This window comes from uncultured Lactobacillus sp. (genome assembly GCF_944327175.1).
Classification (GTDB): domain Bacteria; phylum Bacillota; class Bacilli; order Lactobacillales; family Lactobacillaceae; genus Lactobacillus.
In genome coordinates, this window is sequence record NZ_CALVGT010000004.1 from 1 (window position 1) to 46233 (window position 46233).

Consider the following 46233-nt stretch of genomic DNA (forward strand, 5'->3'; position numbering starts at 1 on the left):
TATTAGGCACGCCGCCAGCGTTCGTCCTGAGCCAGGATCAAACTCTCAATTTGAAAATTGAGCTTTTTTAATCTGCTCCAGATTATTTGCTTGCGAATTGACTTCGCTTATTTGTTTGGATCAAACATTGTTTGACCCGCACACTGCGAAACTTTGTTCAGTTTTCAAAGTACCAACTTGCGTCTTAGTGACGCAATGTTTTATATCTTACTCGCTTGTTGACTTCTTGTCAACAAGTTTTTGATATTTTCTTTTTGCCTCCGCGAGACTTGCTTGTCTCACGCGGCAACAAACATTAGTATACTAGCTTTTTCCGATTCGTCAAATTTGCTTTTTCATTCGTTTTATGATTGGCGCACCCGGTAGAGTTGTTGTTGCTTAGCTTTCTACTTCAACGGAAATAAATCGGATTAACAACATTTTTCCTTCTCTTAACAAAGGATTGTTCTTAATTTGCTTGCTTTTCCCGAAAAAATCAGAGAAAATTTCTGCGATTTTTTCTAAAAATCGGCAAATGAAGCTGGGCAAAAGAAAAATGGCGACCTAAGTCACCATTTTCGTCACTCCATTATTCTCTTTTTCCTAGCTTTTTCTTTTCTCTCTACACTGTACATTCTTCTAATCTTTTTTATCTCTGCAGTTTGGCAACCAGCTGGTTTGGCAAAACGAAGCTCCGGCTACCCATGGACATTGGCCCCACTTCGCCCTGGTTAAAGACGATCACCACCTGGTTCTTCTTGCTGATGTAGAACTGCTGGTTCTTCTTGATTTGGCTGAAGCCGTACGTATCGCCATTTTCCTTGAGGAAGTAGCTCTTGTTCTTGTCAGCCTTCATTTCCTGCTTCATCTGCTTAATGATGTTCTGGCTGATGGCCTTTTGGTAGTTGCTGCCGCTCTTAAACAAGTCTCCCAGCTTAACCCGCTTGCCGCTGGCCTTGCTGAAGACGTAGTAGCGGCTGCTTTCGCCGCTGTCCGCTTGGGTTTGCACGGCTGTCAGCTTGACCACGTACCAGTAGCGGTTGTTAGTCACTTGCTTGGTCTTGACCGTCAAAGAACCATAGCCGCCCTTCTTCAGAGATGCCTTGAATTCCTTGGTCAAACGGTCAGTTTCCTGGGCAATCTCCCGGTTGACTGCCTGGCTGCTCTTCTTGGCCTCCTTGGCTGCCGGCCCGGTTACCCCGCTGACGGCAACTTTATCAACAGAAATATCGGCTGAATGCTTGCGGCTTTCGTAGTGGTAATCACGGAAGGTCACCAGCTTGAAGTAGTTACCCACAACTGGCAAATTCTGCATGGCATTAGCCACCTGCGGACTCGTGTTTGGTAAAGCCACGCTGAAAGCTGCCGCTGCCGCGATCCCTGCCACCAAGCGGACCCATGGCTTGCGCTTAGCGGACAAAGGAACAATCTTCCTTTGTCCCCGGCTGGCTGCCGCCTCCACGATGTACTCAGTCTTGATTCCGCCCATTGCATCCATTAAGTCAGTGTTTTTCATAATAAATCCCCTTTAAATAAACTTTTCTTCCTGCAGCTTTTTGCCCAGCTTGCGGCGCATCCGCAATAATGATACCTTGACAGCCGATACGGTCATCCCGTTAGCTGCCGCAATATCGCTGACAGCGTCCATATAAAAATACCGCTGAACAAAAATAATTCTTTTTTCTTTTGGCAGGCCTGCCAGAAAATCATTGATGATCTCCGTCAAAGCGCTGCTCTCAATCCCTTCCAGCTCTGCCTGCCCCTGGACCTCACCAGATAACTCTCCAATTTCATCCAGCGAGGCGGTATATTGATCCCCAGCCCGTTTCTGCCGGTTTTGGTCGCGGACCATGTTCAAGGCTCCGTTGCGCGTGACGCGCCCCAGGTAGGCCAAGAGGCTCTGCGGCCGCTTCGGCGGAATCGTGTTCCAGGCTTTCAGCCAAGTATCGTTTAGGCACTCCTCAACGTCCTCCTTATCCCGCAAGATGTTGCGGGCAATCGTTGAGCAGTATGCCCCATATTCACTCTGGACTGAAGTGAGCGCAGCTTCGTCTCTGGCGAAGAACTGCCCGATGATTTCAGTTTCTCTCACTGTCTTTTTCCGTCCTTTTACTTTTTGTTTTTCGGGGCCCCTCATCTCCTCTACCCTAATAGACACCTAAGGGAGCTGAAAGGTTACACTTTTGCAAAAAGTTTTTTAGAAAAATTTTCCACGCAAAAAGGAACTCCTCCGCGGAGTTCCTTTTAACACTAGTGCCACTTAACTTCTGGCGTGATCTTGGTCATGCCGTGCATGTATGGGCGTAAAGCTTCTGGTACGGTAACCGTGCCGTCTTCGTTTTGGTAGTTTTCCAAAATAGCGGCAACCGTCCGGCCGACAGCCAGGCCTGACCCGTTCAAAGTGTGGGTCAGCTTAACCTTGCCGTCTTCGTCGCGGTAACGGATTTGTGCCCGGCGGGCCTGGAAGTCAGTACAGTTGGAGCAGGATGAGATTTCCCGGTAAGTGTTTTGGGCTGGCATCCAGACTTCCAAGTCGTAAGTCTTAGCACTGGTGAAGGATGCATCCCCGGTTGACAAGGCTACGACCCGGTATGGCAGACCCAGCTTTTGCAGCAGGTGTTCAGCGTTGTGGGTCAGGTTTTCCAGTTCCTTCCAGGAGTCTTCCGGCTTAACAACCTTGACCATTTCCACCTTGCGGAATTCGTGCATCCGGATCAAGCCCCGGGTGTCGCGGCCAGCTGAACCAGCTTCACTTCTGAAGGCTGGTGACAAAGCAGTCACGTTGATCGGCAGTTTCTTGCCGTCGATGATGTCGCCTCTGAAGTAGTTGACCAAAGGAACTTCGGCAGTTGGGATCAAAGTCAGGTTCCGCGGTACTTCTGGGTCGTCGTTTTCAACGATGGTGTAGACGTCTTCAGTAAACTTCGGGAATTGGCCAGTCCCTTGCATTGAGTCATTGTTGACCAAGGATGGGGTGATGATTTCAGTGTAGCCTTCCTTAGTGTTTTCATCCAGGAAGAAGTTGTAAACGGCCCGTTCCAAGAGAGCGCCGGCACCCTTGTAGTAAACGAAGCGGGCTGCGGAAACCTTGCTTGCCGCATCCCAATCCAGGATGTTTAAGTCAGTGCCCAGGTCCCAGTGAGCCTTCGGTTCATAGTCAAACTTGGTTGGTTCGCTCCAGCGGCGGACTTCTTCGTTGTAGCTTTCATCAGGGCCGATTGGGTCTGAGTCAGCTGGGAAATTTGGCAAACGGAGCAAGATGTATTCTTGCTTTTCCTGCAGTTCGTCAACTTCCTGGTCCAATTTCTTGATCTTGGCGCCGACTTCACGCATGTTGGCGATGGCTTCGCTGGCGTCTGCCTTTTCCCGCTTGGCGGCAGCAATCTTCTTTGAAACTTCGTTTCTTTCTGCCTTCAAGTTTTCAGCTTCGGCCATAGCTTCCCGGCGCTTGGCGTCAATAGCTACCAGTTCATCCAATTGCTCAGGCTTGATGCCCCGAGTTGCCAACTTTTCCTTGGCCCAGTCAAGATTCTCGCGAATGACCTTAATATCCAGCATATATAACCTCCGAAAAAATAAAAAAGCCGGTCCGTCCCAGTCTTGGGACGAATCGGCGCACGGTTCGCGGTACCACCCAGTTTCGGCTCAAAGAGCCGCACTCAGTTGGGCGTTAACGGTGCCCGGCCGTGCAATGATTAATTGCCCACACTAATGAAATCTGGAAGCGACCGCCGTCCGCTCTCAGCATACGCGGACTCTCTGTCGGCAGTCTAGGGATTTCGTGTTTGTCTCTATTCTATGCTATTCGCTCCGTTTTAGCAAATAATACTTAGCGAAAAAATCCAAAAAAGGCGGGATTTGCCGGTAATCGACTTCATACATCTGCCTAAAGCCCAGTTTTTGCAATAAATACTGGGGCCGCAAATTGTCCGACCGGCAGCCTGCCCAGATTTCCTTAATTTCCGGATCCTTAAAAGCCTCCGCCAAAAGGCAGTTGATGCTTTCAGTCATGTAGCCCTGCCCCTGGAACTTTTTATCTAGTAAAAAGCCCAGCTCCCGGGACTGGCCATCCCGGGGATATAGTTCCAGCAGGCCGATCGCCTGGCCCTTTTTCAAGCAAATCATGTAGCTGGCCGGCCGTCTTTGGTAGGCCAAGGCCCCTTCTTTAGCTTCTGCCAGATTCCGGTAATGGGCAAAGCCCGCCGTTTCCTGGTAGTAGGGATCCTGCCCCCAAGACAAAAGCAGGTCAGCATCTTCCGGCTCGACCGGCCGCAAATATATCCGCTCGCTCTCCATCACATCAGCCTCATGATCCAGCGGGCACCGTAGACCAGGCCCAGGCTGTAGGCCGCGATGGTCCAGGGCTTGCAGAGGACGATGATCCAGAAGTAGGTCCAAGGCTTCATTTCCGTTAGACCTGCCAAAAGGCAGAGGAGGTCATCCGGGGCCACCGGGGCCAGGATGCAGATGGCGAAGAAGTAGTTGAACTTCTTTTGGTTTTTGGTCCACTTGGTATACTTCTCCAGGCTCTCTTCCGACACGATGTGCAAGATGAAGGACTTGCCGTAGTAGCGGGCCAGGAAGAAGTTGATCAAGGAGCCAATGACGATCCCAATATAGTTGTAGATAAAACCGGGCCCGGCACCGAAGAAGACGACCCCGGCCAAAAGGGAAACCCCGCCGGGGATAATCGGGATCACGACCTGGATAATCTGAATTAAGACAAAGATAAAGGGGCCGAGGATTTTTTTGTCTGATAAATAGGCACTCATCTTGGCCTGGCTGGTAAAAATCCCCAGCTGGTACCAGTAGATGCAGAGGCCAATGATCACGATGGTTGAAATAATGGTCAGCCGGTTGATCAGCTTGCGGCTTTGTTCGTAACTCATGGTCTTTTCCCCCTAAAAACAATTCTAGGATAATTTTAGCAAAAAGCCCCCGGCCGCCCCACCAGTTTGCTTCAAGCTTTACCCAAACTTATCCAAGTTCCTTGCAAAAAAAGCTAAAAGGCAAGCAGAAATTATTGCTTTGAGTATATAATTAAGTTAGAAGCAAAGATCAGAAAGGAAAATGAGATTATGGTTATGACAGTTAACAATATCGCTTATGACCTCAAGCACGGACTTAAGACCGACATCTATTATCCAAATGATACCGACTCACAGACAAAAATCCTCATCCTCTGGCACGGCGGCGGCTGGTTCCGGGGAAGCAAGGACAGCGTTAGGGACGTGGCCATCGACCTAGCCAACGCCGGCTTCATGACCTTCGTGCCCGACTACCGGCTGGCTCCGGCTGACCATTTCCCAGCTGCCCACGAGGATGCCCTTAACTTCGCGGCCTGGCTTTTAGCTTCCAACTACACCGACGAAGGCGATGAAAACAATATCGTCCAGATCGGGGCCAGCAGCGGCGGCAACCTGGCCTTGAAGGTGGCCGGCATGTACGGCTTTCCAACCGTCACCTGGTCAGCCCCGGTCGACTTCAGCAGCTGGCTGGCCGACCACCAAGAGGTCAAGCCCTCAGTCAATGCTAAAGAAGAACTGGGCTTAACCAAGCAGCAGGCGATCAATGAAGCCTTTTACAAGTACTTTGTCTTGACCTATGCCGGTAGTGAAGACTCCGGCCTTTTGGCCGACCTGGACGCTCAAAGCTACGACTACACCAAGTTGGGCCGCCTGCTCATGATCAACTCTGCGGCAGAATTAACCGACTTGGCCGGCGTTACTGACTTTGCCGGCCGTCTGGCCGGCTGCGGCCACCAAGTTGACCTGGAAATCATCCCCGGCCACGGCCACGCCATGGACTACGGCCGGGACTATCTCCGGGAAAGCATAACCTATCTCAACTATGCCCTCAGTCTGAAAACAGGAAGCGAATAACCATGATAAACATTGAAAAATTCATCAAAATCCGCAAGTCACTCAAACTCTCCCAAAATGAGCTTTGCAATGGGATCTGCACCCAGTCAACCCTGAGCAAGTTCGAAAATAACGGGCAGATTCCTTCATTCAAGATCCTCAAGCAGCTCTGCGAGCGGATGAATATCTCTTTATCCGACATCATGCTGACCAGCACGGAAAGCGAAATTGCCCAGAAGCTTTTTTCCGCGGACTTCTGCTTTATCACCTACGACTATGACCAGGTCCGCAAGATCCTCAAGCAGATCAATGAGAAAAATATCCGCGACAAGCAGGACCTCCTGCACTACAACTACCTGTGCGGGCAGCTGGCCCTGGACGGAGACCACAACGAAGTCTCGGCCCTCTTCTACTTCAACAATATCTTGACGACGGACAACCTCAAGGCCGACAACATCTACCGCCTCTTAGCCCTTAAGGGCTGCAGCCAGGTTTACGCCAGCCAGGACATGGACAAGGCCTCCCATTACTTTGACCAGATCCTGGGCCAGATCAAGAAAGTCGAAATCAAGGACAGCCTAAGAGAAATCCAGGTAATGTCGATTTTGACGGCCGCCGGCGAATTCTATGGGCAAAACGGCCAGTACAAGCACGCTGACAACCTGCTCAACTACGCCTACGAGCTGGCTTCAAGCCACCACGTGGTCTACTTCTTGGCCCGGGTCCTTTACCAACTGGCCTTGGACGACCTGGCCCAAAAGCGGTCCATGAATACCACCCTGGAGCACCTGCATGACTCCCTGGCCTTCGCCCGCTTGAACAAAAACGAGGTCATCCTCAAAGAAGGAGGCAAGCTCCTTATAGAACTTGAAGAGAAAGCATAAGAAAACGGTCAATCGCGAGATTGACCGTTTATTTTTTGCCTTAAATAGTGCCGTAGCCAGCCAGCGGCCGGCATGGGCAGTTGTTAAAGTCGTAAGTCTTTAAGAGTTCCAGTTCCTGGTCACCCTTGATAAAAGCAGTTGCCCCTTCAGACAGCATCAAGTTCATGATTGGCTTCTTTTCCGGGTGGTTAGTAAAAGGCACGATGATGACCGGCTTGTTCTGTGCCCGCAAAAAGCCGATTTCAAAGGCACAGCCGTCATCCAGTTCATCCATGTCGTAAAGAAAGACCCCACAGTTGGCCATGGACAGGCCGTTGATGTCATTTTGGTAGGTCTGCTGCTTCCAAAGCAGGCTGCGTTCGTCGCCAAAGCCGACATTCGGGTCTTCAGCCGGGTCGGTTACCTGCTGGTCAAAGGGAAAGTGGACATGTTCAACCGTCGGGTTGGCCGCCAGGTATTCGCGGACCTGCTTGGCCCGGGCTTGATGGTGGTCACGGTGAAAAGATGAACCTAAATAAATACGTGCTGTTGCCGTCATGAATCCTCCTAGTGGACGCTTAAATAATCTAACATGGTGTAAATGGCGCGCTTGTTGGCGCTTGGCAAAGGCTGGGCCAGAATCTCAGCCGGAGTCTGGTGTAAGTCATTGCCGCTTTCAGCGTAGGCGCCGTCATTGATGACGATTTCGCGGACATTGTCAGCCAAAGGCTCTAAGTGAAACTGCAGGCCGATCACGTTGCCATTGACCAAAAAGCCCTGGTTGGCCAAGAGGTCGCTGGAATAAAGCAGCTGGCTTTCAGCCGGCATTTCAAACATGTCCTGGTGCCAGTGCAGGGCCAGGAGCTTGTCTGGCAAACCGGCAATAGCGTCATTTTGCTTGTAGACCGGAGCCCAGCCGACTTCCTTGTGGGCCGCCGGGTGCACACTGCTGCCTAAGCAGATGGCGATTTGCTGGGCGCCCAGGCAGATGCCCAGAATTGGCAGGTGCTGCTTGAGGCAGTCCTTGATCAGTTGCCGCTCTTCTTCCAGCCAGGGCAGGTCATCGCCCGGGCTCATCGGCCCGCCCAAAACGACCAGCATGTCAGTTTCATCAGCTTTCGGGAAGATGCCGAAAGTTTCCGGATGGTATACATAGACTTTATTGCCCCGGTCTTCGGCCCAGGCCTTGATAGCCCCTGGCCCCTCATTCGGGGTGTGCTGCAAAACGTTGATCCGCATAATCTCGTCCTTTCAATATTTTAAATATTTTACCATGCTCGTCGGATTTTTTCATTAAACAGGAGATTTTTACCAAAAGCTTTGAAAAAATTGCCGTTAAAATATTCCTTCAAATAATAAAATTATTTCGCCCTTTAGCTATACCAAAAATCAGAAAGCGGTTTATACTAGAGAAAGGGATATTTGTGAATCTTACACTAGATTAGTGAGAAAAGCCGGTCTGATCAACTTTTAATTCGAAAGGATGAAGAAAACAGCTATGGCAAAATACGAATCAGTGAACCCATATACCAATGAGGTCTTCGCCAGCTACGAAAACCCGACTGACCAGCAGATTGAAGAATCTCTGGCCTTAGCCCACGCCCTCTACAAGAAGTGGCGGCATGAAGAACCGAGTAGCCGGGCAGCCATTTTGAAGGACATCGCGGCCAAGTTCCAGGAAAAGGAAGAAGAAATGGCCAAGACCATGACCCTGGAAATGGGCAAGAAGCTCAGCGAAGCCAAGGAAGAAGTTGAAATCTGCATTGGCATCCTCAACTACTACGCCGACCATGGCCCGGAGCTTTTAAAGCCGGTCGACCTGCCTAACCCATACGGGCGCGCCTACTACTTAAAGCAGGCCACCGGGGTAATCATGGCCTGCGAACCATGGAACTTCCCTCTTTACCAGATCATTCGGGTCTTTGCCCCGAACTTTGTCGTCGGCAACCCGATGCTGCTCAAGCACGCCCACAATGTACCAAGCTCTGCTGCCCTGGCGGCCAAGATCGTCAAAAGCGGCGGGGCACCGGAAGGCAGCTTGCTCAACCTCTACCTCAGCTACAGCCAGCTGGACCAGGTTATCGCTGATCCGCGGGTACAAGGGGTCGCCCTAACCGGGTCTGAAAGAGGCGGGGTTTCCGTAGCGGAAAACGCCGGCAAGAACTTGAAGAAGTCCACCATGGAATTAGGCGGCAACGACGCCTTCATCGTCTTGAGCGACGCTGACCCGGCAGTTTTAAAGGCAGCCTTGAGCGATGCCCGCAGCTACAACAATGGCCAGGTCTGCACTTCATCCAAGCGGATGATCGTTTTGGCTGACCGCTATGAAGAAGTCCTGGCAGACATGAAGGATATTTACTCCAGCCTTAAGTGGGGTGACCCGCTGGAAGACTCCACTACCCTGCCGCCGATGAACTCCCAAGCCGCCAAGGAAAAGCTGGCCAAGCAGGTGGAAGCGGCAATTGCCGGCGGAGCCAAGGTCTACTACGAGTATCCGGAAATTGACGCCCCAGGTGCCTTCAGCCGGCCAATTATTCTGACAGACATGACTAAGGACAACCCAATGTTTGACCAGGAAATGTTCGGGCCAGTCTGCGTGGTCTACAAGGTTAAAGACGAAGACGAAGCCATCGCCTTAGCCAACGATTCCAGCTACGGGCTGGGCTCTTCCGTCATCTCCAGTGACATCAAGCACGCTGAAGAAGTCGCCAGCCAGATTGAAACCGGGATGACGGTTATCAACGGCCGCTGGATCACTGACGGCAGCCTGCCATTTGGCGGGGTCAAGAAGTCCGGCTATGGCCGCGAACTCAGTCCTTTAGGCTTGGACGCCTTCGTCAATGAACACCTGGTGATCGACTTTACTGACCAAAACCAGCAATAAGCAGATCTACCTCAATCTCTTTCAACTACACTTACCTTTAGTTTTTTCTTTAATCTTTATTACATTACATACTTTTTAGTGTTTCTTTTATACTAGTTTCTGCACCATAATTATCAACTTTTAAGTTTTTATTTTTAACGAATCTCCAAGTAGAAAATACCAAGAAAAGGCCGCTGGTCACTCAGACCAGCAGCCTTTTTATCTGCCAAAAAACTATTCTTCACTATTTTGCTCGGGCTTGACCATTGGCTGGAACATGTTGATGCCGGCTAAAACCGTGGTTAAGCAGCTGACCAGGATCAAGAGGTAGCCGGAAATGCCGATAGCCACGGCATAGCTCTTCAAGCTGGAAAGCACCTGGCTTAAGTAGCTGGTCGCGCTAGTCGTCTGGGCCAATTGGTAAAAGAGGTAGATCAAGACCAGGCTTTCGACCAGGGACAAGGCAAAGGCCCGGACTCGGGAGGCCCCGGTATTCTGGCTGACGGCCAGCATGATGAAGACTGGCAAGAGCAGGAAGATGGCCAGGAAGAGGTAGAGAATCAAGGCGGGAACGATTTTGCCCGCTGCGATCTGCCGGTTGGCGACTTCAAAGAAGACGCTGGCCACGGTCAGCTTGCTGCTGGAGGCCACGAAGCCGGTCCCCAGGAAAAGCAGGGCCAAGGTGATTAAGCTGGTCAAGAGGATGGAGAGCTGGATGATGCCGAAGTTCCGGGGCTTCTTGGTCTTTTTTTTCACCTTTTCCAGCTTGGCTTCAAATTTCGGGTGAGCCTGGGTGAAGTCTTCATTCTTTTCCTCGATTTCGCTTTCCTTGTCGTCAAAGGCATTGAAGACTTTAGAAGCAGACTGCCGGATGTATTCAGTCAAGTTCCGGTCAGCAGTATATTCGCCATGGGGGTCCCGGTGGCCGGTCCAGATAAGGAGAGCCATAGAGATAGCAAAAGCCGTCCAGCCCAGGGGCCGGGAGAAGCTCATGATGATCAAAAGGCCCACGCCGACTAAGAAGGCGATCGTAGTGTTGTCTCTCATCCACTGGATCATTTTCTCCACGGTTGAGTTGCCGGTGAAGGCATTCTGTTCCTGCCTTTGCCGGTAGGCGGACCGGCTGAGCTTGTCAGCTGGTTCTTTTTCTAAAGACCGGTCGGCTTCTTCCCGCTTAGCTTCTCTTCTTTCCACATTTTCTTCCACTGCTTCTTCAGTAAAGTAGTCGCGGCGGTATTTTTCCACATTGAATCCACAGTTGGGACAGGTCTTTTCCTGGCCAGTCAGGGCCTGTCCACAGTTGGGACACTTTTTCATAGTAATCGTCCTTTGCTAGTGTTTCTTTTTCCACATTATAGCATTTTCCCTCCGGAGGCAAAAAAGAACCCGCCAAAGATGACGGGTTCTTAATGCATTATTTAGCTTTCATTTAAGACTTCTTGCGGCCTGCCCACTTAGGCCATGGGAAGCCTTCGTAGGTCAGCTTAGTTGAAGCAGACAGGTTGATCGGCATCAAGAAGACCAGGATGGCCAGACCGATGATGACCCCGATGGCCACTTCGATCAAGGTTGGCACGCCTGATGGGATCAAGGCCGCGAAAGTACCACCCAGGATGACGGCAGCTGAGATGACAACCGTACCGATAACCGTACATGCCTCCAGGATTCTTGCGCTAGGCAATTCGTGCGGATCGCTGTCGCGGTAGCGCATCATGACGAAGATGCTGTAGTCTACCCCGAGGGCGATCAACATGATGAAGGTGAAGAACGGCACGTTCCAAGCCAGGGTGCTCCGGCCCATCATGCCGCTGACAACCCAGCGGGTGATTGACAGAGAACTGATGTAGGCCAAGAGCAGAGTCCCCAGAATGTAGATCGGCTGAAGCAGACTCCGGGTGACGAAGATCAAGGCAATGCCGATACCAATCAGCATGATTGCCATAGTTCTGGTAAAGTCACCACTGGCCGTGTTCTTGGTGTCTTCGATGGTTGAGCTTTGCCCGCCCATTTCGACTTCAGCCTTGCCCAGGTCGGTCCCCTTCAGGGACTTGCGGGCCATAGCGCTCAGGGCCTGTGAGTGCTCTGCGGCACTTTCAGAACTTGGGTTGCTGTCCAGGATGATGATGATCATAGCACTCTTCTTGTCCGGGCTGAGGAAGACCTTGAGGGACTTCTGCAGGTCGGCGTTGTGCTTCAAGACGTAGCTTGGCACGTAGAAGGTGTCAGAAGCCTTGGACTTGCGCAGACCGTTCAAGTATGAGCCGGCAGAAACCAAACCGTTGTTGACGGCAGTCAAGCCGCTGGTGATGGCTGGCGTCTTTTCAGCGAGCTTGCTTGCGCCGCTGGAAAGCTGGCTGCTGCCGGACTGCAGCTTGTCAGCCCCTTCAGCCAGTTGGCTTGAACCGTTGACGCCTTGCGCCAGGCCGTTTTGCAGTTGGCCAGCACCAGATTGGAGTTGCCCGGCACCGCTGGTCAAGCGGCTTGCGCCGTTAGCCAATTGAGCCGCGCCGCTGAGGCCGCTGGCCAAACCGTTAGCCAGTTGGCCGGCACCAGAGTTAACCTGGCCAGCACCAGTGTTGACTTGGCTAGCGCCGCTGGCTACAGCAGAAGCACCAGAGTTGACCTTGTTCGCCCCACTGACCAAGCTGCCAGTACCGGAGTACAGACTTGCGGCACCAGCATTCAGTTTGCCGGCACCAGTGTAAAGGCTGGCCGCGCCGGAGTTGACTTGACCGGCACCAGTGTAAAGGCTTGAAGCACCAGTATTGACCTGGCTAATCCCGTTGTAAAGGGAAACCGCCCCACTGTTCAGCTTGTTAGCACCTTGTGACAGGGCCAAAGCGCCTGCCATCCCCTTGCTCAAACCACTGTAAATTGAGTTTGAACCGGTGTAGAGCTTGTGGGCGCCGGTTGCGAGGGCATCAACTGCTGACTGCATCTGGCTGATCTTGCCCAAGCCGGACTTCAAGTCGATAATCCCGCTGGCTGCCTGGGTGCTCAAAGTATTTGAGCCATTCGCCAGCTGGGCAACAGCTGCCTGGAGTTGCTCAACTTGCGTGCTCAAGTCGGCTGTGGAAGACACATTACCAAAGCTACCGGCTGCACTTTGAATGCCGGAAGCGGCACTCTTCATGTTAGTTGCGGCAGTACCGGCAGTAGTCAAGCCGCTGCTAGCGGAACCTAAACCGCTCTTGGTAGAAGACAAGCCACCGTTAAGTGAGTTAAGTTCATTTAGCAGTTCTTTTTGCAAAGTTGGGTCTGAAACCTTTTTAATTGATGCCGCTAAACTGCCAGCTGCATTATTTGCAGCACCTAAGCCGATGCCTACACTCTTCAAGCCAGTCCCAACATCAGTCAAGCCCTTTTGCAGAGAGCCAACTTGCCCTTGCAGGCTTTGCAGGCCACTGACCAGGCTGGAGATCTTTGAAGTATCGATGTTTGGCACTTGAATTTGGCTGACCTTGCTGTTCAAGCTTTGCAAGCCGTTGTTCAAGTCAGTCAAGCCCTGGGACAGTTGGTCAAGCTGGTCAGCGTTCAAGGAACTGGCGTTTTCTGACAGCTGACTCTTCAGCTGGTCAAGGCCGGCAACCAAAGTGTTCATGTTGGCCGTCAGATCCTTAGCGCCATTGGTCAAAGTCTGAGTGCCAGTGTAAAGGCTGCTTGCACCGGTTGCCAGATCACTGGTCCCGTCCTTCAAACTAGTACTGCCAGTCAAGAGCTGGGAAGTACCATTCTTCAAAGAACCCGCGCCAGTGTAAAGGCTGGCAGTACCGTTCTTCAAAGTGCCGGCACCAGTGTAAAGGCTGGCGGTACCATTCTTCAAAGTGCCAGCACCATTTCGCAAGGTCTGGGCACCAGTTGCCAGAGACCCAGTCCCGTTAGCCAGAGTCTTAGAACCACTGGCTAGAGAGCTGGTCCCACTCTTCAGCTTCTGGGTACCAGCAGACAGGGTGTTGGCTCCGCTAGATAATTTTCTGGTGCCGGAGTAAAGGGCATCTGCCCCAACTGACAGGGTCTTGGTCCCGTTAAAGAGGGTGCCTGCCCCGTCGTAGAGGGCGATTGAACCGTTGTAAAGCTTAACCGTCCCCGTGTACAGGTCCTTGGCCCCATCACTCAAAGTGCCAGTGCCTTCGTCGAGCTGGTCAGCCCCGTTAGCCAGTTTCTTGGCCCCACTGGTTACCTGCTCACTGCCCTTAGTCAATTTGCCGACACCCTTTTCCAATTTGGCGGTCCCGTCGGTAACTGACTTCAGCTGCTTCTTAACGTATAGCAGCTTAATCTTTTCATTGTATGGCTCAGTCGCGGACATAACCTTGTCCACGCCTTCAGAATTGCGCAACTTCCGCGTCAATTCGTCGATCAGCTTCAAGTCCTTCTCATTATCGAGCTTGTGGTCACTCTTAATGTAAAGGTATGACGGCATAGCCATCCCTTCAGAGAAGTGCTTTTGGACCAGGTTCAGCCCTTGCTTGGAAGGAACTGAATCTGAAATTTCCGCCGTGTCGTCGTAGTTCAAAACGTTAGAGTAAGTAACGAAGAACGGAGCAATGACAACTGCTACTGCTGCCAAGGAGACAACTGGCCGCTTCAAAGTAGCGCTGGAAATCCCGTGCCACATCTTGCTTGGGTTTTCCCCGGCAAATTCCTTGCTTGGCCAGAACATCTTCTTGCCCAAAGTGGCCATGAAGAAGGGATTCAAAGTCAAGAGGACAACCAGCAGGACCAGAACGCCGACGGCAACGCCAGAAGCGGACCGGTAAACGGAGAAGTTGGCCAGGCCCAAAGCGGAGAAACCGATCAGGATTGAGGAGCCGGAGTAAAGAATAGTCCGGCCGGCCTTCTTGATCGAGTCCTTCGTGGCCTCAGCCACCCCCAGGCCATTGCCCAGGTACTCCTTAAAGTGGTTATATAGCAGAATGTTGTAGTCGGTCCCGATCCCGAACAAAACAATCACCATGAAGACCTGGGTGAAGTTGGAGAACGGGAAGTTCACCTGGTTGACCAGGTTGGTCACGATTGAGAAGGAAACCAGGAAGGAAACCCCAACCGTCAAAAGTGACACAAGCGGGACAACCGGTGACCGGAAGACGATGATCAACACGATGAAGATGAAGACCACCGTGATCAGTTCCGTCTTCTTGATCCCCTCTTGGATCGAGCTGGTAAAGTCATTGTTGAGGACGTCTGCCCCAGTGACGTAGGTTCTTACCCCACTGGTCTTGACGGCCTTGTTGATCTCGTCATAAATCTGGGAGATAGTCCCATGGTTCTTGGAGATGTTCATCTGCATGACCCAAGTCGTTCCGTCTTTAGACTTGAGTAGCTTCTTGGTAGCGATGTTGTCTTGTGGCGCCAGGTAGTCCTTGATGCCGTATTTCTTCTGGTTGTTGGTCAAGCGGTCGATCGAGGCTTCGATATTGCCTTGGTCGGTCTCGGTCAGCTTACCGGATTTCTTGTTGAAAACAACCGCGACTTCGTAAGTATTCTTTTTCTTACTGCCCCATTCGTTCTTGATTAGTTTGGCTGCTTCGCTTTCCACGTTGCTTGGCAGGGAGATTTCGCTGTGCGCTCTCGTCAGTGAGTCAACGTTTGGCAAGGCAACCAAAGAAATCACAAGAATGAGCACCCAGGCGATCAAAGCGCCGAGGTGGTTCTTCAGTAACTTCTTCAACGTCCTTTTTCCTTTCTTTATCTTTTACAATCTGTCTACTAAGCTAGGCATTTGACTGCTGGACGCTGGGCGAAACCAGCCGCCAGACCATTTCGTGATAGTTCTCCTCTGCTTCTTGCGGGCTTTCCGAGTATTCCTGGCCTTCCTGGTCCTTAGTGAATCTGTCTAGAAAGACATAGCCCAGGACCGCGCCAACCAAGGCGTGCTGGGAAACCACGTGCTCAGTGTCCACTTGCAGCTGGTCCCCCAAGTCCAGGATCTTGACCACCTCTTTAACCACTTCTGAATCATCAGAAAATTCATCCATGTGGTAAAGGAGGGTCGCCAGGGCCTGGTCTTCCAGAAGCCGGTCGCGGACCACGTCAGCAAACTTAAACAATGCTTCGTGACCTGACAAACCGACCAGCTGCTTGAGCAGGTCCTGGTAGAGCAGGCGGATCCGGCTGGCCGCGACCAGCGACAGAAGTTGCGAGCGGTTCTTCACGTAATGATAGAGTGACTGGCTGCGAACGCCCAGAGCCTTGGCAAGATTTGGCATGGTCGTCTCGCTTAAGCCCCGGCTTTCAATCATTTCCGTGGCTTTGGCGATGACCTTGCCTAAGTCCAAAGTTCTTTTTTGAGTCATAATTACTACCATTTTCCTTTCAACTCTAGCAATTATATAACTACTAACTGAAGATTTCAATCTACACTCTGTAAATTAATTTCATTTTTCTGTTGAAAGCGATTCCTAAAAGCGCTATCATATATTGAGATAGGAGATGAAAACTAAAAATGAAAATCTGGTGGTTCGCAAACTTTTACTGGTTCAGTTTACTGATTTATCTAAATGTTTTCATGTTCAATTTTCATTACCCTGACGGCAACAGCATCAATCCTTTCGTAGTAACCTTCCTGTTGCTGGCTATCTGCATTATGATCGGGGAATTCCAATTCGCCTGGTATATGTGGCTGGTTAAGAAAACTTATAAACCACGTAAACGCAAGAAAACACAAAACGACTCTACTGTCTGGCTGTAGAGTCGTTTTTCATTTCTTCTATTCAGTTTATTCCGTCTTTACTTTTCCATGACTTTCTTGACGGCTTGTCCCAAGGAAGCAAAGTCGTCAGTCTTGCTGGACCAAGCGCTGACTACGTAATTGTGGCCGTTATTGCTGATCAAGGCGACCTCTAAATTGCTATCAGCATATTGGTAGATGGTCCCCTTAGCCTTGCTGGCCAGCTTGGTCTTCCCTGTCATAGCAGTCAGAACCTGCTGGTTGTAGCTGCCGACCTGCTTGCCTTGATAGATGGAAACCATGATCTTGGCCAGGTCACTGGCTGTCGTCTTGCCGACCACGGATTTAGAGAAGGTCCCCGTTACTTTAGTCTGGCTGGCCCCCAGCTGCTTAAGGATCTTGTTGACCTGCTTAGTCCCGATCGTCCGCAAAAGCGCGTTAGCCGCGGTCTTGTTGCCCTTCAGCATCTGCTTGCGCAAGTAGCTTGGCCCATAGCTGATCCCGACCGCGATCGCCTGGCTCGTCCCGGCCTTGTCAGCCTTAGTAACCTTGATGGTCGTGCTGGCCCCGATCTTGCCAGACTTTTCCTGGGCGTAAAGGGCGATCAAAAGATAGAGGTAAAAAATCTTCTGGGAATTCTGGCCGCTCTTGGTGTTGGCGACTTCCGCGAAATGGCTGCTCTTATTCAAGTCATAAGCTGCCACCTGGTAGCTGACGTCCTGGCCCATAGCCTTCTTAATTGCCTTGACCAGTTGCTTGTCACTGCCCTTGCTGCTCTTGACCTGATTGTCATATTCAATAGAATTGACATTCGGTTCCTTGTCAGTAGAAGTGATCTTCTTTTTGACTTTACCGGACTTCTTTACCTGCACCACCGTGACTTCCCGCGTTTCAGCATCCTTGTTGGTGCTGGTGTACACGACAAAAGCCAGCAGGGAGGCGATCAAAGCCCCGACTACAATATTGTTCTTCATTAAAGCTCCTTGTTTCTAACTATTAATCCCTTTAGAAAAGATGGTGCTTGCGCATGAGGAAGATCAGCCAGACCATCAAAAGAGCGGTGATCAAAATAATGACTATCCAGTCATAGCTGGCCCCGAAAACCGGCAGTTTCACGTTCATCCCGTAAAAACCAGTCAAAATAGTCGGGATAGTCAAAACAATGGACCAGACCGTCAGGAACTGCATGGTGTCATTTAGGTTGTTGTTCATCATGTTGTTAGAAGTCGATGACAAAGTCTTGGTAACCTGCCGGGAAATCTGCACCATTTCTGAAGACTGGCTGGATTCAATCAAAACGTCGTCCAGCCTTTCCTTGGCCGCTTTGGAAAAAGTCAGCCGGGAATGCTGCAGGCTGTGCAGCATCATCTGGTCAGTCTGAATTGAACTGGACAGATAGACCAGACTCTTTTCAATATTGGACAACTCAACCAGGTCCTTATTGTCGATGTCATCGCTCAGCTTGACGTCCAGATCGTTGCGCTCAGCATCCAGCTGGGTGATGGCCCGCTGGAAGTACTGGGAAGCATACATCAAAAAAGTCACCAGCAGTTCCGTCACGTCCTGGGCGTGGGAGAGCCGGCGCAAAACCCGGGGATCGTTGAACTCGTCAAAGACATAGCTGGTTTCAATCGTATGGAAAGAAAAGAGGTTCTTGTCCTGCAGCAAAAAAGTGATTGGCCGGGAAGTGAAGTGCTTGCTGGTCGTCGTTGGCCAGACTGGCACGTCATAGACCAGCAGGTGGGTGTCGGTATATTGGTCGTAGTCGTAGTGGGGCCGTTCATGCCGGTCGGAAACGTAGGAAATAATTTCCGGGGTAAAGTAAAACTCCGTCTGCAGTCGCCGGCTGTCAGCTTCGTTCAAGCCATTGACGTCGTACCAGTTAAAGTCAGTTTCAATTGGAAAAATTTGTTGCTTAATCATGGCTGTCCCACCTTCATTTTACTCATTATTCATGTTACCATTTTTTTAAAACGAAATTGTTTAAAGTAGGTAAAATAATGGTGCAAATCACAGAAAAATATCTTCCGTTCGGAAATTGGCAAACCTACTGCCGGATCGTGGGCGAGGCTACTGACCGCGCCCCGCTCCTGCTTCTGCACGGTGGACCCGGCAGCAGTCACAACTATTTTGAAGTCCTTGACCAAGTCGCTGAAAAAAGCGGCCGGCAGGTTATCATGTATGACCAATTGGGCTGCGGCAACTCCAGCATCCCCGACGACCAGGCAGAGACGGCCTACACGGCCCGGACCTGGGTCAAGGAGCTGGAAAATGTCAGAGAGCAGCTGGGCCTGGACCAGATCCACCTCCTGGGGCAAAGCTGGGGCGGGATGCTGGCTTTGATCTACCTATGCGACTACCAGCCAAAAGGAGTCAAGAGCCTGATCCTCTCCTCCACTTTAGCTTCCGCCAAACTCTGGAGCCAGGAATTGCACCGCTTGATCAAGTACCTGCCAGAAGATGAGCAGGCCGCTATCAAGGAAGCTGAAACAACTGGCAACTACGACTCCCCGGCCTACCAGGCGGCCAATGCCCACTTCATGGACCAGCACGCCATCAAGCTTACGCCGGACCTGCCGGAGCCAGTTTTGCGCAAAAAAAAGGGCGGTAGCCTGGCCTACTTGACCGGCTGGGGCCCTAATGAATATACGCCGATTGGCAACCTGCACGGCTATGAGTACACTGACCGCTTAAAGGATCTGCACTTGCCGGCCTTGATTACCAGCGGCACTGACGACTTGTGCACTCCCCTAGTAGCTAAAAGCATGTACGACCACTTGCCAAACGCCCGCTGGGAGCTCTTTGCCGGCTGCGGCCACATGCCTTTTGTCCAGGAAAATGCCAAGTACCAAAAGCTCTTGTCCGACTGGTTAATCAGCCAGGACTAAACCAGAGCCTTCTTTAACAAAAAATCAGTCTGACGGTCATCGCCAAGAACGAAGACATGCTCGCTGAACCGGGTCAAACCACGGCTGGCATAGAAGTTCTTGGCGTTTTCGTTGTGCTCCCAAACACCCAGCCAGAGAACAGACTTGCCCCATTCCCGGCCCTTTTCTTCCGCGAACTCAAAGAGCTGCTTGCCCAGGCCTCGGTGCTGGAAACTTTTCCGCAGGTAGATCCGCTCGACTTCCAGACCGTTCGGGTCGACTTCTTCATTTTGGGCGTCGTCAACATTCAGCTTCAAGTAGCCGGCAACTTCCCCGTCCACTTTCAAGAAATAAAAAGAGCTGCCCGGAGTTGCTATTTCTCCCCCAAGCTTGTCTTCATTGTAGTTTTCGTCCAAAAACTTGGCCATGTCTTCCGGACTGTTGTCTTTGCCAAAAGTGTCCGCGAAAGTTTCCCGGCTGATAGCAATCAAATCTGGCAAATCTTTCTCACTAACTTGCACAATTTTTACTTCTGTCATGCTTTGTCTTCTTCTCTTTTTCTGCTTTACAGTTTCTTAGTTAAGGCCAGTCAAGACCCAGGTTCTGAGCAGCATCCCTGCTCTTTCCCAGTCTTCTTCCCGGTAGTCGTGGCCAGCGCCCCGCATTTGCAAAAGTTCGCCTTGCTTCAGCTGCTTGGCCATCATTTCCAGGCTGGCCAAAGGCGCCTGGTCGTCATCGCTGCCGACAACAATGTAGCTGCGGCCCTGGTAACCCTTAATCTTGTCCCAGTTCTTGATAACTGGTGACATTAAAAAGATCCCCCGGACTGACCGGCCGATTTCACTAGCCGCAACAGCTGCAGCATTCCCAGCTTCTCCGTAACCGGCGAAGACGATGTATTCGCTGGCTACCCGGTCGTCGTTTCTAAGTTCATCAAAGGCCAGGTGGTAGCCGCTAATGGCGCTGGCTGCATCTTCTGCTTCAAAGGTGAAGGTCAGGATGCCGGCGTCGTTTAAGTAGCGGCTCAGCCAATAGGCCTGGTCCTTGTCACCGGTCTTAGCCAAAATTACTAAGGGGGTCATCCCTTCGATCGGGTTGACGGCTTCACCCCAAATTCCTTTTAACTTACCCTTGGCGCTGATTAAGGTCATCTCTTTTTCCATAAAAAACTCCTTACGATTTCTTACTTTACATTAAAAACTTACAACATTTCTATTGTACTATTTTTTGCCAGAAATTATGGCCGGTACTTGTAAATCGAGTTGTTGAGATTGTCCTTGACCAGCTGGTCGAAAAGGTCTTTACCCTTGGCCGTAATCTCCGCGGCAATTTGATCATTAGCTTCTGTCAAAAAGCCGGCTAATTCTGTTTGGCTTAACTTTTCAGCTGCCCGGTCAGTTTCGTCGACATGCTGGATCGCCAGACTCTGGCAGTCAGCCTGGAAGTCCCGGAGCTTTCTCTGCCAGTCCTGCTGCTTACCTTCCAGCAAGGCCTGGATGCACTTGTAGAGCCAGTAGGCGCTATTAGTTGGGTCAGCCTGGCCGGTCTTGATCTGGTAATTGGCTGGGGTGTCCTTGATATTGGTGTAGAAAGGCACCCAAGGCGCGGCCGCGTAAAGGCCGAAGCAGAGCCACTGGATGGCCTTGTAGCCTTCTGGCCGGTCGCTTCTGATCTGCATGATGGAGCATTCCTGCGACACCGTGACAGAAATTGGCCGGTAGGCATTCTTAACCGGGCTTTCTTCCTTGGTCAAGTAATCGTATTCCGTGTTTTCGTAGTGGCTGCTCAAGTAAAATTGCACGTCTTCGATGGCAATCTTCTTGGCCGGCACCCGGCAAAACGGCATGTCCAAGTCATCGATAGATTGACCCACTTCCGGGTTAAAGAGCTTTTGCCCATACCACATCCGGGGAGTGTTATAGCGGAGGTCGTCCTGGTCTCTTGGGGCAAAAATCTCCCGGAAATTAAAGCTGCCAGTCTTAGAAGGATTCAAGTGGTGGTCATTGACAAACTGGCGGAGGTTAGTGGAATACATGCAGTTGGCCGGGTCATCAAAGTCGATTTCCCCGATGATCATCATGTTTGGTGCCACGACATAGCTGTCATCTGGCACCCGGCGGGCAACCCACTGATGACCGGCCCCAGTTTCCATGTACCAGATCTCATTTTCATCGCCAAAAGCAATCCCGTTGCTTTCGCTTGAACCATATTGTTCCACCAGGCGGCCCAGGCGCTCAACCCCTTCTCTGGCCGTCTTGATGAAAGGCAGGACCAAATAAAGCATGGAGTCTTCCCCGATTCCATTTTTAACAAAAGGATCATGGCCTAAGACCCGGCGGTTGCTGGCCTCGCTTTCCGTTGCGCTCATGGCCACGTTGTAGCTGTTGATCCCCTGCTCGTCAAAGCGGCCGTAGTCTTCTACGGCGTCGCGGACGGCGGTAAAGCCGCAGCCTTCTCCCTTTAAGGGAATTTCAACGCCGGTTCCTTTGGAGACAAAGAGCTCGTCATAATTTTTAGCTGGATAGTAGACAAAGCGCTTTTCGTTAAAGCCCTGGTCGTAGTCTTCGTCTCTGGCCACGATCGTGGATCCGTCAAGGCTGGCCTTCTTACCTACCAGCATGGTTGTACAGTTGTCGCGCATTTTTCTTCCTTCTTTTTATTCGCTGACCTGCATGCCGCGGTCGATCTTTGCCCGGCCGGTTTCGTAGTCAAACTGGTAGCCCGGCTGCACATTGTAGATGTAAACGTTGAAATCCAGGCTGCCGTCGGTGGAAACTGCCTGGAGGTTGATCCCCCGGGCCATGAGTTCCCGGCCTTTAAAAATTGGCGTTGCTTGGTAGATGACCTTTTTCCCGCTTCTTAAAGCTGACCGGACCTTGCTTTCAAAAATCGTCTGGATCTTCTGGTTGGAGAAGGCTGACTGGGTAAAAAGGTTCTTAGGGTTGTTCTGGTCACCGGACTGGTTCTTGGGGTTATAGTTGCCGTCCTGGTCGATACCGGCGGAAACTGAATAGGCAATCAGGTGGCCCCGGTTGTAGATCTGGGTCCCGTTTTGCCGGTTGGAATGCCAGCCGGTTGGCTGAACGTACTGCCTTACTCTTAAGGAGTCGTTAGCCACGTTCCGCTTCTCCAAAAAAGCGGTGTTGGAGCTGGAAGTCCGGTTCTGGCTGTCCAGGTTGGAGTAGATAACCCGGTTGACCTTCCAGGCGCTTTTCACCAGGGTGGAGTGGTTGTTGTTAACATAGCGCCAGCCCTTGCCTCCGGATTTAAAAGTCTCCTGGGCTAATTTCTGGTAGTCGCTCTTGGCTAAGCCCCCGTAGACGGTTTTAGCCGTTTGGGCCGAGCTGACCGCGCTTGATGAAGTGCTGCTGGAACTGGAGCTAGTTAAATTTTCCTGGCCGCCCTTGGTGTAGACGCCCCAAATGATTGCCGCCGCGGCGACTAAAACCGACAGCAGGCTGGTATTTTGGCGCTTCTTGCGCCTGCGTTTTTTTGCCATTTCTTTTCCTCGCTTTTTAAACTAAAACTATTTTAGAGGATTTTTCCCGGAAACCAAAAGATTTGACCTATAATTGAGAGAAAAAGCAAGCAATACTTATCTAATAGAAAGGCAAAGAAAAAATTATGGAAGAATTCAAGCTAAATGACGGAAGCCAGATTCCAAAGATCGGCTTTGGGACTTACAAGATCAAGGGCTACCAAGGAGTCCAAGCGATCAGCCAGGCAATTGAAAACGGCTACCGGCTCCTGGACTCAGCCGCCCGCTATGAAAACGAAGGGGCCCTGGGCAAGGCAATCAGAAGCAGCTCTGTTAAAAGAAGTCAGCTCTTCGTGACCTCAAAGTTGCCGGGAGCCCACCACGAATACAAGGCCGCGATCAACGAACTGGAAGAAGGCCTTTTAAGAAGCGGCTTGGACTACTTTGACCTCTACCTGATCCACTGGCCAAATCCTTTGGAAGACCATTATGTAGAAGCCTGGCAGGCCTTGATCGACGCGCAAAGATTTGGCTTGGTCCGGTCGATTGGGGTGTCGAATTTTGAACCAGGGCATATCGACCGTTTGATTGAGGAAACCGGGGTTACGCCAGCTGTCAACCAGGTAGAGCTGCATCCCTACTGGTCCAGCCGCGCCGTCCGGGCTTATGACGATGAGCATGGGATCGTTACGGAAGCCTGGAGTCCGCTCATGCGGGCCGGGGAAGTTTTCCAGGAAGACTTGATTCAAAAGCTGGCTGCCAAGTACGGCAAGAGCCCGGCTCAAGTAATCTTGCGCTGGGAAGTCCAACTGGGGGTAGTGCCGATTCCAAAGGCTTCCTCCAGCCAGCACCAGTTGAGCAACCTGGACATTTTTGACTTCACTTTAACTGAAGAGGAAGTGACCGCCTTGACGGACTTGGACAAGGCAGATGGCCGCCGGCCCGACCGCGACCCTAACCAGCACCAGGAATTTTAAGAAGTAGAAAAAAGGCCAGCCTTAGGCTGGTCTTTAATAGTAGTATGATCGCAAAAAATGCTTTGATTAGTGGTGTGAAGCACCGCTAGTTGCTTCTGGTTCAGCTGGCTTTTCTTCTTCCTCGGCAGCTGCTGCCTTGGTTGAAGGACCGGTCTTAGCGTCTGGGTCAGAGTTGCGGCGGTAAGTTGCACCAGTTGAAGCGTCTGGGTCAACAACCAGCTTTTGGCCAGTTGATTCGCAGAAGTACTTCACAAATGGGTAGATGTCTTGAGCCCATTCGTAGATACCCATGTAGTTGCCTTCTTCGTCTTCCACTCTCTTGTAGTAGTGCAAAACGAGTTCAGTCAAGTTACCAGTTGGTACTGGCATCCAAACTGCATCATGGCCGCCTTCCTTGGTCCGCAGGGCGTGAACAACCTTCTTGGCATTAGGGATAACGTCGCGGATGTCTGGGTGAATAGTCCCCATGGTGTCACCAACTTGCGCTGGTACCCGGCCGGCCTTCATCTTGTAGTTAGGGTCTTGCGGACGGTTATACCACAGGAATTGGTTGTTGTCGTCCACGAAAGTCAGTTCACCGAAAGTATTGCGGAGCATCCAGTTGATTTGGTTAACCGTCAGCAAACCTGAGTCCAGCTTAACGTAGTCGTCGCCTTCAGCAGCGTTAACCTTGGCAGCTGCCTTGTCTAGCCATTCTGGGTCATTCTTGTCCAAGCCATCAACAGTGTAACTGCTATGGCCAGTTGATTCAAAATCTTCCTTCAAGTATTCTTCAGGGTTCATGTTCTGCAGCCATTTTGGTTCTGCCATAATTTAATCTCCTTAAGTTATTGCAACAAACTATTTTCTTGTTTTCTTACTTACACTCTCTATTGTATCTTGTAAGCACTTACTTATCAAGAGCAATATATCATATTTTTTATATGTACAAAAATAGATATTTATCTTTTACTAAATCAAAATCTTTCAATATATATATTTTACTGTATAAAAGTAACAAAAAGCCAGCTTAGGCTGGCTTAACTTTGTCTAAAACAATAATCTGGTCGAACATGGCTTTTTCCACGTCCGAAATCTTGTGGGCGACTTCGATCACCGCTACCTTCGGGCTGCCCAATAAGGTCTCATGGATCTCCAAAGACAGGCGGGGATCCAGGGCACTGGTGGCTTCGTCAGCCAGCAGGATTGGCCGGCCGGACAAGAGGGCCCGGGCAATTTCCACCCGCTGGATCTGCCCGCCGGAGAGGTTGTTGCCGTTCTCCCCAACCGGGTAATCCAAGCCGTTTTCCTGGATCAAGTCATCCAGGCCCGCTTCATGGCAGGCCATGAGCAACTGTTCTTCATCCACCTGCCGGCCCATAGTCACGTTAAAGCGGAGGGTATCGTCAAACATGAAAGGCTTCTGGTTGACGTAGGAGTAGAAGTTGTGGGCCTTATACCAGTCCCCTGTCACTTCTTCACCGTTGATCAAGATTTCACCATGGCTTGGCGTGTAGATACCCAGCATGAGGCGCAAGAGGGTGGTCTTCCCCCAGCCGGACGGGGCCATCAAGAGGATCTTTTCCCCCGGCTTGACCTTGATGTTCACGTGTTCAAAAATCTGCCGCTTGCTGTGCTTGGTCACGTAGGCCACGTCCTGGATTTCCATGCCGTCAAAGTGGTCGACCGGGTAATTGTCGTCTTTTTGCACGTAGTTGAGGGCCCGCTGGGTTCTCTGCCACATCGGCACGGTTGACTTGACCTGGTTGAATTCGTTAAACAGGGTGACCACCGGGCTGATGAAGTTGATGGCCAAGTCGACCATCATGACCAGGGTCCCAACCGCCAGCCGCCCCTGCATCATCATGATCCCACCGATCGTACAGGGAATGATGAAGCAGAAAAGCTCAGCAGCTGAGTAGATCAATTCCAGGGCCCAGGCCTGAGTCAAGCTCATGTTCCGAAGGGCGGTTTCCATATTCCCGGCAGCCCCCACCGCCCGTTTGACAATATTGGTGCGGACGTTGTAGAGCCGGGCTGACTGGGCCCCGCTTAAGCTGTCTGACACGTATTGGGTGTAGACGGCGTTCTTCTGGGCCCAGATCCGGGACTTCTTGGTGATGATCTTGCTGGTAATCATCTGCACGCCGGCCGGGGCCAGAGTCGCCACGATAAAAACCAGGGTCATTTCCCAGGAGTTATAAAAGGCAAAGGCCAAAGAGCCCGCAAAGGTCAAACTTTGGTAGATGATATCCAGCTGGGCCGTAACCCGGTTGGTTTCGATCTGCTTTAAGTCGTTGGTCATGAAACTCAGCCCGTCCTTAGTGTCCAGGCTGTTTTGGTCGATCAGGTAGCGGAGGTTGGCCTCTTTCAAGGTCATGTTCACGCTTCTGATGATGTTCATTTTGGTCGTTTCATAGAAGAAATTGCTGGCCATGAACAAAAGCTGGCCCCCGGCCGTCAAGGCCGCGAAGCCGACCAGGCGGCCGTAATCAGCCTTGCCAGAAGAGGCAATGTTCAGCATGACCTTGAGCATGTAGGCCACGAACAAAACATTGCAGGCCTTGATGGCGGCCAGGAAGCTGAACAGGGCTACCTGGCTTTTCCGTGCGTATTTGAGACTCATCGGATAATCCCTCTCTTTCATAAACATTATAGCAATCTTTCCTATTTTTGCCGCCAGCATTGATATAATTAAGATAATCCTAAGAAAGTAAAATCTTGCTAAAGTCTGATTCTTGGCAAAGCGTGACAATTTTTTAAAAAAGAGAAAAAGGACGAAAAAATAGCGGGAAAAACAAAGAATAAAAACTAGAAAGAAACGAGAAGACAAAATAAATGAAATTAGTTGAACTGCATACCAAAGCCGACCAATTATCCGGCAACTACTATCTGGGCTACCTGGTCTACCAAAGCGCGGACGCGACCACCCTCATCAGCCTGGACGACGACGCCAATGCCGGCGGGGTCTTGGTCATCAATAACCAGGACATCCTGGCCAGCGTCGACGAATCCCCCAGCCTGGCCTACTGCCAGCGCCTGATCGATGAAGGCAAGTCAACCGACCCCTTCTCCCTCATGCCCCTCAACCAGGAGCTCCTGAGGGCGCCTTTGACCAGCCTTAGCGCGGCCAGCCAAGCCGCACTGGAGAAGGACCTGGTCGTCAATATCACCTTAACCAGCGGGATCGTCTACACCGGCATCATCGCTTTAGCCGGTCCAACCGAAATCCAGCTGAAGCAGATCGGGGATGACTACGAGCTGAACCCTCTCTGCCTGGTCATTCCCCTGTCTGCCATCTCCAGCCTGGAATTAAACGCTCCTTTAAACAAGCTCTGGAAAAAGTACCAGGCAGTTAAAGAGCAGTTTGCCGGTCAGAATCCCTACGGCTTAGTTGAACTTTACCTGGACTGGCTGGATGACGACCGCTTTGGCAGCTGCCTTTTGGGCCGGGTCCTGGACCAAAGTGACCACTTCCTGCTTTTTGAAAGCTTGAATGACTATGGGCAATTAGAATCCATCTGCCTGGTCAACCAAGAAGACGTGATCCACGAAACAGTAAATTCAGCAGCCATCGACTTCTCCAGCTTCCTGGTGGCTTACAACCAGAAAAATGAAATTTTTGATCCGGGCCACTTGGGCAAATTAGCCCAGTCCTTAGACCATGTCCCGACTGCCCGGGAAGTGATTGAAAAAGCCGGCAAGCAATTGGTCAGCGTGGACGACTACGAATTAGCCGGGGAAAACCTGGGCTACGTGACGGCGGTGAATGAAGAAGCCTTCACCATTGAGGACCCGGAAAGCGGGCAGGAAGTCAGCCACCTTTTTGAAAACGTCTGCGCCTTGGACTTAGCCAGCACCGAGCTGGAAAAAATGCGGGAATTCCTGGCAGCCCAAAACCAGTAGGCAAATAAGGCATATAATAGATAAAGGCATATAATGAACTAGATAGTTATAGTTAGGAGATTTTCCAATGAAACAAGGAACGACGATTTTGACTTTGGACAATGGCTATCACCTCTGGACCAACACCCAAGGGACGGGTGACATCCACCTGCTCTGCCTGCACGGGGGCCCGGGCGGCAACCACGAATACTGGGAAGACACGGCTGAACAATTAAAGAAGCAGGGCTTGAATGTCCAGGTCCACATGTACGACCAGCTGGGCTCCCTTTACTCTGACCAGCCGGACTACAGCGACCCAAAGATCGCGGACAAGTACCTAACTTACGAATACTTCCTGGATGAAGTTGAAGAAGTCCGGCAGAAGCTGGGCATCGATAACTTCTACTTGATCGGGCAAAGCTGGGGCGGCCTTTTGGTCCAGGAATACGCGGTTAAGTACGGTGACCACTTGAAGGGGGCCATCATCTCCTCCATGGTTGACGACATTGACGAATACGTGGCCGCGGTCAACCGCCGCCGGCAAGAAGTCCTGCCGCAGACCGAAATCGACTTCATGCACGAATGCGAAGCAAAGAACGATTACGCCAACCAGCGCTACCAAGATGACGTACAGATTTTGAACATCAACTTCGTTGACCGCAAGCAACCTTCCAAGCTCTACCACCTAGGCAACCTGGGTGGCACGGCTGTTTACAACGCCTTCCAGGGCGACAACGAATTCGTCATCACGGGCAAATTGAAGGACTGGCACTTCAGAAGCGAACTGCCAAAGATCAAGGTGCCAACCCTGCTGACTTTTGGTGAAGTGGAAACCATGCCCCTGGAAACGGCCAGAACCATGCAGAAGCTGATTCCTAACTCCCGCCTGGTGACTACTCCTAATGGCGGTCACCACCACATGGTTGACAACCCGGATGTCTACTACAAGCACCTGGCTGACTTCATTAAGGAAGTCGAAGCTGGCACTTTCCAAGGCAAATAAGCAGCGATTTGTAAAGTCCCCTGAGGGGGCTTTTTTTATAAAAGAAATCTTAACCTTTGGTAAAAGACTTCTGCCTTTAGCTTTTGCCCTTTTTCAAGTAAAATAGGCTAAAACTAATCCAAAGCATTTAGGAGGCAAAAATTTGACAATCGGTAAAGAACTACAGAAACAGCGCCGCGCCAAGCAGCTCAGCCTGGAAGCCGTTAGTCAAACCCTGCAGGTCGACCAGGCGACTCTGCAAAAGATTGAAGCCGATGATTTTCAAGGCTTAAACCCAGTCCTGGTCAGAAGCTGCATCCGGCAATACGCCAGCCTGCTGGGCCTGGACGGGGCAAAGCTCTTAGACCAGTTTACTGAGCCAGCTGACGCCGGCAAGGACATTCCTGCGGCCAGCGCCCAAGCCGCTAAGCCAGCCATTCCAGTTAAAGGGAAGGTAACTGAAGTCCGGGCCGCTAACCCGGCGCCAGTTAAGGAGGCCGGCCCGGCCGGCAAGGCCAAGGAAATTTTGAACAAGAGCAAGGTGCCGCATGGCTTCAAGGCAATTTTTAAATTCTTTGACGCCATCAATTTGGACAAGCTCTTGAAGATCGGGATCTGGGTTATCTTGGGCCTGGCCGTGGTCGGGTCCGTAGCCGGCGGCTTCGGTGCCCTAGCTTCTAAGGCCACCAGCATTTCCCGCTCATCCAGCTCCTCGTCATCATCATCTTCTTCATCTAAGCCGAAGCAAGATGATTCCGCTAAGCCTGATGAAAACAAGCCAAGCCATGATGACCAGCAGAGCCAAAGCCAAAGTGAAGAGCAGCGGGCAAGTTCTTCCAGCCAAGAGCAGAGCCAGGCAAGCTCTGCAAGTTCTGCCAGTTCTTCTAGTTCTGCGGCCAGCTCATCTAGTCAGGAACAAAGCAGCCAGGAAGCTTCCTCTAGCAGCCAGTCAAGCACTGACACGACGACTGATACAAACGAATAAAGTGCATGCAAAAAGCGCCCGAGCAATCGAGCGCTTTTCCTATGCCATCTTATTAATTTGGTCAGCTAGAACATCAGCCAACCAGGAAATCCCTTTTTCGCTGTAGTGGAGGCCGTCTGCAATCATGAAGGAAGGCAGGTCCTTCAGCTTTTCCATCTTGTGGGTCAGGTCGAAGAAGAAGGAATTGGTCTTGCCGGCGTCTCTTTGCGCGATGTCGACGTACTTGTCCAGCTTCTCCAAGTCGTAGGCCGCGGCCATTTCCGGGTTTGTCAAATCCGGCATGGACGGAGCCAGAACCAGAGTGTCGCTGGCCCCGGTTACCTTCTGGGCCTGCTTGATCAAGCTCTCCAGCCCTTCCTGGTAGTCATAGGCACTGCAGCCCCAGCTGGCGGCGTCGTTGGTCCCGTACTCTACGACCAAAATGTCGCAGGCAGGCAGACTGCCGACTCTGGGCAGGACGTCCTGGGCGCAGGCACCGCTGACCGAGATGTTCACAAGCTCGTAAGCGTCTCCCAGCCGCTTGGCCAAGGCCTTGGACAAACGGTCGGTATCCTTTTGCCCGTCATACGCGTTAAAAATTGAATCGCCAAAAAGCACGACTTTCTTCATCTGTTTCACCCATTTCTTTGAAAAATGAAGCTGGCATTTGCCAGTTTCTCCTGCTTTTTTCTACTATAATAGATAAAGAATGAGAAAAGGACAAGTAAAAAGAATGCGAAACTATACTGAATTCAGCCGGCAAGCCTGGGCGGCTTTAACCCCCAAGACTGAGCTGGCGGTGACCAGTGAAGAGCTGGCCAAGGTCAAGTCTTTGGGCGACCAGCTGGACGTCAAGGACGTCGATGAAATCTACCAAACCCTGCTGAACTACATCCACCTGGCCTACCAGGCCAAGCAGGCGGCAGCCGCTAAGAAGGCCGAATTTTTGCAGCTGCCAGAAAGCAAGGTGCCTTATATTATCGGTATTTCCGGCTCAGTTGCCGTGGGCAAGTCCACGACTGCCCGCCTTTTGCAGCTGCTCTTGACCCGGTATTACCCGGACTTAAAGACCCAGATGATGACTACTGATGGTTTTATCTACCCCAACCAGGAGCTGGAGAAGCGGAAGCTGATGCCCAGGAAGGGTTTCCCGGAAAGCTACAACATGCAGATGCTCAGAGACTTCCTCCAGGACGTGGTTAGCGGGAAAAATGACGTCGTTTATCCCCTGTATTCCCAGGAATTAAGCGACATCGTCCCAGGCCGCTATGGCCATGTGGAAAAGCCCGATATTTTGATCATTGAAGGGATCAACACCCTGCAGCTGCCGGAAAGCGGCCAGCTGGTGACCAGCGACTTTTTTGACTTTTCAATTTATATCGATGCGGAAGAAGACTTGATTGAAAAGTGGTATATGCAACGCTTCAAGAAGATCATGAAAATGAAGAAGAATGACCCAAGCAACTTCTACTACAAGCTGGCTAACGGGCCAGAAGCCGAGGCTCTGCGCTTAGCGGAAGAAACCTGGCAGATGGTCAACTTAGTCAACCTCCGTCAGTACATCGCTCCGACCAAGGAGCGGGCTAACTTGATCCTGCATAAGGTTGAGGGGCACTTGATTGACAAAATTTACCTTCGCGGCTTTTAAGTCAATGGTATAATGAAGAACAGTGATAAAAATTTATTAGGGAGATTTTTTTATGCAAGCAATTGAATTGAAAAAAGGCATGATTTTTGACGATGGCGGCAAGCTGATGCTGGTTATGGCAGCTAACCACCACAAACCAGGCAAGGGCAACACCGTTATGCAAATGGACCTGCGTGACGTCCGGGCCGGCAGCGTAATCCACAAGACCATGCGGCCAAGTGAAAAGATCGAGCTGGTCGAAGTCGTCAAGAAGAACGCTCAATACCTGTACGCCGAAGGCGACAGCTACAACTTCATGGACACGGAAACCTACGAACAATACGCGATTTCCGGCGACCAACTGGGTGACGACGTCAAGTACCTGATGCCAAACATTGAAGTTATCCTAGAATTCACTGAAGACGGGGAACTTTTGGCCGTGCAATTGCCATCAACTGTCAACATGAAGGTTGTAGAAACCCAGCCTGGCATCAAGGGGGCAACCGCTGCTTCCGGCGGCAAGCCAGCCACCATGGAAACTGGCCTAGTGGTCACTGTACCAGACTTCATCAACGAAGGCGACGAACTGGTCATCAACACCCTGGAAGGGACTTACAAGGGCCGGGCTTAAGGCCAAAAAAGTAAATGAAAAGCGCTCGATTGCTCGGGCGCTTTTTGCGTGCCACTTAAACCGGAAAAATGACCGCTTGCGCATCTGATCTTTCATTTTTGCTTCATCTTCTTCATAATAATATCTGAAAAAGGGGGGAGGAAATTGCAGGTAGAGTTTAAACAAGATGACCAGCTAAAGGAAGACCAGATCATCGTCAAGGCCAAGGAGCTGACGCCAGAAATTGCGGCGGCCCTGGCTCTTTTAGAAGAGCAATTAACGAGGAAAATCACCGGCTACAAGGACAATTCAGAAATCATCCTGCCCCTGGCTGACATCCTCTTCTTTGAAACCAGCGACCGCCATGTCTGGGCCCATGACAGAGACAGCAGTTACCTGGTCAAGCAGACCCTGAAGCAGCTGGAAGCCAGCCTGCCCAGCGACTTTGACCGGGCCTCCAAGAGCGCCCTGGTCAACTGCCGGCAGGTCAATGCCGTCAAGCGGTCAATTACCGGCTGTGAACTCGGCTTTACCGCCTCTTACAAGAAGATTTTCGTCTCCCGTCGCTACTATCAAACATTAATCAGCCATTTACACGAAATGAGGTAAGCACAATGAGCAAGAATAAAAAGTCCACGGTCAGATGGGGCTTGATCTTAATCGCCCTGGCCCTCCTATTGATGCTGAGCCAGATTTTTCCCCAGGCCTTTGCTGTTTTTAACATCTTCAATCTCAGCTGGGGGCAGGTCTTCTGGATCTTGCTTTTAGCCTGGACCGCCTGGAGCAGCTTCAAGCACCGGAACATATTCATCGGGATTTTTGCCAGCGGCTTGATCGTCAAAACCATCAGCCAGGCCTACCAGCACTTTAACTGGACCGGCTACATGTACCTGGCCCTCTTCCTGATTGCTCTGGGCGGCCAGCTCTTAGCCGGTGAAAAAATGCAGGTCAATGTGAAAGTTGGCAAGTGGGACGACGATGACGATGACAGCAATTTCAGCTACAGTGAATCTGCCGGCAAAAATGGGGAAAAAGTCGCGATTGACTCAGTCTTCTCCAAATCCGTCCGCTACATCCACAGCCAGGAGCTGCACAAGCTGAACGTCTCCACCGTCATGGGGACGACCAGACTTTACTTGGACCAGGCCAAGCTCAAAGACGGCCAAGCCAAGCTGGATTTGGATGCGGCTTTCTCCAAGGTCGACATCTACATTCCAAGCGACTGGCGGGTCCAAGCCGACGCCAGTCCAGTCTTCTCCCACTTTTCCGCCCTCAACTCCAGTGACCTGGCTCTTGATGCCCCACTTTTAAAGATCGACGCTGACCTGGTCTTCAGCCAGGTTAACATCCACCGGATCTAAAAAACTGTTCAGTTCCTTATTCAATAAGGCTGAACAGTTTTTTCGTTTATTCTCTATATTTGCTGCTAATCAACTTTACCCAAGTAATTTGACTTTTGCCCGAACCACTTCTGGTTGATCTTGGTCAAGGTCCCGTCGGCCTGCAGCTCCGCCAGGGCCTGGTCGATCTTCTTCTTCAAGGTCCGGTCGCCCTTCCGAATCCCTACGGCGAACAAGTCCTCTGGCACTTCCTTGTTCAAGATGACCTGGTAAGACTTCGAGTCTGCCTCATGCTGAATATAGTATTCCGCATAAGTTTCATCCAGGAGGATCCCCTTGATTCTGCCGGCATTAAGGTCCAGGAAGGCTGCTGGAATCGTATCGTAAAGGACCTTGCTCTTAGCTTTAATCACCTTTTGGCTGCCGTCCAGCCAGATCTGGGCGGTTGACCCGCTCTGGGCACCGATTGCCTGCCCCTTCATCTGGGCAAAAGACTTGATCCCGCTGGACTTCTTCACGACCAAAACCTGCCGGTTTCGCAAGTAGCTGCTGCTAAAGGCGACTTTTTTCTTCCGCTGGCTGGTCACGCTGTAGCCATTCCAGAGGACATCGATCGTCCCGTTTCGCAGCTCCGTTTCCTTCATGGACCAGTCAATAGTCTGAAAGTCTGCCTTAAGGCCCAGCTTCTTGCACACGGCCTTGGCTAAGTCGACGTCATAGCCGACCAGCTGGCCGTCTTTTTGCCGGAAGTCCATGGGCACGAAAGTGTCGTCTAAACCGATCACCAGGCTGCCCCGCTTTTTAAGCTTGGCCCAGGTATCTTTTTGGTTGGCTTCTTTAGCTAAATTGCTGCAGGCTGTTGTCAAAAAGCAGGACAAGACCAGCCCCAGCAAGATGATTTTCTTAAACCATTTCATCTGCCCGTCACTACCCTTCCAGCGGCTTAACTTCCAAGACCTGGTCAGCCACCTTTTTAGCGAAGTCCATGTCGTGGGTGATGATTAATTGAGTGAGGCCCGATTCCTTCAAGCTCAAGATGAGGTCGGCCACCTGGTCGCGCAAGGCCGGGTCCAGGGCACTGGTCGGTTCATCGTAGCAGAGCATCTTAGGCTGCATGGCCAAAGCCCGGGCAATCGCCACCCGCTGCTTTTGCCCGCCGGAGAGCTGGTAGGGGTAAAGACCGCCCTTGTCCGCCATCTGCAGCTTGGCCAAAAGCTCCTTGGCCTTGGCTTCTGCTGCTTCCTTGTCTTCTTTTAGCGCCAGCTGGGGAGCCAGGGTGATGTTTTCCAAAACTGACATGTTAGGAAAAAGGTTAAAGTCCTGGAAGACCACGCCCACGGCACCCCGCTCTTCCTGGCTAAGGTCGTATTCTTCCCCGTCCAGGTTCATGCTGCCCGCGTCAGCTCTTTCAAGACCAGCCACGATTCTGAGAAGGGTCGTCTTCCCGGCCCCGGAAGGACCAACCACCGTGAGGATTTCCCCGTCCTTTAAGCTGAAGTTCATATTTTGCAAAATCTGCCGGTTGCCAAAAGACTTGGCTAATTTTTTTACTTCAAGCATGTTTAGTCCTCCTATCTGTAGTATGAGTAGTGCTTTTCCAGCTGCCGCAAAAGCAAAGTGCACAGGCCGATCAAAAGCAGGTAGATCAAGGCTACCAAAACCAGCGGCACTAAAGTCACGTCCCGGGCCGTAGCCAGGTTGCCGGCTCTGAGCAAGTCGCCCAGACCGATCACGTAGACCAGGGAGGAGTCCTTGACCAGGTTGATCACTTCATTGCCGATTGAGGGCAGGACGATTTTTATTACCTGGGGAATAACGATCTTTCTAAGGGTCTGCCCGTAGGTCAATTGCAAGACCTTGGCTGCTTCAAACTGCCCCCGGTCGATGGCCTGGTTGCCGCCCCGGAAGATTTCAGCGAAGTAGGCCGTGTAGTTTAAGACAAAGGCCGCCAAAGCCGCCATATAGCGGGGGAAGGTCAAGCCGACAATTGGCAGGCCATAGAAAACAAAGATCAGCTGTAGCAAAAGCGGGGTCCCCCGCATCAGCCAAACGTAGAAATTGAGCAGCCACTTCAATGGGGCAAAGCGACTGCTTAAGCCGAAGGAGACCAGGATCCCCAAAGGTAGGGAGAAGATCAATGTTTCAAAAAAGATTTGCAAGGTCATCCCCGCCCCACTGAAAAGGGAGGGAAGTATTTCCATAACGTATTTCATTCGTTTTACCCGCTTCCTAGAAAAAAGAAAATAAAAAAGTCCTCCCGGCCCCATAGGGCCAAGAGGACGCGTCAGCGTGATTCCACCTCGTGTTCACCAGTCCCTTACGGCAACCGGCCTCACCAGCTTGAAAAAGCCTTCAAGCTGCAGCGGTAACGGGCTGACCCGGAAGGAGCTACTAAGCCTTCACCCCTCCTGCTCACAGACGTGTGTTCAGCCAGCCCTCGCTCCCCTTTCCACCGGCGGGAAGTCTCTATCTGTCCAGGCAGGCTTACTTCTTCTGTTCATCGCGTGAAATATAACCGACTCTAAGTCTGTTTTTAGTAATATTAAACTAATATTAAAAAGCCGTCAAGCTTTTCTTTTACTTTTTTACAAAAGTTGCTGCGTTAGTTGGCAAAAGCGGACTCTTTTCCCCCGCGTAAACAAGGTCCAGCTTGTACATGGCCCGGGAAGCGATCGTGTAGACCAGCTGGGTCTCGTCTTCTTCGTGGTAGGTCTCTTTAGAAGCATCCCACATGATCACGGCGTCGAATTCCAGCCCCTTGGCCAGGTAGGATGGCAAGACCAGATTTCCTTCCACCAGGCGCTGGTTGGCGCTGGAGATCAGGTGGACTCCTTCAAGCTGGTCAGCCAGCTTTTTGGCAGCTTCCAGGTCCTTAGTGATGATGGCGGTCGTCAATTTCTGGGCATCGTTTTCCGCCAAAGCCTCTTTCAAAGCTGTCAAAGCTTCTGTCTTGTCACTTCTGCCCCAAACTTGTGGCAGAGGCCCTTGCCGGTTGAAGCTCTCGATTTTTTCCCCATGTCTGAGGATCTGCTTGGTATAGTCAGTCAGCTGCTTGGTTGACCGGTAGGACTTGGTCAACTGAACTACCTTGGTCTTTACCGGGTCAAAGAGGCCGGAGATCTGCTTTAAGAGGCTGCTGCTCTCGTCCTTGGTAAAAATCGCCTGGTTCAAGTCACCCAGCATGGTGAACTTGGCCCGGGGAAAGTTGTAGCGCAGATAGGCCAGCTGGAAGGCTGAGTAGTCTTGGATTTCGTCGATAAAGCAGTAGCGCATCTCCAGGTTGGTCTGCCGGGCAATGATCTGGTCGTAAAGGTAGAGGTAGGCTGAAGCATCCCGGAGGTCAATTTCCTGCTCTTTGAACTTAGCCTTGACTTCTTCAACATGAGCCAGCCATTCTTCTTCGCTGATCCCGTACTTGGCCAGGTCCGTCATCTTCACCACGGCCCGCAAAAAGGCCAGGTACTGGCCCCGCAGGTTTAAGAAACCGTTGTGGTTGATCCGGCGGGCAACTTTAGCCAGGTGCTTGATGACGATCTTTTTGCCCAGGAAGGCCCGTTCAGCCTTTTCTGAAGAGAATTCCTGGTCCGGCCGGTCGTACATGTCCAGCATCTGCTCGTGGCTGAGCCCTTCGATTTCCCGGCTGACCCAGACCTTGCGGGCTTCACTGGCCACCCGCTTGTTCAAACGGCGGATCAGTTCCTCGCGGGTGGCGTCGATCCGGTTGCCCAGCTTGTAGTTTTCATTGAAGGAGTAGTAGAGCTCCTTGATTTCTTCCTTGCTGAAAAACGGCTTCTTTTTGGTCCGGAAATAAATATTGCGGAAGATCATGCCGGACTGGTTCAGGTGCTGGCCATAGCGGGTGGCTAGCTTGTAGAAGGCCAAGGAGTCCTTGAAGCGGCCGATGGCCGTATCAGTCTGCCGGTCTTCAAACTGGTCAAAGAGGTTCTGCACCTTCATCTTCGGCAAGCGGCGGGCGATAAACTGCCAGTAGGTCATCTGAACCATGTTCTGCTCGCCCATTTCCGGCAGGACGTTTTCGATGTAGTCGTTAAAGAGCTGGTTGGGACTGAACATGATCACGTTCCCGCTCTTGAGGTTGCCCCGGTAGCGGTACAAGAGGAAGGCGATCCGCTGCAAGATAGCGCTGGTCTTGCCAGACCCCGCTGCCCCTTGGACAAAGAGCAGGTCGCTGGTGGTATCCCGGATGATCTTGTTTTGCTCCTTTTGGATGGTCTTAACGATGGACTTCATCTGGATAGAGGACTTTTCTGACAAAACTTCCATCAGCATCTGGTCGCCGATGGTTTCGTCAGTGTCGAACATGTTGATGATGGTTCCGTCTTCGATCATGAACTGCCGTTTTTTGCTCATGTCGACTTCCACCGGCCCTTCCGGTGAGTAGTAGGTTACCTTGCCGATCTTGCCATCGTAGTAAATTGAGGAGATCGGGGCCCGCCAGTCATAGATCAAGAGCTCATTGTTCTCATCCATGAAGGAGGCCAGGCCGATGTAGATGCTTTCCGGCTCTTCACCAGCCTCCTCAAAGTCGACCCGGGCGAAGTAAGGATGGACATGCAGCCGCTTTAAAGTGGCCAGTTCGCGGGCGTTGACCTGCCAGGCATTGTCGCGTTCTTTGAGCATTTGCTGCTGCTGCTGAATCGACAGGGCCGTGTCCATTGAGGTCGAGTAGTCGTCAAAGTCCAGGCGAATATCATCATAGAAGTGGGCGCTGATGTTGCGGGCTTCAGCCTTGTCTTTAGCGATAGCCTGCTTGAGCTGGTCCCCCTTTTGATCAATCTTTTGCAGGACCTGGTCCAGGTGGGCTTGTTCTGCTTTACGGTCTAAGTTTTCTGCCATGTGAAATATGCACCTTTTCTAAAAAATAACTCCAACAGCTTTTCTTTGAAAAAACTTGCCTAATATTCTACCATTTTTCAGTTTAAAACTAAAGCCAGACCTCCTTGGGAAAGGCTTAAGCAGTTTCAGCGGCCTTTTTGCTAGGAAAAAGAGCTGGCAAATCTTATAATAATTAGCGCAAAGGAGAAAATTGATGCGACGATTTTTTAATTTCATCAAGAACCTGCTAATCTTAGCGATCATGGCCGCGGCCGTGGTCAACTACCATGAGCAAATACAAACTTTCCTGCTGGAAGCAGCGAGCGCGGCCAGCACTTATCTGGAGCAGAAAGGCTTAAAAAGCAAGACTCTGGACTTAAGCGGCGGCATCGTCACGGAAAGCAAGAAGGTCACCAAGAACACGACCGGCTACCGCTGGCCAAAGGCGACGGCCAAGGTCTACATTGGGGTCAAGCAAACTGACCTCTACAACGCCACGGTCAATGCCATGGCAGCCTGGAACCAGACGGGCGCTTTTACCTTTAAGCAGACCAAAAACAAGAAGAACGCCCAGATCGTGGTCGTGGCCAACTCCAAGAACAACGGGGCAGCAGGCCTGACCACCTACAAGTACCTCAGCCACACCAACCGGCTCTACTCAGCTCAGGTGGCTCTGAACACTTACTATCTGGAAAACGACTATTACAACTACACGCAGGCCAGAATCGTCAACACGGTTGAACACGAATTAGGCCACGCGATCGGCTTAGACCACCGGAACGGGGTTACCGTCATGTACCCGACCGGGTCCATCTACACGATCCAGCCAAAGGACGTCAAGCTGGTTAAGAAGATTTACAAGAGCAAGTTATAAGGCAAGTTAGAAAATGAAACGGATTTATCTGGTTAGACACGGGAAAACTTTTATCAACAAGTACAACAAGATGCAGGGTTGGTGCGATACCCCCTTGACTGATGAAGGCCGGGAAGGCGCTGAAAAGGCCGCTGAAGCCTTGCAGGATCTTCCTTTAGATATTGCACTGTCCAGCAACACTTTGCGGGCCAGCGAGACCTGCGAGATCATCATGGAGAAGAACTGCAACAAGGATCTGCTCCAGCACCTGGCCTACCCTTACTTCAGAGAGCATTTCTACGGCTACTTTGAAGGGATGGACAATGACGTGGCCTGGCGGATGGTCGGCGCGGCCCATGGCTTTGTTAGCGCCGCTGATTTGGCTGAACACGCGACTTGCGACCAGATCGCTGACTGGACCAAGGAGGCTGACCCCTACCATGATGCTGAAGACAGCAAGGAATTTTGGACCCGCTGGCAGAAGGGCTTTGACCTAATCCAGCAATTGGACGGAGCAGAAAATATCCTGCTGGTCAGCCATGGTTTTGCCATTAAGACTCTGGCCCAGAGATTCGCGGTGGACGGAATCGACACGACCGTTCACCCAAGAAACTCATCGATTTCGACTTTAGTGATGGATGAGGCGGGCAATTTAAAGATGACCAGTTACAACAAATTGCAGCTGTAATTTTTACCAGATTTTTACAGGCAAAAGGCTTGTAAGTTGGTAGAGAGCTACTTATAATATGAGCCGGCAAGAGAAAAAGCAAAATTCCAGTTTAAGGATGGAGCGCAATTAAATATATGAGAACGAAGATTTTCGGTCACCGCGGTTATCCAGCCAAGTTTCCGGAGAATTCCCTAGAGGGCTTTGACTACTGCATGCATCACGGAGCTGAGGGGATCGAATTCGATGTCCACTTGACCCGCGACGGGGTGCCAGTGATCATGCATGATGAAAACATCAAGCGGACCACCAACGGCCAGGGTTTGATCAAGGATTTCACCCTGGCGGAATTAGACCAGTTTCACCTGGCCAATGGCGAGCGGATTCCCCGTTTAAAGGACCTCTTCCAGCTGACTGAAGAATCTGGCTATGAAGGCCAGCTAAATCTAGAGATGAAGACCAATAAGTTCGATTATCCAGGCTTGCCGGAGAAAATTTTTGCCCTGGCGGACCAGTTCAAGTTCAAGCAGGAGATCATCTACTCCTCCTTCAATTTGCAGACCTTGATCCACGCGCAGAAGATCCGGCCGGAGGGAAACTACAATTTCCTGACCAACAAGCGGATCAAGGACCCGGCAGCTTTTATCAAGGAGCACGGCTTTAAGGGGATCCACCCGAAGCGCTTGATTGACACGGATATACCGGAGCGGATCTGGACGGTGGACAGTCCCCTGCGGGCCAAGAAGATTATTGAGTACGGCGCGGCCGGCTTTTTCACCAACAAGTTCGAAGATATGATGGACCTGCGCAAGCGGGTGGCAAATTACTAACGCGAATATATGAGGAGAGTTGCCCTAGCGGGCAGCTCTTTTTTTGCGCGGTGTAACATAAGTCTATTGCTATATCAAGTATTGTATCCGGTTCCAGCGAGTGCTAAAATCGACTTGTCCAATATTTGTTAATAAATTAAGGAATGTGTGATTATGAAGAAATTTTCGAAAAATGTTCTGCTCGTATCATCCGTTGGTTTAGCCGGGTCTGCATTCGCGGTTACTAATGCCCACCCGGTATTTGCGGCAAGCAATGCTGCTACTAACGCAAACTCAAGCCAGGATGTTGCCAGCGCTCAAACGCAAGTTAACGATGCACAAAAAGAAGTTGACCAAACGCAAAGTCAGTTGAACACGGCTCAAGATCAACTGAGCACGGCCAACAATAATTTGGATCAAAAGAACGCTGATCTGCAAAAGGCAAAGGACGCTGTTGATAACGCAAATAGCAAGGCAGCTAGTGCAAGTAGTGATAATTCATTCGCTCAAAGTCAGCTTGATCAAGCCCAATCTGATGTCGACTCTGCTAATAGCGATTACCAAGATGCAGTAAAAGAAGATAAGGATCAACAGCAAAAAGTTGCTGATGCTGAAAGTGAATTGAAGGATAAGCAAGGCCAGCTTGATGAAATTCATAAGAAGAACAGCGATATAAACACAAAAATCGACTCTGCTAACTCAGATATCAATAATTACCAAAGCCAAATCTCCGACTTACAAAAGAAGAAGGATGAACTGACTCCTAAACTGGATGCCGCTCAACAAGCTCTTAATGCCAAGCAGCCAAAAATTGACGCTGCTACGCAAGACCTGCAAAACGCTCACAAAGACTTGGGTGAAGCAACTTCTACTAATGAGCAACTCATTCTTCCGCAAAGCTACATTGACTATGTAACTGGCAAGTCAACTGACTGGGATACTGCTAAGAAGGATCTGCAAGACGCTATTGCTAACCATAGCTATCCGTTTACTGATGGGGATGCAAGTGACACTGTTTATGATGATCCATCAGCTTTATCTGACTCTGATAGCAAGCGTCTGAGCCTTTATGTCAAGAATCTGATTGATTCGATCAATTCACAAGTTGGCTCACAGGGTAAACTGACTATTACTGATGGTTCTCTTGCATATGCCAAGCGCTACACACAAGAATACCAAAACAGCAACTACGTCTTCAGAAAATACAATGCAATCAAGTCCGCCTCAAGCATCATGGGTCTTGATGAATATGCTGTTATTGGATATGACATCGCTGCTAACAGACAAGTTACAGGTTGGAGTCAAGTAGCTATCAACGGTTACGTACGTACTTATTACAATTATGGAACAACCAAGATGAGTGAAATTGCCAAAGCCGCATTCGATTTGGTTACTCAGCAGTTGGCTAATCCAAGTAACTACAAAAATATTACTGACAGCAACGGTTATTTCTCAGTTGCCGTAACCACCCAGGACGATAAGTTCTATGTTTGCCTTTTGACAATCAACCCTTCTGGCCTCCCAAGCAGCTTCGGTACTAAAGAAGTTTTGCCAGTAAGTAAGGAAGAAATCGCTGCTAAAGAAGATGCAGTTAAAAAAGCTCAAACTGCTTTAGACCAAGCCAAAAATGATGCAAGTCCAGAACAAAGCACCTACGATCAACTCCAATCTCAAAACCAAGAACTGGATCAACAGATCAGTGACTTGCAAGCGAAAATCAATGATGCTCAAAACTCGATTAACGATTTAAGAAGTCAAATTGAAGATGATCGCTTTGCTCAACTAGATGTAAACGTGGCAAACGCTGACTTAACTCAAGAACAATCTGCCGCTCAATTAACTGCCGCTAAAGTTCAAAGTGCTCAAACTTGGTTGAACACTGCCCAATCAACATTGTCATCCGCAAAACAAGGGGTTGATTCGACAAAGGCAGAATTAGATAAAGCAGAATCTGATTTAAACAATGTAAAGCAGAAACTCCAGACGGCTCAACAAGCTTATGATTCTGCATCTAAGACGCAAAGTGAAGCTTCAAAGAAGGTCGATTCTCTAAAGCAACAATTAGAAACTGCTAAAAAGGAGCTTGCACATGCTAAAGTTGAATTAGTTCTTGCTCAAACTAAGCAAAAACAAAGCAGCTCCGACAACAAGCAAAAGTCAGGCAGCTCCAACACCAAGAAGGCCGCTAAGAAGACTACTAAGAAAGCCACTACTAAGAAGAAGTCCACTAAGAAGACTCCAAAGAAGGCCACTAAGAAGTTGACCAAGAAGACTATTAAAAAGTCCTCAAAGAAAGCAAAGTCAACCAAGAAGGCCACTAAGAAGAAGGTTGCCAAGAAGGTGAAGAAGGCTAAGAAAGTTGTTGTCGCAAGCAGCAAGTTTACTAGCTTGAAGGGCAGCAAGAAGGCTTTTGTCGGCAAATGGAAGAAGGCTAAGTCCGTTTCCGGCTACCAAGTTCGCTACAGTACGGCTTCCTCAATGAAGAAGGCCAAGACTAAGAGCACCAAGGTAACTAAACTTAAGGTTTCCGGCTTGAAGAGCAAGAAGAAGTACTACGTACAACTCCGCTCTTACCGCAAGCTCTCCGGCAAGACCTACTACTCTGCCTGGACAAAGGCCAAGACTGTTAAAACTCGTTAATCTAAGAATCAAACCTGATTCCAAACAAAAACAGCTATCTCTGAAGTGAGATAGCTGTTTTTCTAGTTATTAACGATAGCACTCATCGACTCAATCAAGCCCGCGCCATTCAAGGTAACCTTGTCCGCACCATTTTTAATCATATCCGCGACTGCGTCATCATTCTGGTAAACCGTCCAGATTCCATAGTCCACGCCATACTTACGAGCCGCGAGAATATCATCAAGCGTTGTCGTGTCCTTATTGTGGTCAGCGCCAGCCTTTAAGTGAGACAGGAAAATATAGTCGTTGTCCGTCAAGTGGCGGTTGTAAATCCCCATCATGGCAATTTCTTCGCCCCCCGGAATCACATTTCTAACTTCTTCCAGTTCACCAATATTAAAGGAAATCAAAGTCGTCTGCTTCTGCATCCCTGCTTCGCTAATTTCCTTAACCACCTCTTTCAAGGCCTCCATATTGTTGATGTTCTTCAACTCCAAAAAAGCTTCCTTGCCATACTTCTTGCAGATGTCTAAGTATTGACGCAAAGTTGGTACGCGAAGATCATCATAAACCTTATCCTTATCGACGCCATCCAGCACACCCTTGATCTTGTAGTTTTCCACCTGGTCAAAAGGAATATCGTTGATTTTCTTACCATAGTTTGGATCATCCGCGCTGATATTGGTTGTCCGCGCCAAAGTATTATCGTGCATGATAACCAGCTTGTTGTCTGACGTATTAACCACGTCGGTTTCAATCCCCCAAATCCCGGCTTCCCCGCCAGCCTTTTCAAAAGCCAGGGTCGTGTTTTCCGGATACTTGGTGCTATAGCCCCGGTGGGCGATAAACTTGACCTCCGCCTTAGCCAGGCCAGAAGTGCTCTGCGTCTTTACATCAACATTTTCCATCCGGATCAGCTTAGCAATATCAGCAATCTCGCTTTCTTCAATTGCTGCCTGGTTGCTCTTTCTCACCATGATTAGGTACTTGTAGCACGGGTCCAGGATAATCCCCTGCTTTGACCAGTTGGCCTGCACGCCGACATAACTTGGCTTTTCATCATCCGTGTATTTAAGGGCCTTAATCTGGTAGTCAAAGTAATTATCCAAAGCCAGATACTTAGTTTGGTCAGCCTTGATATAGTCAACCGTCGTCAGCTCATTCTTGCTTTGGTAAAAATTCCCCGCGCTATCCAGGCCCCACAAGCCCAAGTCCCTTTCCGGTTTCTCACTTGCCGGCAGCTTACGGTACTGGGCGTACAAAGTAACATTCTTTAAGGCATAGCTAGCCCCCAGATCATACTTTTCGCCACTCCCATCCGCTTGAGTGTTAAAGGAATCGAGAACGTAGCCAGGTTTACTAAATCCTGTCTCTGGCAAGGTAATTTTGTCACCTTCCTGCTCATGCAGAGTGATATTTTTTCCAAAGCCCTGGTTGGCGTCAATTTGAATAGTGTAATTTTCCAGCTTGCGGTACTGGGCCCACAAGGTCGTGCTCTTCTTAAAAGTGTAGGCCTTGCCGAGCCGATACTTCTTCCCCTCTCCATTTGTGGCAACGGTATAGTTTAAGAACTTGTAGCTTTCCCGGTCAAAGCCAGTCTTTGGCAGAGTAACTTTCTTGCCTAAGGTAAAAATCTTCTTTTGCCGGCGGCCAGACCCGTCATTGGAGGCAAAAGTCAGCGTTCCCTTAGCTGCAGTAACTTTAACCATGCAGACGTAGCTCTTCTTACCGTTTTTAGCAGTAATCTTGGCTGTCCCGGCCTTGACTGCCTTGACCCTGCCCTTAGAAGAGACTGTTGCTATCTTCTTGTTGGAACTTCTCCAAGTCGTCTTCTTCTTGCTGTTTTTCAGATACAAGCGGGCAGTTTTCCCTTGCAGCAGGCTTAACTTTTTCTTATTTAAAGAAACTTTGGCCTTTTTTACTTTCTTGGCCGTCTTTTTCTTCTTACTCGTCTTAACCTGCCGGGACTTGGCCGTCTTTCTCTTCTTACTCTTCTTAACCTGCCGGGCCTTGGCCATATTTCTCTTCTTACTCGTCTTAACCTGCCGGGACTTGGCCGTCTTTTTCTTCTTACTCGTCTTAACCTGCCGGGCAGCTTGCACTGGCTGCAACGGCTCCAGCTGCTGCCCAATCCCCAAAGTCAGCAGGATAGCTGAGGCCAGTAGCAACTTTTTGCTATCTTTCCGTTTCTTCAAAAATTCACTCCATTTTCTTTTCCTGTATACTAGATTAACATCTCTATTCTAGCCTATTTTGCCTAAATAAAACAAAAACTAATCAACTACCCCAGAATAAATTCTGAGGTTTGCAGTCTCATCTATTGCTAGATAGTGGTTATAGTGTCTCGCAACTTCCACCTGTGAGACCGCATCGTCGGGCAGTTGACGGTGCCCGCTCCATGCCAAGTACTACTCAGCAGATGCTTGTTTGTTAAATTGGGGAGCTTCTTCACCACTGCGGTAGAGTGTCCCTAAAAGCTGGATGTTCATTGCAGCCAGTCTATCATCGTTTGACTTGTAGCCACAACGATCACAAACATACAAGTGCAGCTTGTGATCCCGATTTTCCTTGTGGATCCGCCCGCATTTTGGGCAGCGCTGACTGGTGTATTTGGCTGGAACTTTGACTACTATCGAGGAGTTCAGATTAGCTTTATAAGTCAAAAACTGTTCAAACTGATAGAAAGCCCATGATACCATCTCATAGCGCTTATCTTTAGCTGTCTGTTCAGTTGCAAAACGTACGTCGGTTAAGTCTTCCAAGGCAAAGATAGTCTCAGCCCCGTAATGGTCAATAAGTGTCTTAGTTAAGCGATGATTTACATCACTCATCCAGCGGTTCTCTCGCTGACCAATTCGCTTAAGACGACGCTTGGCGGACTTAGTACCTTTTGACTGAAGCTCAGCCCGCAATTTCTTGTACTTGCGTCTAGTGCGCAGTACCTTCTCGCCACTATAAAGCAGAGTTTTGCCCGTTTCATCATAGCAAGCAGCTAAGAAGCGCAATCCTCGGTCTATTCCGACGACATGTTTTGCCTCTTCTGGAGAATATTCCGGTAACGTGGTAGTAGCGCTAATATGAACGTACCAATTCTGCTTTGATTGAAGAAGCTTGATTGATCCAAACTTCCATTTGTCAGCATCAAGATATTGATTAAAGCCTTTGCATACAAATGAGACTTTCTTTCTTCCTTGCAGGGTGTTTAAAGACAGCTGCTGGGTAGTAGACAGGTAAGACCAGTCACGGCTACGTTGCAAGTCAAGTTGCGGACGTTTGAATTCAATCGACTTCCAAAGCCAATCAAGATCACGGGAAAATTGAGACCAGATAGCATGACCTTTACTGTCTTTTTTGCCAGTATCAAAGTGATATGGCTTTTGATTAAGCTGTGTTCTGACAGTCTTATAGCGGGCAATAACATTTCTGATTGCCGACTGTGCCATCTGGCTTTTAAGGCCGAACTGGTCTCTAATTTCATGATAGAGAGCTTTGTTCAGTTTT

At 50.3% G+C, this 46233-nt stretch carries 42 protein-coding genes; 17 read left to right on the forward strand and 25 right to left on the reverse strand.

Features of this window, described 5'->3' with window-relative positions; all coding sequences use genetic code 11:
• Positions 1-628: 628 nt before the first annotated feature.
• The 5 genes from Q0J41_RS00605 to Q0J41_RS00625 all read right to left on the reverse strand — a co-directional run bounded on the left by Q0J41_RS00605 (position 629) and on the right by Q0J41_RS00625 (position 4868).
• Positions 629-1495: an RsiV family protein gene (locus Q0J41_RS00605; RefSeq protein WP_296224781.1), complete on the reverse strand. Its 867-nt coding sequence runs from the start codon at positions 1493-1495 to the stop codon at positions 629-631.
• A 12-nt stretch (positions 1496-1507) separates the two neighbouring features.
• Complete coding sequence (locus Q0J41_RS00610; protein WP_296224784.1) at positions 1508-2071, reverse strand: sigma-70 family RNA polymerase sigma factor; 564 nt, start codon at positions 2069-2071, stop codon at positions 1508-1510.
• 158 nt (positions 2072-2229) lie between these two features.
• Positions 2230-3537, reverse strand: a complete 1308-nt coding sequence (serS, locus tag Q0J41_RS00615) for a serine--tRNA ligase (RefSeq protein ID WP_296224786.1) — start codon at positions 3535-3537, stop codon at positions 2230-2232.
• 243 nt (positions 3538-3780) lie between these two features.
• Positions 3781-4275, reverse strand: coding sequence for a GNAT family N-acetyltransferase (locus tag Q0J41_RS00620; protein ID WP_296224787.1), 495 nt, complete (start codon positions 4273-4275; stop codon positions 3781-3783).
• Complete coding sequence (locus tag Q0J41_RS00625) at positions 4275-4868, reverse strand: VTT domain-containing protein (RefSeq protein ID WP_296224789.1); 594 nt, start codon at positions 4866-4868, stop codon at positions 4275-4277. Before Q0J41_RS00625 ends, Q0J41_RS00620 begins: the two co-directional genes overlap by 1 nt.
• 189 nt (positions 4869-5057) lie before the next feature.
• Here Q0J41_RS00625 and Q0J41_RS00630 point away from each other — a divergent pair, with 189 nt between their 5' ends.
• Together Q0J41_RS00630 and Q0J41_RS00635 are read left to right on the forward strand one after the other, a co-directional pair.
• A complete protein-coding gene (locus tag Q0J41_RS00630) occupies positions 5058-5861 on the forward strand; it encodes an alpha/beta hydrolase (protein WP_296224791.1) in 804 nt (267 codons plus the stop codon).
• A 2-nt stretch (positions 5862-5863) separates the two neighbouring features.
• Complete coding sequence (locus tag Q0J41_RS00635; RefSeq protein ID WP_296224793.1) at positions 5864-6724, forward strand: helix-turn-helix transcriptional regulator; 861 nt, start codon at positions 5864-5866, stop codon at positions 6722-6724.
• Positions 6725-6764: 40 nt separating this feature from the next.
• Here the strand turns inward: Q0J41_RS00635 and Q0J41_RS00640 are convergent, their stop codons facing one another.
• Together Q0J41_RS00640 and Q0J41_RS00645 are read right to left on the reverse strand one after the other, a co-directional pair.
• Positions 6765-7262 carry a nucleoside 2-deoxyribosyltransferase gene (locus Q0J41_RS00640; protein ID WP_296224795.1) on the reverse strand — a complete coding sequence of 166 codons (498 nt, stop codon included), beginning with the start codon at positions 7260-7262 and terminating at the stop codon, positions 6765-6767.
• Between the two features lie 8 nt (positions 7263-7270).
• The gene (locus Q0J41_RS00645; protein ID WP_296224797.1) at positions 7271-7942 is read right to left on the reverse strand and encodes a type 1 glutamine amidotransferase; all 672 of its coding nucleotides are present in this window, start codon (positions 7940-7942) and stop codon (positions 7271-7273) included.
• A 259-nt stretch (positions 7943-8201) separates the two neighbouring features.
• Here Q0J41_RS00645 and Q0J41_RS00650 point away from each other — a divergent pair, with 259 nt between their 5' ends.
• Entirely contained in the window at positions 8202-9587 is a 1386-nt protein-coding gene (locus Q0J41_RS00650) for an NAD-dependent succinate-semialdehyde dehydrogenase (protein WP_296224799.1), read from the forward strand.
• Between the two features lie 213 nt (positions 9588-9800).
• Here the strand turns inward: Q0J41_RS00650 and Q0J41_RS00655 are convergent, their stop codons facing one another.
• From Q0J41_RS00655 to Q0J41_RS00665, 3 genes are all read right to left on the reverse strand, one after another.
• Positions 9801-10883: a zinc ribbon domain-containing protein gene (locus tag Q0J41_RS00655; RefSeq protein ID WP_296224801.1), complete on the reverse strand. Its 1083-nt coding sequence runs from the start codon at positions 10881-10883 to the stop codon at positions 9801-9803.
• Positions 10884-10995: 112 nt separating this feature from the next.
• Positions 10996-15237, reverse strand: coding sequence for an MMPL family transporter (locus Q0J41_RS00660; RefSeq protein ID WP_296224803.1), 4242 nt, complete (start codon positions 15235-15237; stop codon positions 10996-10998).
• A 43-nt stretch (positions 15238-15280) separates the two neighbouring features.
• The gene (locus tag Q0J41_RS00665) at positions 15281-15862 is read right to left on the reverse strand and encodes a TetR/AcrR family transcriptional regulator (protein ID WP_296224806.1); all 582 of its coding nucleotides are present in this window, start codon (positions 15860-15862) and stop codon (positions 15281-15283) included.
• A 149-nt stretch (positions 15863-16011) separates the two neighbouring features.
• Between Q0J41_RS00665 and Q0J41_RS00670 the strand changes: the two genes are divergently transcribed.
• Positions 16012-16257, forward strand: a complete 246-nt coding sequence (locus tag Q0J41_RS00670) for a hypothetical protein (protein WP_296224808.1) — start codon at positions 16012-16014, stop codon at positions 16255-16257.
• A gap of 38 nt (positions 16258-16295) precedes the next feature.
• Here the strand turns inward: Q0J41_RS00670 and Q0J41_RS00675 are convergent, their stop codons facing one another.
• Together Q0J41_RS00675 and Q0J41_RS00680 are read right to left on the reverse strand one after the other, a co-directional pair.
• On the reverse strand, positions 16296-17210 hold the full coding sequence (locus tag Q0J41_RS00675) for a serine hydrolase (RefSeq protein ID WP_296224811.1): 915 nt from the start codon (positions 17208-17210) through the stop codon (positions 16296-16298).
• 31 nt (positions 17211-17241) lie between these two features.
• Positions 17242-18159 carry a magnesium transporter CorA family protein gene (locus Q0J41_RS00680; RefSeq protein WP_296224813.1) on the reverse strand — a complete coding sequence of 306 codons (918 nt, stop codon included), beginning with the start codon at positions 18157-18159 and terminating at the stop codon, positions 17242-17244.
• 77 nt (positions 18160-18236) lie between these two features.
• On the opposite strand from Q0J41_RS00680, the gene pepI reads away from it, so the two are divergent.
• Positions 18237-19124, forward strand: coding sequence for a proline iminopeptidase (pepI, locus tag Q0J41_RS00685; protein ID WP_296224815.1), 888 nt, complete (start codon positions 18237-18239; stop codon positions 19122-19124).
• Here the strand turns inward: pepI and Q0J41_RS00690 are convergent.
• The 4 genes from Q0J41_RS00690 to Q0J41_RS00705 form a co-directional block, all read right to left on the reverse strand.
• Positions 19121-19642, reverse strand: a complete 522-nt coding sequence (locus Q0J41_RS00690) for a GNAT family N-acetyltransferase (RefSeq protein WP_296224817.1) — start codon at positions 19640-19642, stop codon at positions 19121-19123. The two genes, pepI and Q0J41_RS00690, sit on opposite strands and share 4 nt — an antisense overlap.
• 36 nt (positions 19643-19678) lie before the next feature.
• Positions 19679-20266: an alpha/beta hydrolase gene (locus Q0J41_RS00695; protein WP_296224820.1), complete on the reverse strand. Its 588-nt coding sequence runs from the start codon at positions 20264-20266 to the stop codon at positions 19679-19681.
• Positions 20267-20340: 74 nt separating this feature from the next.
• Positions 20341-21744 (reverse strand): C69 family dipeptidase, encoded by a 1404-nt coding sequence (locus tag Q0J41_RS00700; RefSeq protein ID WP_296224822.1) that lies wholly within the window; start codon positions 21742-21744, stop codon positions 20341-20343.
• Between the two features lie 15 nt (positions 21745-21759).
• Positions 21760-22602, reverse strand: coding sequence for a DNA/RNA non-specific endonuclease (locus Q0J41_RS00705; RefSeq protein ID WP_296224823.1), 843 nt, complete (start codon positions 22600-22602; stop codon positions 21760-21762).
• A gap of 125 nt (positions 22603-22727) precedes the next feature.
• Between Q0J41_RS00705 and Q0J41_RS00710 the strand changes: the two genes are divergently transcribed.
• A complete protein-coding gene (locus Q0J41_RS00710; RefSeq protein WP_296224825.1) occupies positions 22728-23558 on the forward strand; it encodes an aldo/keto reductase in 831 nt (276 codons plus the stop codon).
• A 66-nt stretch (positions 23559-23624) separates the two neighbouring features.
• Here the strand turns inward: Q0J41_RS00710 and Q0J41_RS00715 are convergent, their stop codons facing one another.
• Together Q0J41_RS00715 and Q0J41_RS00720 are read right to left on the reverse strand one after the other, a co-directional pair.
• The gene (locus tag Q0J41_RS00715; protein WP_296224827.1) at positions 23625-24368 is read right to left on the reverse strand and encodes a PAS domain-containing protein; all 744 of its coding nucleotides are present in this window, start codon (positions 24366-24368) and stop codon (positions 23625-23627) included.
• A gap of 199 nt (positions 24369-24567) precedes the next feature.
• Complete coding sequence (locus Q0J41_RS00720; protein ID WP_296224829.1) at positions 24568-26163, reverse strand: ABC transporter ATP-binding protein; 1596 nt, start codon at positions 26161-26163, stop codon at positions 24568-24570.
• A 212-nt stretch (positions 26164-26375) separates the two neighbouring features.
• Here Q0J41_RS00720 and Q0J41_RS00725 point away from each other — a divergent pair, with 212 nt between their 5' ends.
• The 3 genes from Q0J41_RS00725 (at position 26376) to Q0J41_RS00735 (ending at position 29389) form a co-directional block, all read left to right on the forward strand.
• A complete protein-coding gene (locus Q0J41_RS00725) occupies positions 26376-27443 on the forward strand; it encodes a hypothetical protein (protein WP_296224830.1) in 1068 nt (355 codons plus the stop codon).
• A gap of 67 nt (positions 27444-27510) precedes the next feature.
• Positions 27511-28425, forward strand: coding sequence for a proline-specific peptidase family protein (locus tag Q0J41_RS00730; protein ID WP_296224832.1), 915 nt, complete (start codon positions 27511-27513; stop codon positions 28423-28425).
• A 142-nt stretch (positions 28426-28567) separates the two neighbouring features.
• The gene (locus tag Q0J41_RS00735) at positions 28568-29389 is read left to right on the forward strand and encodes a helix-turn-helix transcriptional regulator (protein ID WP_296224834.1); all 822 of its coding nucleotides are present in this window, start codon (positions 28568-28570) and stop codon (positions 29387-29389) included.
• 39 nt (positions 29390-29428) lie between these two features.
• Here Q0J41_RS00735 and Q0J41_RS00740 read toward each other — a convergent pair whose 3' ends face one another.
• Positions 29429-29998 (reverse strand): SGNH/GDSL hydrolase family protein, encoded by a 570-nt coding sequence (locus tag Q0J41_RS00740; RefSeq protein ID WP_296224836.1) that lies wholly within the window; start codon positions 29996-29998, stop codon positions 29429-29431.
• A 103-nt stretch (positions 29999-30101) separates the two neighbouring features.
• Between Q0J41_RS00740 and coaA the strand changes: the two genes are divergently transcribed.
• The 4 genes from coaA to Q0J41_RS00760 all read left to right on the forward strand — a co-directional run bounded on the left by coaA (position 30102) and on the right by Q0J41_RS00760 (position 32966).
• Positions 30102-31016 (forward strand): type I pantothenate kinase, encoded by a 915-nt coding sequence (coaA, locus tag Q0J41_RS00745; protein ID WP_296224839.1) that lies wholly within the window; start codon positions 30102-30104, stop codon positions 31014-31016.
• 52 nt (positions 31017-31068) lie between these two features.
• Positions 31069-31626: an elongation factor P gene (efp, locus tag Q0J41_RS00750; RefSeq protein WP_002879354.1), complete on the forward strand. Its 558-nt coding sequence runs from the start codon at positions 31069-31071 to the stop codon at positions 31624-31626.
• A gap of 144 nt (positions 31627-31770) precedes the next feature.
• Entirely contained in the window at positions 31771-32214 is a 444-nt protein-coding gene (locus tag Q0J41_RS00755) for a LytTR family DNA-binding domain-containing protein (protein WP_296224869.1), read from the forward strand.
• A 5-nt stretch (positions 32215-32219) separates the two neighbouring features.
• The gene (locus Q0J41_RS00760; protein WP_296224871.1) at positions 32220-32966 is read left to right on the forward strand and encodes a LiaF domain-containing protein; all 747 of its coding nucleotides are present in this window, start codon (positions 32220-32222) and stop codon (positions 32964-32966) included.
• 65 nt (positions 32967-33031) lie between these two features.
• Here the strand turns inward: Q0J41_RS00760 and Q0J41_RS00765 are convergent, their stop codons facing one another.
• The 4 genes from Q0J41_RS00765 to helD form a co-directional block, all read right to left on the reverse strand.
• Complete coding sequence (locus Q0J41_RS00765; RefSeq protein WP_296224873.1) at positions 33032-33862, reverse strand: amino acid ABC transporter substrate-binding protein; 831 nt, start codon at positions 33860-33862, stop codon at positions 33032-33034.
• A 10-nt stretch (positions 33863-33872) separates the two neighbouring features.
• A complete protein-coding gene (locus Q0J41_RS00770; protein WP_296224875.1) occupies positions 33873-34505 on the reverse strand; it encodes an ATP-binding cassette domain-containing protein in 633 nt (210 codons plus the stop codon).
• 11 nt (positions 34506-34516) lie between these two features.
• Positions 34517-35158 carry an amino acid ABC transporter permease gene (locus tag Q0J41_RS00775; protein ID WP_296224878.1) on the reverse strand — a complete coding sequence of 214 codons (642 nt, stop codon included), beginning with the start codon at positions 35156-35158 and terminating at the stop codon, positions 34517-34519.
• Positions 35159-35522: 364 nt separating this feature from the next.
• Positions 35523-37802: an RNA polymerase recycling motor HelD gene (helD, locus tag Q0J41_RS00780; RefSeq protein WP_296224880.1), complete on the reverse strand. Its 2280-nt coding sequence runs from the start codon at positions 37800-37802 to the stop codon at positions 35523-35525.
• 193 nt (positions 37803-37995) lie between these two features.
• Between helD and Q0J41_RS00785 the strand changes: the two genes are divergently transcribed.
• From Q0J41_RS00785 to Q0J41_RS00800, 4 genes are all read left to right on the forward strand, one after another.
• Complete coding sequence (locus Q0J41_RS00785) at positions 37996-38655, forward strand: matrixin family metalloprotease (protein ID WP_296224881.1); 660 nt, start codon at positions 37996-37998, stop codon at positions 38653-38655.
• A 13-nt stretch (positions 38656-38668) separates the two neighbouring features.
• Positions 38669-39322: a histidine phosphatase family protein gene (locus Q0J41_RS00790; RefSeq protein ID WP_296224883.1), complete on the forward strand. Its 654-nt coding sequence runs from the start codon at positions 38669-38671 to the stop codon at positions 39320-39322.
• Positions 39323-39438: 116 nt separating this feature from the next.
• The gene (locus Q0J41_RS00795) at positions 39439-40131 is read left to right on the forward strand and encodes a glycerophosphodiester phosphodiesterase family protein (protein ID WP_296224885.1); all 693 of its coding nucleotides are present in this window, start codon (positions 39439-39441) and stop codon (positions 40129-40131) included.
• A gap of 153 nt (positions 40132-40284) precedes the next feature.
• Positions 40285-42750, forward strand: a complete 2466-nt coding sequence (locus Q0J41_RS00800) for an SEC10/PgrA surface exclusion domain-containing protein (protein WP_296224887.1) — start codon at positions 40285-40287, stop codon at positions 42748-42750.
• 62 nt (positions 42751-42812) lie between these two features.
• On the opposite strand, the gene Q0J41_RS00805 is transcribed toward Q0J41_RS00800, so the two are convergent.
• Both Q0J41_RS00805 and Q0J41_RS00810 read right to left on the reverse strand, forming a co-directional pair.
• Positions 42813-44927 carry a glycerophosphodiester phosphodiesterase family protein gene (locus Q0J41_RS00805; protein ID WP_296224890.1) on the reverse strand — a complete coding sequence of 705 codons (2115 nt, stop codon included), beginning with the start codon at positions 44925-44927 and terminating at the stop codon, positions 42813-42815.
• A 213-nt stretch (positions 44928-45140) separates the two neighbouring features.
• The coding region (locus Q0J41_RS00810) for a transposase (protein WP_296224892.1) at positions 45141-46233 on the reverse strand (1093 nt) is incomplete at its 5' end.

Bases quoted from the DNA above. Each gene is read 5' to 3' on its own strand.
- Q0J41_RS00605 (WP_296224781.1), bottom strand. From the start codon at position 1,495: ATGAAAAACACTGACTTAATGGATGCAATGGGCGGAATCAAGACTGAG.
- serS (WP_296224786.1), bottom strand. From the start codon at position 3,537: ATGCTGGATATTAAGGTCATTCGCGAGAATCTTGACTGGGCCAAGGAA.
- Q0J41_RS00620 (WP_296224787.1), bottom strand. From the start codon at position 4,275: ATGGAGAGCGAGCGGATATATTTGCGGCCGGTCGAGCCGGAAGATGCT.
- Q0J41_RS00625 (WP_296224789.1), bottom strand. From the start codon at position 4,868: ATGAGTTACGAACAAAGCCGCAAGCTGATCAACCGGCTGACCATTATT.
- Q0J41_RS00630 (WP_296224791.1), top strand. From the start codon at position 5,058: ATGGTTATGACAGTTAACAATATCGCTTATGACCTCAAGCACGGACTT.
- Q0J41_RS00635 (WP_296224793.1), top strand. From the start codon at position 5,864: ATGATAAACATTGAAAAATTCATCAAAATCCGCAAGTCACTCAAACTC.
- Q0J41_RS00640 (WP_296224795.1), bottom strand. From the start codon at position 7,262: ATGACGGCAACAGCACGTATTTATTTAGGTTCATCTTTTCACCGTGAC.
- Q0J41_RS00645 (WP_296224797.1), bottom strand. From the start codon at position 7,942: ATGCGGATCAACGTTTTGCAGCACACCCCGAATGAGGGGCCAGGGGCT.
- Q0J41_RS00650 (WP_296224799.1), top strand. From the start codon at position 8,202: ATGGCAAAATACGAATCAGTGAACCCATATACCAATGAGGTCTTCGCC.
- Q0J41_RS00655 (WP_296224801.1), bottom strand. From the start codon at position 10,883: ATGAAAAAGTGTCCCAACTGTGGACAGGCCCTGACTGGCCAGGAAAAG.
- Q0J41_RS00665 (WP_296224806.1), bottom strand. From the start codon at position 15,862: ATGACTCAAAAAAGAACTTTGGACTTAGGCAAGGTCATCGCCAAAGCC.
- Q0J41_RS00670 (WP_296224808.1), top strand. From the start codon at position 16,012: ATGAAAATCTGGTGGTTCGCAAACTTTTACTGGTTCAGTTTACTGATT.
- Q0J41_RS00675 (WP_296224811.1), bottom strand. From the start codon at position 17,210: ATGAAGAACAATATTGTAGTCGGGGCTTTGATCGCCTCCCTGCTGGCT.
- Q0J41_RS00680 (WP_296224813.1), bottom strand. From the start codon at position 18,159: ATGATTAAGCAACAAATTTTTCCAATTGAAACTGACTTTAACTGGTAC.
- pepI (WP_296224815.1), top strand. From the start codon at position 18,237: ATGGTGCAAATCACAGAAAAATATCTTCCGTTCGGAAATTGGCAAACC.
- Q0J41_RS00690 (WP_296224817.1), bottom strand. From the start codon at position 19,642: ATGACAGAAGTAAAAATTGTGCAAGTTAGTGAGAAAGATTTGCCAGAT.
- Q0J41_RS00695 (WP_296224820.1), bottom strand. From the start codon at position 20,266: ATGGAAAAAGAGATGACCTTAATCAGCGCCAAGGGTAAGTTAAAAGGA.
- Q0J41_RS00700 (WP_296224822.1), bottom strand. From the start codon at position 21,744: ATGCGCGACAACTGTACAACCATGCTGGTAGGTAAGAAGGCCAGCCTT.
- Q0J41_RS00705 (WP_296224823.1), bottom strand. From the start codon at position 22,602: ATGGCAAAAAAACGCAGGCGCAAGAAGCGCCAAAATACCAGCCTGCTG.
- Q0J41_RS00710 (WP_296224825.1), top strand. From the start codon at position 22,728: ATGGAAGAATTCAAGCTAAATGACGGAAGCCAGATTCCAAAGATCGGC.
- Q0J41_RS00715 (WP_296224827.1), bottom strand. From the start codon at position 24,368: ATGGCAGAACCAAAATGGCTGCAGAACATGAACCCTGAAGAATACTTG.
- Q0J41_RS00720 (WP_296224829.1), bottom strand. From the start codon at position 26,163: ATGAGTCTCAAATACGCACGGAAAAGCCAGGTAGCCCTGTTCAGCTTC.
- Q0J41_RS00725 (WP_296224830.1), top strand. From the start codon at position 26,376: ATGAAATTAGTTGAACTGCATACCAAAGCCGACCAATTATCCGGCAAC.
- Q0J41_RS00730 (WP_296224832.1), top strand. From the start codon at position 27,511: ATGAAACAAGGAACGACGATTTTGACTTTGGACAATGGCTATCACCTC.
- Q0J41_RS00740 (WP_296224836.1), bottom strand. From the start codon at position 29,998: ATGAAGAAAGTCGTGCTTTTTGGCGATTCAATTTTTAACGCGTATGAC.
- coaA (WP_296224839.1), top strand. From the start codon at position 30,102: ATGCGAAACTATACTGAATTCAGCCGGCAAGCCTGGGCGGCTTTAACC.
- efp (WP_002879354.1), top strand. From the start codon at position 31,069: ATGCAAGCAATTGAATTGAAAAAAGGCATGATTTTTGACGATGGCGGC.
- Q0J41_RS00760 (WP_296224871.1), top strand. From the start codon at position 32,220: ATGAGCAAGAATAAAAAGTCCACGGTCAGATGGGGCTTGATCTTAATC.
- Q0J41_RS00765 (WP_296224873.1), bottom strand. From the start codon at position 33,862: ATGAAATGGTTTAAGAAAATCATCTTGCTGGGGCTGGTCTTGTCCTGC.
- Q0J41_RS00770 (WP_296224875.1), bottom strand. From the start codon at position 34,505: ATGCTTGAAGTAAAAAAATTAGCCAAGTCTTTTGGCAACCGGCAGATT.
- Q0J41_RS00775 (WP_296224878.1), bottom strand. From the start codon at position 35,158: ATGAAATACGTTATGGAAATACTTCCCTCCCTTTTCAGTGGGGCGGGG.
- helD (WP_296224880.1), bottom strand. From the start codon at position 37,802: ATGGCAGAAAACTTAGACCGTAAAGCAGAACAAGCCCACCTGGACCAG.
- Q0J41_RS00785 (WP_296224881.1), top strand. From the start codon at position 37,996: ATGCGACGATTTTTTAATTTCATCAAGAACCTGCTAATCTTAGCGATC.
- Q0J41_RS00790 (WP_296224883.1), top strand. From the start codon at position 38,669: ATGAAACGGATTTATCTGGTTAGACACGGGAAAACTTTTATCAACAAG.
- Q0J41_RS00795 (WP_296224885.1), top strand. From the start codon at position 39,439: ATGAGAACGAAGATTTTCGGTCACCGCGGTTATCCAGCCAAGTTTCCG.
- Q0J41_RS00800 (WP_296224887.1), top strand. From the start codon at position 40,285: ATGAAGAAATTTTCGAAAAATGTTCTGCTCGTATCATCCGTTGGTTTA.